Source organism: Paenibacillus sp. GP183 (assembly GCF_900104695.1).
Classification (GTDB): domain Bacteria; phylum Bacillota; class Bacilli; order Paenibacillales; family NBRC-103111; genus Paenibacillus_AI.
The window spans coordinates 922745-980415 of sequence record NZ_FNSW01000001.1; the positions used below are offsets into that span (position 1 = coordinate 922745).

At 46.8% G+C, this 57671-nt stretch carries 62 protein-coding genes and 1 riboswitch (2 of these 63 running past the window's edge); of the genes, 10 read left to right on the top strand and 52 right to left on the bottom strand.

The window, feature by feature from the left end; translation table 11 throughout:
• From BLV33_RS04530 to BLV33_RS04555, 6 genes are all read right to left on the bottom strand, one after another.
• On the bottom strand, positions 1-277 hold the start of the coding sequence (locus BLV33_RS04530) for an amidase family protein (protein ID WP_090788670.1). 1322 nt of this gene lie to the left of the window's left edge; only the first 277 of its 1599 coding nucleotides appear in the window; the start codon lies at positions 275-277; its stop codon lies off the left edge, out of view.
• A 217-nt stretch (positions 278-494) separates the two neighbouring features.
• Positions 495-1361, bottom strand: coding sequence for a sugar phosphate isomerase/epimerase family protein (locus BLV33_RS04535; protein WP_090788673.1), 867 nt, complete (start codon positions 1359-1361; stop codon positions 495-497).
• Between the two features lie 41 nt (positions 1362-1402).
• A complete protein-coding gene (locus tag BLV33_RS04540) occupies positions 1403-2272 on the bottom strand; it encodes a sugar phosphate isomerase/epimerase family protein (protein ID WP_090788675.1) in 870 nt (289 codons plus the stop codon).
• A 35-nt stretch (positions 2273-2307) separates the two neighbouring features.
• Positions 2308-4137 (bottom strand): cache domain-containing sensor histidine kinase, encoded by a 1830-nt coding sequence (locus BLV33_RS04545; protein WP_090788677.1) that lies wholly within the window; start codon positions 4135-4137, stop codon positions 2308-2310.
• A gap of 37 nt (positions 4138-4174) precedes the next feature.
• Positions 4175-5692, bottom strand: coding sequence for an extracellular solute-binding protein (locus tag BLV33_RS04550; RefSeq protein ID WP_090788679.1), 1518 nt, complete (start codon positions 5690-5692; stop codon positions 4175-4177).
• 33 nt (positions 5693-5725) lie between these two features.
• The gene (locus BLV33_RS04555; protein ID WP_090788681.1) at positions 5726-6829 is read right to left on the bottom strand and encodes an SGNH/GDSL hydrolase family protein; all 1104 of its coding nucleotides are present in this window, start codon (positions 6827-6829) and stop codon (positions 5726-5728) included.
• 216 nt (positions 6830-7045) lie between these two features.
• Here BLV33_RS04555 and BLV33_RS04560 point away from each other — a divergent pair, with 216 nt between their 5' ends.
• From BLV33_RS04560 to BLV33_RS04570, 3 genes are read left to right on the top strand one after another with little or no spacing between them, the layout of a single operon-like run.
• Positions 7046-8620, top strand: a complete 1575-nt coding sequence (locus BLV33_RS04560; RefSeq protein WP_171909332.1) for an FAD-dependent oxidoreductase — start codon at positions 7046-7048, stop codon at positions 8618-8620.
• A gap of 60 nt (positions 8621-8680) precedes the next feature.
• Positions 8681-9739 carry a Gfo/Idh/MocA family protein gene (locus BLV33_RS04565; RefSeq protein WP_090788683.1) on the top strand — a complete coding sequence of 353 codons (1059 nt, stop codon included), beginning with the start codon at positions 8681-8683 and terminating at the stop codon, positions 9737-9739.
• A gap of 19 nt (positions 9740-9758) precedes the next feature.
• Complete coding sequence (locus BLV33_RS04570; RefSeq protein WP_090788685.1) at positions 9759-12911, top strand: Ig-like domain-containing protein; 3153 nt, start codon at positions 9759-9761, stop codon at positions 12909-12911.
• A 149-nt stretch (positions 12912-13060) separates the two neighbouring features.
• Here the strand turns inward: BLV33_RS04570 and BLV33_RS04575 are convergent, their stop codons facing one another.
• From BLV33_RS04575 to BLV33_RS04610, 8 genes are all read right to left on the bottom strand, one after another.
• Positions 13061-13897 carry a Gfo/Idh/MocA family oxidoreductase gene (locus BLV33_RS04575; RefSeq protein ID WP_090788687.1) on the bottom strand — a complete coding sequence of 279 codons (837 nt, stop codon included), beginning with the start codon at positions 13895-13897 and terminating at the stop codon, positions 13061-13063.
• A 69-nt stretch (positions 13898-13966) separates the two neighbouring features.
• On the bottom strand, positions 13967-15505 hold the full coding sequence (locus BLV33_RS04580; RefSeq protein ID WP_090788689.1) for a type 2 periplasmic-binding domain-containing protein: 1539 nt from the start codon (positions 15503-15505) through the stop codon (positions 13967-13969).
• A gap of 107 nt (positions 15506-15612) precedes the next feature.
• Complete coding sequence (locus tag BLV33_RS04585; protein ID WP_090788691.1) at positions 15613-16485, bottom strand: carbohydrate ABC transporter permease; 873 nt, start codon at positions 16483-16485, stop codon at positions 15613-15615.
• Positions 16486-16509: 24 nt separating this feature from the next.
• Positions 16510-17448 carry an ABC transporter permease gene (locus BLV33_RS04590; protein WP_253187201.1) on the bottom strand — a complete coding sequence of 313 codons (939 nt, stop codon included), beginning with the start codon at positions 17446-17448 and terminating at the stop codon, positions 16510-16512.
• Positions 17449-17660: 212 nt separating this feature from the next.
• Positions 17661-19259 carry a response regulator gene (locus tag BLV33_RS04595; protein WP_090788693.1) on the bottom strand — a complete coding sequence of 533 codons (1599 nt, stop codon included), beginning with the start codon at positions 19257-19259 and terminating at the stop codon, positions 17661-17663.
• Between the two features lie 72 nt (positions 19260-19331).
• Positions 19332-20402 (bottom strand): family 10 glycosylhydrolase, encoded by a 1071-nt coding sequence (locus BLV33_RS04600; protein ID WP_171909011.1) that lies wholly within the window; start codon positions 20400-20402, stop codon positions 19332-19334.
• Positions 20285-20959 (bottom strand): family 10 glycosylhydrolase, encoded by a 675-nt coding sequence (locus BLV33_RS04605; protein ID WP_090788697.1) that lies wholly within the window; start codon positions 20957-20959, stop codon positions 20285-20287. The genes BLV33_RS04600 and BLV33_RS04605 overlap by 118 nt, the downstream gene beginning before the upstream one ends.
• A gap of 186 nt (positions 20960-21145) precedes the next feature.
• Entirely contained in the window at positions 21146-21472 is a 327-nt protein-coding gene (locus BLV33_RS04610) for a hypothetical protein (RefSeq protein ID WP_139305690.1), read from the bottom strand.
• Positions 21473-21613: 141 nt separating this feature from the next.
• On the opposite strand from BLV33_RS04610, the gene BLV33_RS04615 reads away from it, so the two are divergent.
• Both BLV33_RS04615 and BLV33_RS04620 read left to right on the top strand, forming a co-directional pair.
• Positions 21614-22099 carry a hypothetical protein gene (locus BLV33_RS04615; protein WP_139305691.1) on the top strand — a complete coding sequence of 162 codons (486 nt, stop codon included), beginning with the start codon at positions 21614-21616 and terminating at the stop codon, positions 22097-22099.
• 153 nt (positions 22100-22252) lie between these two features.
• Entirely contained in the window at positions 22253-22900 is a 648-nt protein-coding gene (locus BLV33_RS04620) for a metal-dependent hydrolase (protein WP_090788701.1), read from the top strand.
• An 89-nt stretch (positions 22901-22989) separates the two neighbouring features.
• Here BLV33_RS04620 and BLV33_RS04625 read toward each other — a convergent pair whose 3' ends face one another.
• The 24 genes from BLV33_RS04625 to BLV33_RS04725 all read right to left on the bottom strand — a co-directional run bounded on the left by BLV33_RS04625 (position 22990) and on the right by BLV33_RS04725 (position 43611).
• Complete coding sequence (locus BLV33_RS04625; RefSeq protein WP_090788703.1) at positions 22990-23961, bottom strand: aldo/keto reductase; 972 nt, start codon at positions 23959-23961, stop codon at positions 22990-22992.
• Positions 23962-24207: 246 nt separating this feature from the next.
• Complete coding sequence (locus BLV33_RS04630; RefSeq protein WP_090788705.1) at positions 24208-25182, bottom strand: ROK family protein; 975 nt, start codon at positions 25180-25182, stop codon at positions 24208-24210.
• Entirely contained in the window at positions 25179-25814 is a 636-nt protein-coding gene (locus BLV33_RS04635; RefSeq protein ID WP_090788707.1) for a D-sedoheptulose-7-phosphate isomerase, read from the bottom strand. Before BLV33_RS04635 ends, BLV33_RS04630 begins: the two co-directional genes overlap by 4 nt.
• A 19-nt stretch (positions 25815-25833) precedes the next feature.
• A complete protein-coding gene (locus BLV33_RS04640; RefSeq protein ID WP_090788709.1) occupies positions 25834-26100 on the bottom strand; it encodes a DeoR/GlpR family DNA-binding transcription regulator in 267 nt (88 codons plus the stop codon).
• On the bottom strand, positions 26075-26248 hold the full coding sequence (locus BLV33_RS29195; RefSeq protein ID WP_171909012.1) for a hypothetical protein: 174 nt from the start codon (positions 26246-26248) through the stop codon (positions 26075-26077). Before BLV33_RS29195 ends, BLV33_RS04640 begins: the two co-directional genes overlap by 26 nt.
• Positions 26249-26282: 34 nt before the next feature.
• The gene (locus BLV33_RS04645) at positions 26283-28712 is read right to left on the bottom strand and encodes an alpha-mannosidase (protein ID WP_090788711.1); all 2430 of its coding nucleotides are present in this window, start codon (positions 28710-28712) and stop codon (positions 26283-26285) included.
• Between the two features lie 28 nt (positions 28713-28740).
• Positions 28741-28869, bottom strand: a complete 129-nt coding sequence (locus BLV33_RS30395) for a hypothetical protein (RefSeq protein ID WP_290439040.1) — start codon at positions 28867-28869, stop codon at positions 28741-28743.
• Positions 28870-29038: 169 nt separating this feature from the next.
• Positions 29039-29935 (bottom strand): diacylglycerol/lipid kinase family protein, encoded by an 897-nt coding sequence (locus BLV33_RS04650; protein WP_090788714.1) that lies wholly within the window; start codon positions 29933-29935, stop codon positions 29039-29041.
• 126 nt (positions 29936-30061) lie between these two features.
• Positions 30062-31435: an N-acetylmuramoyl-L-alanine amidase family protein gene (locus BLV33_RS04655; RefSeq protein ID WP_171909013.1), complete on the bottom strand. Its 1374-nt coding sequence runs from the start codon at positions 31433-31435 to the stop codon at positions 30062-30064.
• 220 nt (positions 31436-31655) lie between these two features.
• The gene (locus tag BLV33_RS04660) at positions 31656-32630 is read right to left on the bottom strand and encodes a ring-cleaving dioxygenase (RefSeq protein ID WP_090788718.1); all 975 of its coding nucleotides are present in this window, start codon (positions 32628-32630) and stop codon (positions 31656-31658) included.
• Positions 32631-32652: 22 nt separating this feature from the next.
• Positions 32653-33267 carry an alpha/beta hydrolase gene (locus BLV33_RS04665; RefSeq protein WP_090788720.1) on the bottom strand — a complete coding sequence of 205 codons (615 nt, stop codon included), beginning with the start codon at positions 33265-33267 and terminating at the stop codon, positions 32653-32655.
• 1 nt (position 33268) lies between these two features.
• Positions 33269-34216, bottom strand: coding sequence for a ring-cleaving dioxygenase (locus BLV33_RS04670; RefSeq protein ID WP_090788722.1), 948 nt, complete (start codon positions 34214-34216; stop codon positions 33269-33271).
• Between the two features lie 29 nt (positions 34217-34245).
• Positions 34246-34695 (bottom strand): MarR family winged helix-turn-helix transcriptional regulator, encoded by a 450-nt coding sequence (locus tag BLV33_RS04675; protein ID WP_090788724.1) that lies wholly within the window; start codon positions 34693-34695, stop codon positions 34246-34248.
• Between the two features lie 153 nt (positions 34696-34848).
• On the bottom strand, positions 34849-34980 hold the full coding sequence (locus tag BLV33_RS30400) for a hypothetical protein (protein ID WP_290439041.1): 132 nt from the start codon (positions 34978-34980) through the stop codon (positions 34849-34851).
• Positions 34981-35099: 119 nt separating this feature from the next.
• Entirely contained in the window at positions 35100-35549 is a 450-nt protein-coding gene (locus BLV33_RS04680; RefSeq protein WP_090788726.1) for a chemotaxis protein CheX, read from the bottom strand.
• A gap of 78 nt (positions 35550-35627) precedes the next feature.
• A riboswitch (cyclic di-GMP riboswitch) is annotated at positions 35628-35709 on the bottom strand.
• A 110-nt stretch (positions 35710-35819) separates the two neighbouring features.
• Complete coding sequence (locus BLV33_RS04685) at positions 35820-36359, bottom strand: chromate transporter (RefSeq protein ID WP_090788728.1); 540 nt, start codon at positions 36357-36359, stop codon at positions 35820-35822.
• Between the two features lie 20 nt (positions 36360-36379).
• Positions 36380-37006: a chromate transporter gene (locus BLV33_RS04690; RefSeq protein ID WP_090788730.1), complete on the bottom strand. Its 627-nt coding sequence runs from the start codon at positions 37004-37006 to the stop codon at positions 36380-36382.
• 143 nt (positions 37007-37149) lie between these two features.
• Positions 37150-38379, bottom strand: a complete 1230-nt coding sequence (locus BLV33_RS04695; RefSeq protein ID WP_090788734.1) for an IS701 family transposase — start codon at positions 38377-38379, stop codon at positions 37150-37152.
• 298 nt (positions 38380-38677) lie between these two features.
• Positions 38678-39655 (bottom strand): NAD(P)H-quinone oxidoreductase, encoded by a 978-nt coding sequence (locus tag BLV33_RS04700; RefSeq protein WP_090788737.1) that lies wholly within the window; start codon positions 39653-39655, stop codon positions 38678-38680.
• Between the two features lie 75 nt (positions 39656-39730).
• Positions 39731-40423 (bottom strand): polysaccharide deacetylase family protein, encoded by a 693-nt coding sequence (locus tag BLV33_RS04705; RefSeq protein ID WP_090788739.1) that lies wholly within the window; start codon positions 40421-40423, stop codon positions 39731-39733.
• A 136-nt stretch (positions 40424-40559) separates the two neighbouring features.
• Positions 40560-41210, bottom strand: coding sequence for a TVP38/TMEM64 family protein (locus BLV33_RS04710; RefSeq protein ID WP_090788741.1), 651 nt, complete (start codon positions 41208-41210; stop codon positions 40560-40562).
• Positions 41207-41791: a YkoP family protein gene (locus tag BLV33_RS04715; protein WP_090788743.1), complete on the bottom strand. Its 585-nt coding sequence runs from the start codon at positions 41789-41791 to the stop codon at positions 41207-41209. Before BLV33_RS04715 ends, BLV33_RS04710 begins: the two co-directional genes overlap by 4 nt.
• Before the next feature lie 23 nt (positions 41792-41814).
• Positions 41815-42951 (bottom strand): MGDG synthase family glycosyltransferase, encoded by a 1137-nt coding sequence (locus tag BLV33_RS04720; RefSeq protein ID WP_090788745.1) that lies wholly within the window; start codon positions 42949-42951, stop codon positions 41815-41817.
• Between the two features lie 33 nt (positions 42952-42984).
• Positions 42985-43611 (bottom strand): phosphatase PAP2 family protein, encoded by a 627-nt coding sequence (locus BLV33_RS04725; protein ID WP_090788747.1) that lies wholly within the window; start codon positions 43609-43611, stop codon positions 42985-42987.
• A 105-nt stretch (positions 43612-43716) separates the two neighbouring features.
• Here BLV33_RS04725 and BLV33_RS04730 point away from each other — a divergent pair, with 105 nt between their 5' ends.
• On the top strand, positions 43717-43896 hold the full coding sequence (locus BLV33_RS04730) for a hypothetical protein (RefSeq protein WP_090788749.1): 180 nt from the start codon (positions 43717-43719) through the stop codon (positions 43894-43896).
• On the opposite strand, the gene BLV33_RS04735 is transcribed toward BLV33_RS04730, so the two are convergent.
• The 6 genes from BLV33_RS04735 to BLV33_RS04760 form a co-directional block, all read right to left on the bottom strand.
• Entirely contained in the window at positions 43887-45185 is a 1299-nt protein-coding gene (locus BLV33_RS04735; protein ID WP_090788751.1) for a VTT domain-containing protein, read from the bottom strand. The genes BLV33_RS04730 and BLV33_RS04735 overlap by 10 nt on opposite strands.
• Positions 45186-45200: 15 nt before the next feature.
• Complete coding sequence (locus BLV33_RS04740) at positions 45201-45776, bottom strand: hypothetical protein (protein ID WP_090788753.1); 576 nt, start codon at positions 45774-45776, stop codon at positions 45201-45203.
• Positions 45777-45779: 3 nt separating this feature from the next.
• Complete coding sequence (locus BLV33_RS04745; protein ID WP_171909014.1) at positions 45780-46538, bottom strand: ABC transporter permease subunit; 759 nt, start codon at positions 46536-46538, stop codon at positions 45780-45782.
• 2 nt (positions 46539-46540) lie between these two features.
• Positions 46541-47287: an ABC transporter ATP-binding protein gene (locus tag BLV33_RS04750; protein WP_171909015.1), complete on the bottom strand. Its 747-nt coding sequence runs from the start codon at positions 47285-47287 to the stop codon at positions 46541-46543.
• A 109-nt stretch (positions 47288-47396) separates the two neighbouring features.
• Positions 47397-48764: a HAMP domain-containing sensor histidine kinase gene (locus BLV33_RS04755; RefSeq protein WP_090788759.1), complete on the bottom strand. Its 1368-nt coding sequence runs from the start codon at positions 48762-48764 to the stop codon at positions 47397-47399.
• Complete coding sequence (locus BLV33_RS04760) at positions 48761-49468, bottom strand: response regulator transcription factor (protein WP_090788760.1); 708 nt, start codon at positions 49466-49468, stop codon at positions 48761-48763. The genes BLV33_RS04755 and BLV33_RS04760 overlap by 4 nt, the downstream gene beginning before the upstream one ends.
• A 162-nt stretch (positions 49469-49630) precedes the next feature.
• Between BLV33_RS04760 and BLV33_RS04765 the strand changes: the two genes are divergently transcribed.
• On the top strand, positions 49631-51118 hold the full coding sequence (locus tag BLV33_RS04765; protein WP_090788761.1) for an FTR1 family iron permease: 1488 nt from the start codon (positions 49631-49633) through the stop codon (positions 51116-51118).
• Between the two features lie 23 nt (positions 51119-51141).
• The gene (locus BLV33_RS04770; RefSeq protein WP_090788763.1) at positions 51142-51507 is read left to right on the top strand and encodes a hypothetical protein; all 366 of its coding nucleotides are present in this window, start codon (positions 51142-51144) and stop codon (positions 51505-51507) included.
• Between the two features lie 11 nt (positions 51508-51518).
• Here the strand turns inward: BLV33_RS04770 and fetB are convergent, their stop codons facing one another.
• Entirely contained in the window at positions 51519-52265 is a 747-nt protein-coding gene (gene fetB / locus BLV33_RS04775) for an ABC transporter permease (RefSeq protein WP_090788765.1), read from the bottom strand.
• A gap of 2 nt (positions 52266-52267) precedes the next feature.
• Entirely contained in the window at positions 52268-53002 is a 735-nt protein-coding gene (locus tag BLV33_RS04780; protein ID WP_090798683.1) for an ABC transporter ATP-binding protein, read from the bottom strand.
• A gap of 164 nt (positions 53003-53166) precedes the next feature.
• Between BLV33_RS04780 and BLV33_RS04785 the strand changes: the two genes are divergently transcribed.
• Positions 53167-53622 (top strand): YtxH domain-containing protein, encoded by a 456-nt coding sequence (locus BLV33_RS04785; RefSeq protein ID WP_090788767.1) that lies wholly within the window; start codon positions 53167-53169, stop codon positions 53620-53622.
• A 77-nt stretch (positions 53623-53699) separates the two neighbouring features.
• On the opposite strand, the gene BLV33_RS04790 is transcribed toward BLV33_RS04785, so the two are convergent.
• A complete protein-coding gene (locus BLV33_RS04790; RefSeq protein ID WP_090788768.1) occupies positions 53700-54632 on the bottom strand; it encodes a manganese-dependent inorganic pyrophosphatase in 933 nt (310 codons plus the stop codon).
• A gap of 194 nt (positions 54633-54826) precedes the next feature.
• Between BLV33_RS04790 and BLV33_RS04795 the strand changes: the two genes are divergently transcribed.
• The gene (locus tag BLV33_RS04795) at positions 54827-55132 is read left to right on the top strand and encodes a hypothetical protein (RefSeq protein ID WP_090788770.1); all 306 of its coding nucleotides are present in this window, start codon (positions 54827-54829) and stop codon (positions 55130-55132) included.
• Here the strand turns inward: BLV33_RS04795 and BLV33_RS04800 are convergent.
• The 5 genes in view from BLV33_RS04800 to BLV33_RS04820 are tightly spaced (at most 32 nt apart) and all read right to left on the bottom strand, a layout consistent with a single transcriptional unit that may run on beyond the window.
• Positions 55121-55753 (bottom strand): TraX family protein, encoded by a 633-nt coding sequence (locus BLV33_RS04800; protein WP_090788772.1) that lies wholly within the window; start codon positions 55751-55753, stop codon positions 55121-55123. The genes BLV33_RS04795 and BLV33_RS04800 overlap by 12 nt on opposite strands.
• 15 nt (positions 55754-55768) lie before the next feature.
• Positions 55769-56383: a LysE/ArgO family amino acid transporter gene (locus BLV33_RS04805; protein ID WP_090788773.1), complete on the bottom strand. Its 615-nt coding sequence runs from the start codon at positions 56381-56383 to the stop codon at positions 55769-55771.
• Between the two features lie 32 nt (positions 56384-56415).
• Complete coding sequence (locus tag BLV33_RS04810) at positions 56416-56823, bottom strand: GNAT family N-acetyltransferase (RefSeq protein ID WP_090788775.1); 408 nt, start codon at positions 56821-56823, stop codon at positions 56416-56418.
• 5 nt (positions 56824-56828) lie between these two features.
• Positions 56829-57251, bottom strand: coding sequence for an SRPBCC family protein (locus BLV33_RS04815; protein ID WP_090788777.1), 423 nt, complete (start codon positions 57249-57251; stop codon positions 56829-56831).
• Positions 57230-57671 carry the 3' portion of a nucleotidyltransferase family protein gene (locus BLV33_RS04820; protein ID WP_216234837.1) on the bottom strand. 32 nt of this gene lie beyond the right edge of the window, so the window shows 442 of its 474 coding nt (coding positions 33-474); the start codon falls outside the window, past its right edge; the stop codon is at positions 57230-57232. Before BLV33_RS04820 ends, BLV33_RS04815 begins: the two co-directional genes overlap by 22 nt.

Genomic DNA, 57671 nt, shown 5'->3' on the forward strand with positions numbered 1-57671 from the left:
CATCAGGGTTGATGGTAAGAATGGCTCGAAGGGCTGGACCTTGCTTGTCATAGGCTTCGATGCGGGCAAGGTAGCTTTTGACCAGAGTGGTGCAAGTGAGCGTTTTATTCGCGAATGCGGCTTGGATGCTCTCGACGGTGGCTTCCTCGAGAACGAACGGTTTGGCTTTTTGCTTATCATTTTCACCAAACTTGCCATAGGCGGGGAACTGCAATACTCCGAGGACCAAAAATACGGTGAATAAGATCAGTGTAATCTTTTTGACAGGCGACTTCATACTGTTTCCCTCCCATTCAATTTAATATGTTAGATTATATCACATAGAATAGTAGAGTGAAAGTATTCATGTAATTTAATTTCCATATAATTCATTATCAGGTCGTATTTCCTCACATGAAGATACACCGATTTCACATCATAACTCAAAAAGGGCGGGACGATTGTCCCACCCTTAGGTTAATTTCGCAGCACACAATCGAATAATGGGAATCAGACTAGCCCTTAAATTTTTTCAAAAACTGCACGGCTTTCATGATGTCCGCTTCGGGATTAGCCCCTACTTCCCGTTCGATCGTTAAGTATCTGGAGTACCCGATATCAGTTAAGGCCTGCAAATAACCCTTCCAGTCAACACTTCCTTCTCCGAGAGGAACTTCCTCGAAGGCTTTCCCTCCACTGGCCATCTCTGCGATTTTCTCATGATCGAGAGGATCATAACCAAGCGCGCCATAAACCTCTCGAGGATCTATTTCATAATTACGTACTCCATCTTTAGCATGCGTATGAACAATATAATCCTTCAAGGTATATACGCCTTTTACCGGATCGTCACCTGTGACCATAACCATATTGGCAGGGTCAAAATTGACAGAAACGCCATTGGAGCCCAGTCCGTCGAGAAAAAGCTTCAGTCTATTCGCGGTTTCCGGTCCTGTTTCGATGGCAAAAAAAGCACCCATGCTTTTCGCGTATGTGCTCAATTCCTTACACGCCAAATGCATAGTTTCGTATATTTCGCTCTTTGGATCCTCAGGAACAATTCCTATATGGGTAGTGACAATGTTGGTGCCAAGCTCCATGGCCAGATCGAGAATGCGTTTTGATTTTTCAACCTTTTGTGCGTTAACGCTTTTATCCTGAAAGCCGTGTCCGCCTAAATCTCCTACCAATGCAGAAATTTCCAAGCCTAAGGATTCAATATAGGATTTCCATTCCTTGCGGGCCGAAGGCGTCAGGCTGGCAGGGTCCATCTCTCCGGAAACGGCATATATCTGCACGCCGTCGGCGCCTACTTCCTTAGCCTTAATCAAGCCCTCCTTCACACCGACACGAAAACTATCTACGATTACTCCAATTTTCATAATAAATTCACTCCTTCTGGAATATTTGATGATTTAATTTTTTACTGTCCCGCTTGCTCCCAAATTCTTCTCGCATTCTCCAATCCGATCCGCGTGCCGGTCAAGCAATCTTCCATGCCTTCGAACTCAATGGAAATATAGCCGTCGTAATCGGAGGATCGGATCTGTCGAATCACTTCAGACATGTCAATATCTCCACAGCCGATAATGGCTCCTCTTAGAAAGTTGCCATGGCTTGTTTGAAACCAACCTTCTCCCGGGTTTCCCCGAGACTTACGATAATAGAAATCCTTCAAGTGCAACATGGAGGCATAGGGAAGCAAGCTCTGAACTGAGCAAACCGAATCGGCGTCGACGCACATAACGTTTCCCACGTCCATAGTGATCATAAAGTTGGAACGATCCACCTCATTCATGACCCTGAGTACTCTTTCCGGTGATTGGATGAAATACCCGTGGTTCTCCAGACTGGTGGTGATCCCGAACTGCGCCGCATAGTCAGCTATTCGTCTGCATGGCTCGATCAACCTGGGGAGATCGGCTTCAAACTGCTTGACGGACGTTTCCGCTATTGGACGAAAGGCCACGTCATGCCGCATCCTCTTAACGCCAAGCCGATAGGCAATGTCTACATGAGTCATAAGCTTGCGGATTTCCTGTTCTGTTTCATCCTCTGTCGGCTTAAGGAAGTTGGCCCCTACCGCGTAATTTGAAATATCCAACCCGACTTCTTCCGTCTTCCTGCGGATCGTATCGATCAAATCCGGATTTTCAACCAGATCGAACCCGATAGGGACGATCTCTACATGCTGCGCTCCTTGATCTGCCATCCACTGAATAGCTTCTGTTACAGTCATCTGCTTCGATTGTATGGCCCTGCTTAAGCTGTAAGAACTTACTCCCAATTTCATGTAATTGTCCTCCATGGATTCAATTTTTAGCTCCGTTAGCCCGCCTGTTCCTCTAATGGAGTCACGCACTTTTCCAGCGGCAGACGGAGCGTGATCCGGGTGCCCCTGCCCGTGCCGCTTTCGAAGAGGAATTCCGATTCCTTGCCGTAATACATTTTCATGCGGGTAACCACATTTCGCAGACCGAACAAGTCCTTCTCCTTTTTGATGTCTGTCGAAATGCCTTCTGCAGCTAGTCTCGACGCTTCCTCAAGTTTGACACAGATATAGTCGAGCCTTTGGTTTTCCACTCCTGCTCCGTTATCGCTCACTTCAAGCACCAGCATGTTGCCTTCCAAATATGTAGATATGACGAGCTCCCCGCCTTCACTCTGTTTTTCCAGGCCATGCAGAACGGAATTTTCCACAATGGGTTGTAAAAGGAGCTTCAGTACATGATAAGGCTCGCTTTCCTCGGCGATGTCGTACCTGACTGTAAAATGGTCCAAAAACCGCAGCTGCTGGACTTTAATATAATATTTCAAATGCTCGATCGTATCTTTTACTGAAAACGTCTCGTTCCCCTTGTTCAGGCTTAGCCGGAAAAATTTCGACAGATTGAGGACCATTTCGCTGATTTCATCTGCTTCATAGTTTTTGGCCGTCCAATAGATGGAGTCAAGAGTATTATAAAGGAAATGCGGGTTGATCTGCGACTGCAAAAACTTAAGCTCCATTTTGGACAGTAAAAGCTGTTTCTCATAGTGGTCGCGAATGAGTGTCTTCTGGTTTTCAGCCATCCGGTTGAACGATTCGATGACATACCCCAATTCGTCCACGCGCGCGTCTTCCAATTGTATGGTGAAATTGCCCGTGCGGAGCTGCTTCATCCCATAAGCCAATTTTCGCAGCGGAGCGGAAATCCCCCTGTAGACAATCCAGGAAATCCAAACCGCAAGCACCAGGCTGACGACTAATATCCCGTAAGTAAACACCTTCAAGGAGTCGGTATGGCTGCGAATTTCCCGCAGAGGCTGCTCCATCATGAGCGACCACCCGGAAAACTTGGACTTCACGCTGATGGCGACCATCTCCGTACCGGTTTGCGGCGACCTGAGGATGGTCCTGACCTCGTCCCCTTTGTTCAAGACTTGCGGATTTACACTCACACCTGTGCCGGTAATCGGGATTCCATCGCTTCCAAAAAGATAGATGTTCGCATTTTTGGAGGGGAGAAGCGGTTTCGCCAGTTCGATCAAGGCGCTTTTTTTGACAGAAATGATGAGCAGGTTCGGATTGATGAGCGTCCGGTTATAAGGATCCATCGTACGGATCAGATGAACGCTGTCCGCATCGAAGAAAGATTCACCACCCTGCGGCGTATAAAAAATCGTTCCCCCGCCCTCCTCCACCAAACGCTGGTACCACTCCTGCTTCTCCGCTCCCTCGGGCAGCTTGTGTCCGCCGAGCTTGCTGGAAATAACGGTACGAGACGGCATATGGATGATGGTGATTTGGTCCACCAACAAGTTGACCGTCGTCATGTTCGTTATCTGGTCCATCACCTGCGCAAATTGAACGAAGGACTGCTTTCCCGGCTCCTGTCCGACGGACTGCAGCGTGGTGTTCACGTTCATATCGAAAGCGATCAGCGAGGAAAGCTGTTCGATGTTCTGCAGCGTCAGGTCGATGTAACCAACCATTGTATGCAGGGCTCCCTGGGTCCTTTCTCCCGTTTGCACTTCCAGGATCATCTGCGATTTGGCGATGGCAAAAAGACTGAAGCCAGCGAGCGGAAGCAGGATCAGTAAAAAATACCATGTCAACCGAACCTGGATAAAACCGGTTAGCATTTTGCGCACTTTGGACAGGATTTCTTTCGTCAATTTGCTGGTCCCTCCTTTTATGCCCGGTCTCTCTCGGCTACTTGCTGGTTTCCCGCCACCATTCGTTCACTTCCCCGGTAATTTCATCACCGCCGGCATCCTTCCACTTTTTTACAAATGCATCGAATTCCTCAATGGGGCTCATGCCCGCGATGATTCGCGTAAAGGTTTCTTCCTGGAGTTTGGACAGCTTTACTTGATGTTTGCCCATTGCAGGAGTCGGGGGTCCATTAAAGCGGTTTTCCATCAGATTGCTTTCAATTCGCTGCACGTTGTCATAAAGCCGGAACTGCTCTCCGAGTCCATTCAGACGATCCCGGGTCATGTCCCGCTCAACGGTATCGGCCAACGATCCATATATGCCCCGATATCCTTGCTTCGTATGCTCTTCAAACCGGATAGTCAGCTTTTTATCCACCAGGGTCCAAACTTCATTTTCAAAGCCGAGCTTCAACGTTTTTTGGCCTGGCCCTGCGATAAAATCGAGGAATTTGACCACGGACTCCACGTTCTTGCTCTTAAGGGGCACGACATTGTAGGACCGGATGTTGGACGTGCTGTAGACCCCATGCCCCAGGTTCGGGCCAATTGGAAATTCAAGCGGGATCCACTCCGCTTTTGGATCGTTTTTGCTGTTCTCCGCAATATAGGTGCGCGTGTCGGACCAAGCTGCGGAATATAGGCCGACCCGACCGGTCGCTATCTTTTTGCCAAGAACATCGATTTTATTCAACGGGAATTCCGGGTCAAGGATATTCTGGTCGTATAGATTCCGAAAGTAGGCGAGCGCTTCTTTCATCTCGGGGAGGATACCGGAATAAACCAGCTTGCCGTCTCGCTCGTACCAGGCGTTCATTTGTACGCCGAAGGCACCAAGAAAAGGTGACGTTCTCCCGAGACGATCCAGGATTGAAAGGCCGAAGGTATCCTTCATTCCATTTCCGTCCGGATCTCTTTCGGCAAAAGCCTTCATCACGGCCGTATACTCATCGATCGTCCGGGGAGGCTGCAGGCCGAGCTTGTCCAGCCAGTCCTTCCGGGCGTAAACAATCTCCGTTCCCTTTACCTCACTCAGGCTGGGAATGGCATATATGTTGCCGTCAACTGTTACGTTGTCCCAAGCTTCTTTGGGGATTTTGGCTTTCAGGTTTGCCCCGTATTTCTCGATATAGTCGTTCAATGGTGTTAGCGCCTTTTGATTCACATAGTTAATAAACCATGAAGCACTGCTCGTGTTGAGCAGGTCCGGAGGCTCCCCGGATGTCATGATGACGTTCAGCTTTTCATCGTATCCGTTCAGCGGAGGAAGGGTCACATTCACCTGTACACCGGTATTTTTCTCGATATAGGTCAGGTAAGGATTGTTGTTTTCATCCATGCCTTCAGGAAAGCCCAAGCCTAGACTGTTCACCACAATCCGGATTACAGGTGCATCTGCGGCATTGGAAGCCTCTTTGCCGTTCTTTCCCCCTGCCTGAAAGCTGCAGCCGGCGGTGGTGAAGGATGCGAGCATGGCGAGAATAGCGAAAACTGCCGCTTTCTTTCTTTTTTTCATAGAACCCCCCTTCCTGCAGAACAAAACAGACAATCACCCAGCCAAAATACGCTGCAGGATCGGCGTCAGCCCATCCGCCATACGCAAAAAGCCGAGATCGGTCGGATGCGAGCCGTCAACCGTACATTCATGAGCATCTTTACCCAGCAGCGCAGCGCCGTCGCAAAAATAGATATTGGCATCATCCAGCTCGCGCCTTTGCTCTACGGTTCGGATCTGGACTTGTTTGCGTTCCGCCCGTACCTGGGCCATTTGTGGATCAAATTTTTCTTTGGCATGTGTGATTCGCGAGATCACAAGGATCGGCGTCAACGGATGCTTTTCCCGGTATATGGATATGAAGTCGGGCAGCGTTTTCTGCAGCAGTTCTGTGGAAACGCAGTTCGCCTCATAGTCCAGGATCAAGCAAGCGGGGTCTGGGATTTCCGCCAGAATATGAGCGAGCTCCGGCTCTCCTTTGCCGTTGCCGGAAAAGCCCAGATTGAGGAACTCCAAGTTGATGCGGCGGGATAGTATGTTCGTGTAGGCCATGCCCGGACGGGAAGCACAGCCTCCCTGCGTGATGGAGGTGCCATAAACAATGATTTTTTTAGTGCTGTCGTAAACTGGAGGATGATCGATCTGCGCTTCCAGATCCAAGCCGACCCAAACTTCCTCTACGCCTTGGTAAAGCGGGAAGTTCAGTGTTATGATCCGGTTCTCGCGTTCAAAATTCGTAAAAATAACGCTTTCAAACTCAGTCTTCCTGTGATCGTAAACGGTAGTGTTGTAATAAACCTGTTCTCCCAGTCCCCCGATGTAACAGTCAAACCCGCACTGCCCTGTAGCAGGCATATGATACATATTGGCAGCCCCCGTCAATTTTACTTTGACGGACAGCGAGGCGGCATCCGTCGCAAAGCGGATTTGACCGCCGGCTGTACAGTTAGCCAATAGGTCGACTGCCTCCGGAAGAATCCAGCTTGGCTTGGCGGGAAGCCGGCGGTAACGGCTTTCTTCGCTCAGCCAGCCGAATCCGGCAAGCTGAAACGGCTGCTCGAGGGGTGAATGCCAAATTAAATCATTGTCGCCGGATTGTTGAATCCACATGTTAGCATCCAACTGCACCGCGTTAACTGGTTGTTGTTTATTCGTCATGTTGCGACCCTCCTTTACTTACTACAATAATAAATGTTTTTGGGTTCCCTGCAAATTATTAATTGGGTCAATGGTTATTAAAGTACCAAAAGAAGTCATGGTCCTCCGCTGCAGCCCCATTCCCGCTGTAATACAATAGGGATAGCCTGTGAAAACCTCCAGGCAGATAGTCAAAAGGAGGGGGTTTATTCATTGTCAGAAAGGAACAGCAAATCCATCATTCAAGAATTGCATGCCGATATCGTCGTAATTGGCGGGGGAACCGGGGGCTGCGCTGCCGCACTTGCCGCCGCCAAATCAGGTAAGACGGTTATCATGACCGAGGAAACCGACTGGATCGGCGGGCAGTTGACCAGCCAGGCCGTCCCGCCGGATGAACACCCTTGGATCGAGCAGTTCGGATGCACCCGCACATACCGACAGTTTCGGGATGGGGTGCGTGATTATTACCGGCGCCATTTTCCGCTCACTGAGGAGGCACGGTCCCACATTCTTCTGAATCCCGGAAACGGCGGTGTTTCGCGATTATGCCATGAGCCGCGCGCTGCTTTGGCTGTCCTGCAAGATATGCTGGCTCCATATGTTCACAGCGGGAGGCTGCAAATTCTTACCCTCCATTGTGTGAACTCGGCTTCCGTGGATGGCGACGACGTCCGTTCGCTTACGGTACGCAATTTGATCACCGGGGAATTTGCGGAGCTATCCGCCGCCTATTTCCTCGATGCAACGGAATGCGGGGACGTCCTGCCGATCGCCGGAGCGGAATATGTGACCGGAGCAGAGTCCGTGAGCCAGACCGGTGAGCCCCATGCCGTGGACGGTGATGCTCTTCCGCAGGACATGCAGGGCTTTACGTATTGTTTTGCAATGGATTATATCGAAGGTGAAGACCACACCATCGCGCGCCCGGAGCGTTATGAATTCTGGCGGCAATATAAAGCCGATTTCTGGCCAGACCGATTGCTGAGCTGGGCAGGTGTCCGCCCTCATTCGCTGGAGCCGGTGACTTATGAGCTTTTTGAAGGGACGGAAAAGTATTCCCTGTTCTACTATCGACGTATCATCGACAGCAGGAACTTCGAGAAGGGATTTTATCCCGGAAGCATAACGATGGTCAATTGGCCGCAAAACGATTACTGGATTGGTTCAGTCATAGATGTAAGCGAAGATGAAAGAGAACGCAACCTATGGGATGCGAAGCAGCTAAGCCTCTCCCTGCTCTACTGGCTGCAGACGGAAGCGCCCCGGCCGGACGGCGGCAAAGGATACCCGGGACTTAGATTGCGTAAAGATATCGTAGGCACCGATGATGGACTGGCCATGTATCCCTACATACGGGAATCCCGCCGTATCAAAGCCGAGTTCACCGTATTGGAACAGCACGTGAGCACCGCCTGCAGATCTGACGGAAAAGCGGAGCCATTTGACGACTCCGTCGGCATCGGCTGCTACCGCATCGACCTCCATCCGAGTACGGGCAACCGCCATTATATCGATATCTCTTCACTCCCGTTCCAGATTCCACTGGGCAGCCTGATTCCTGTCCGGATCAATAATCTGCTGCCGGCGTGCAAAAATCTTGGCGTCACCCATATCACTAACGGCTGCTATCGGCTCCATCCGGTCGAATGGAATATCGGCGAGGCCGCTGGTTTTCTGGCAAGCCGCTGCATCGACCGCAACCTGCTGCCCCGCGAGGTGCGGAACCAGGAATCGGAGCTCCGCGACTTCCAGCGCATGCTGGTGAGCTACGGAATCGAACTGGCTTGGCCGAGTATTCATTCGGTATAAAAGAAACGCTATTGGGGAGATCCACATTTAACCATTCCAGAGAAGAGGAGCTTATCAAACATGAGCAAAGTAAAAATAGCGGTTATCGGAGCCGGTTCCATTTCCGAAATGCATTTAAAATCTTATCAAACCAATCCGGATGCAGAGCTTTATGCTATCTGCGATCTGAACGAGGAGCGCGCCAAGGTCAAGGCCGAAAAATACGGCATTACCCGCGTGTACACAGACTATAAGGAGCTGCTTGCCGATCCGGGAATCGATGCCGTGAGTATCTGTACTTGGAACAACAGCCATGCACCGATTTCTATCGCAGCTTTGGACGCCGGTAAAAACGTTCTCACCGAAAAACCGCTCTGCAAGACGGTGGAAGAAGCGTTAGCCGTTGAAGCTGCAGTCCGCCGTTCCGGCAAAACGCTCCAGGTCGGATTCGTTCGTCGGTATGCGTCTAACACCAGCATCGTAAAATCATTCCTCGACAATGGCGAGCTCGGTGAAATTTACTATGCAAAAGCATCTTGCATCCGTCGTCTCGGCAACCCAGGCGGCTGGTTTTCGGACGTCGAGCGTTCGGGCGGCGGTCCCCTGATTGATGTAGGCGTGCACGTGATCGACTTGTGCTGGTATTTGATGGGCCGACCGAAAGTGAAATCGATATCCGGCAACACTTATAAAAAGCTCGGCAATCGTGCAAACGTGAAAAATCTCGCCTTTTACAAAGCCGCAGACTACGATGCCTCTCGCAATACCGTAGAGGATATGGCGAATGCCATGATCCGCTTTGAGAACGGTGCCTCCCTCCTCGTCGACGTAAGCTTCACACTTCATGCGAAGGAAGACGAGCTCACCGTAAAGCTGTATGGAGAAAAAGGCGGCGTCGAGCTTGAGCCCAAGCTGTCCATTGTCACGGAGAAATACGACACCATCCTGAACCTTACGCCGCAGATCAACAACCTGTCTTTCGATTTTGTCGCCGGGTTCCAAGACGAGATCAATTATTTCATCGAAGTATGCCAAGGGAAAAAAGAAACGATCTCCCCTGTGCAGGACGGCGTCGAAATGATGAAAATTCTTTGCGGAGTCTATGAATCCAGTTTAAAAGGAGAAGAAATACGCTTCTAAGAAAGGATAGTGAATACCGTTGAAAAAGTCGAAAAGGCTGAGATTCACCCTCTTATTGACGTTGATTATTTCCCTTTGTCCGATGGCATTGTTTACTGCAGTAACTGGCTCCGCCGCTGCCGCCGCTCCAACAGCCGCCGATTACATTGAAGTGGAAGCTGCTCCGGTAGACATCACTATCAATATTGAAGGTCCACGGAAGCAGATTAATTTTATCGATAAAGATGTAAGCGGAATTACGGATTATGTCGCGTTATTTACAACGGAGTACGCGCCGCAGATTACGGTTGGAAAAACATCCGTCGCCGTTGTCGTCAACTCCGCTAACCAGGTGATGCGGGTTGTTAACCCTTCCGTGAACGGCGGGGTGCCTGTCTGGACGGGACCTACTGACCTGGTTATCCCACTTGGCGGTTACATTCTGGTATCGAATGACGACAGCTGGACGAATAAAACGTACAAACAGTACCTCGCGAAAAACTTCAAGGTCGGGGATACAATCAAGCTTCGTAAAAACGGCAATGTAATACCGGTCACTGACTTAATGACGGGGCAGGGTCTTAAAGCCCGGCTCAAGCTGAACAATGATGAATGGTTTACCGTCACCGAGCCGAAGGCAGCCGTCTCTGGCAAGCTGGAAAATCTGGAGCCGGGTATCCCCTATTCGATACGTGTGAATCAAACCACCGTCGCTTTGCAGGTGGACAGCACCTTCCAGATTGAGATCGGGCTTACGGATGGCGTCAATTACCTCGACGTCGTTGTTTCCAAGAACGGTGTGGAAAACGACAGAAAAACACTCGTCGTGTTTTATAAAAAACCAAACAGCACCGCGAAGGAAGTCGTCCTTTGGGTCGATCAGGGAACGAACATTTTCAAGCTTCAGACGCCTGAAAATGTCCGCGATATGCTGATCAAGGCGAAAGACGCCGGTGTCACCGCTGTAGCGTTGGACGTTAAAGGCGTGGAAGGCTTCGCCAACTACAAGAAGAACGACCTGACGGGCCGGCCGCACATCTCCCAAATGACAGCGCCGACTCGCGCAGGAGCGAATCCGAACCTCGACATGCTGGAGGAGTTCATCAAATACGGTCACCAGCTTGGCATCAAAATCCACGCTGCGTTCAACGTCTTTGCCGAGGGCTCGCCTGCCCACAACGAATACGGGCTGCTGAATCAGCACCTGGATTGGGAAGAGCAAGTGTACCGTCCCGAGGATGGCGGCCAGATTTTGCGGCTGCGTGAGAGCAGCTATTTCAAATCTGGCAAAGCCCTCGTCGCTTTCGTCAATCCGGCAAATGATGACGTAAGAGCGTTCGAGCTCAAAAACATGGAAGAAGTCATCAAGAACTATGATGTTGACGGTGTAGTGCTCGATCGGACTCGCTATGACAACGAAACGGCCGACTTCAGCCCCCTTACCCGTCAGAAGTTCGAAGCTTTTCTCGCCGCCCGTGGTAAACAGCTAACGAACTGGCCGGCCGATGTTTTTACCTATGTGAACAATGTCCGTCAATTCGGCCCCCTCATCAATGACTGGTGGGAGTTCCGGTCACTGACGATCAAGACTTTTACCGATGAAGTCCGTTCGCTCACCGACCGCTATACGATATTAAAGGGTAAAAAAATCAATTCTTCCGCCTATGTCGGCTCCTGGTTCGAGTCCTACTACCTGAACGGCGTCCACTGGGGAAGTCCGAATTTCAAGTACGACAGTCGTCTGCAATTCCCGCAGGACAGCTTATATACCGACTCTTACGCCAAAACAGGTTATACAAAAAACATCGATTTTCTCATGATAGGCACATACCAGACGACACAAAAAGAAATCGAACATCACATTACATTGGGCAACATTGTAACGAACGGCGAAGTTCCGATGTACGCCAGCATTGCGCTGGCCAATATCCAGGATCCCCCGCTGCAGCGGTCGGTGTTTCAGGCTGGTCTGTCTCAATCGAACGGCTTGATGCTCTTTGACTATTCGCAGGTAAACTGGCCGGTCGTGAAAGCATCTCTCCAAAATGTGGAATATGTCAAGGATTATCAAGTAGGCTCTAGTATTCCTGGAAATAGCGAAGCTTTCCTGGAAGCCGATCTGTACAACGTTAGCCGCAATGAAAACAATCTTAACTTCTATACGGATGCGTATGGCCTGACGACGGCTACAAGCACGTTCGGTGTCGAAGCGATTATCGGAAACACGGGTAAAGTCACCAAGGTCGTCAACCAACAGCAGGCACTGAGCTGGAATTGGACGAATATGTCCCCCAATAACAGCGCCATTCCCCGTGGCGGCTTTGTGATCTCGGCGCTCGATGCGTCCGGCGTGCGAACGAAACGACAGTTGGTCGCCAGAACATACAAGGTCGGCGATGAAGTAAGATCGGCAGTAATGCGTGGCCACCTGGCCTATGCAAACATCAGCACTCCGCTGAAGAACCTGGAGATCAAAGGCAGCGTGGAAGTGCTTGGACCGGGAACGGCTGAAGTTCGTTTAAACGGCGTACCGGCAACGCTGGCAAGCAGCGGAGACTTCAGCGGTAAGGTCACGCTGAGTATGGGCGCCAATGCCCTAAAAATTTCCGTTTACGTGGACGGCCGCAAAACGAACGAAAAAACCGTAACCGTTACGCGTACGGCGCCAGTCATCACTGGCATCGAGCTTGATTCCGCAGCATACCGCCTTGTGGCTGGCGATCAGCACGCGACCGTCACGACTGCAGTCTACTCGGACGAAACGAGCGCAGTGGTTACTGGTGCCAAGTTCAGTTCCAGCAATCCTGAAGTAGCCACAGTATCTGCAGATGGTACGGTTACCGCATTGAAAGCCGGTACGGCAGAAATCACTGCTCTATACGCAGGCAAAACAGCCAAGTCGGTTGTTACCGTTGTAGAGATGACAGGCTTCTCATTTGAAGAAATGAAACACAGTCTTGTCAAAGGTGAAGTTTATACGGCGCCATTATTGGCAACCTACTCGGACGGCGTTTCAGAGTATATAACACTGGGACCGATATATGTTTCTTCGCTCGACAAAGTTGCTTCCATTGCTGCGGACGGCACCATCACAGCCGTTAAACCAGGAAGCGCAATGATTACAGCCTCCTACCGGGGCAAGCAGTCGGAGATCAAAATCAAAGTGTTCAATAATGTTAAAGAAAAAGAATGACAGAGAGAACAACTAAGGATATGAAAAGGTAGATCCAAAAAAAGAGCATCCAGTTCCTTCCTCATAGGAAGATCTGGATGCTTTTTGGTGATACCAACTGATTGTTTGCCGTCCTAGGTCCGCTTGCTATCAGTTGCTGCCTTTCCCGACTACGGTAGCTCCAACCATTGATACGGCGTCTTCGCCGCTTTCATTCCATACTCCAGAATTGTTGCAATCGCAATTGTTTCCGCCTGCGGAACCACCGGGTTACACGACTCGAAAAAACTGATCAAATTCTCGATAAACGCCCCGAAAAAATTCGACTCGATCTTTAGAAAGTTCGATTGTCCTGCCTGATAACTCAAAGCCATGCTGAACGGGCATTCCCAGCCATACAGGTTAATTGTCCCCTGACGGCCGTCCGGATACTGGATCAACAGCGCCGACGTATTCGCCGTGCCCATCCACATTATCCGTTTGACATCCGTCCCCATCAGCGAAACGATCGGTTCTACCTGGTGGATCGAATAGTTCTCAAACTTCCCCGGTCCCAGGCTGCAAATGGATTCTATGCCCTGCTTCTCCAATTCCGAATATTCGGCAGCAAAACGTAAAGCCGAAGTCGAGTACATCGGGGTCCCGTGCTTGTCAGCGAGTTCAAACATCCGTACAGCCGCCGCCCGGTCGGGCGCGAAGGTTTTATCGATATAGGTGGGCTTGCCGGACCGAAGCGGAAGTTGTGACAGCTCCTCATGGTACTCCGGATGATCCGGCGACAGAACGATCAAATAATCACTCTGCTCCACGACGGCCTCGATCGAATCAAGAAGCTGGATTCCTTTTTTCCGGCTCCAGTCTGCATTGCTGAGTTTTCCTTTGATATTCGTCTTGCCGTATGCATAAGCAACCTTCATTTTGCCATCCGAAGCCTTCTCAATCCACTCTGGGTATTTCTCCGCATGCCACTCATCCAGAAAATAATCGATAAACCCGATCTTTTTCATTGTTCTCCCCACTCCCTCTTAGAAATAAAACCCCCACGGAATGAACCGCAGGGGGTGCCTGAGACAGGCTTACTTCTTGTTCGCAGCGTACCATTCATTGGCAGCTTTCGTCATTTCGTTTCCGCCTTCTGCTTTCCACTGGGCCATGAATTTGTCATAGTTTTCGAGCGGCTCTGCACCGGTGATATACTTCAGGAAAGTGTCTTCCATCAGCTTTTGCAGCTTAAGATTATACTTTCCGATAGCTTCAAGCGGTGGCGCAAATGAGAGCGGGTCGACGCTGGTGTTACCTTTCGCAGCTTCCTGATTTTTGTTGAATGCATCTGTCAGGATAGGATCTTTTCTTACGCGCGCCTGCCAGTAGATCGGATAGTTTTTCTCATCCACTCCTGTGAGGAACGAAGAAGCGTTGTTATACTGGTCGTTGAAGATTGGCAGAATCGGGAAGTAGCTGCCATTTTCAAACTTGTGGTGAACGCCTTCTTTACCGATCACCGCTTCCTTATGAATGTCTTTGTCAAGCTTCAAATCCAGGTATTTGATAATATCATCCTTATTATCGGCCCATTTCGGTATTCCCACATAAAAGCTGATACCTGCTGTTGCCATGACACTAACTTTGCCGTCATCCCCTTTTAGGTAAGGCAGACTGGAGATTTTGGCGTTCGGTGTATTTTTCAAAAGCGCATTTTGTACAGTAGGTGCATTGAAATAGCCGTTTGAGATGATGGCCGTTTTGCCGCTCGTAAAGTTCTCGATCACTTTGTTCGGCTGATTGAGAGACCATTCCTGGTCGATCAATTTCTCGCTGTACAGCTTCTTCATGAACTCCAGGTATTTCTTCATGTTCGGATTTTCAACGGCATTGACCAGTTTCCCGTTCACATCCTGCCAGCCGGTCGTTGCGGTCGACTGAACCATCGCCAGGCCGAATGTCGGCAGTATTTCAGGAACGAGTGGGCTTTTACCACCGGAAAGCGCGAAGACATTTTTCTTCTCTTTGAGCGTCTTCATGACGTTGTATAGCTCGTCGCGGGTTGTCGGTGCTTTTAGTCCAAGTTCATCCATCCAATCCTGACGAACGATCAGCGCCGAATTGACGATCGTCCCCGAACCCGTTTGCGGAATACCGAAAATTTTACCGTTCAGCTTAGCGCCGTTCCAGGATGTTTGAGAGATGACGTTTTTCAAATTAGTTCCGTATTTATTAACCAGTTCATCGATCGGCTCAAGGGCGCCGGAAGCTGCGAGCTTAGAATACTGCGGGCCGCTAAGCAGCATGAAGGCATATTTTTCCTTATTGGCCATGAGCAAATTGAGCTTGTCGTCCGGGTTCTCGACCGGCAGCATATCGTAGGTAACTTTGTAGCCTGTTTTTTCGTTCAGGAACTTGGCCACTACCTCGGCATTAGGATCAAAACGCCCATACTGCAGCAGCGCCTTGAATTCCGGCTTCGGCTTGTTGGCGTCAGCAGTTGCAGCTGCAGTTGGAGCCGTGGACTTGGACGTTGCTGTGGAACTGCTTGCCGATTGGCCGCCTCCGCCGCAAGCGGTTAAAGATGCAGCCAAAGTTGTTATGGACAGTACAGCTAAAGATTTTTTGAACATGGATGAGCCTCCCTTTTTCATGTATTGAGTATGGGTCAAGCTTAATAACCTAACTTCACAGACCATCCTGATGTCTGACCCACCACCACCCTTCAAGTTTGTAAGAATCAGCCCTTCACTGAGCCTACCAAAACGCCTTTCACAAAATATTTTTGAAGCATCGGATAGACGAGTATGATTGGCAGCGTTGCCAGAATGATGGAAGCCGCCTGGATCGACTGCGGTGAAACGTTAAGGGCTGCGTCGATATTGGTCCGCATGAAAGCATCCGTCGAAGAGACGAACAGTTCTTTCAAATAAAGCTGAAGAGGTTTCAATTCGGCCGAGTTGATGTAGATGAGAGACGTAAAATAATCGTTCCAGAACGTTACCGCGTAGAACAATCCAATGGTTGCGAGTACGGGCATCGACAACGGCAGAATGATACGCGTTAGGATCGTCATATTGCTGGCTCCGTCGATTTTCGCTGATTCTTCAAGGCTGTCGGGCAGGTTTTCAAAATAGCTTTTGATTATGAGCATGTTGTACACATTAATCATAAAAGGCAGGAAAAGGACCGGAAGTTTATTGATCAGATCGAGCTTGTGCATGAGCATGTAGGTGGGTATCAGTCCACCGCTGAAAAGCATGGTGAACAGATACAAAATGATGAAAAACTTGCGTCCCCGAAGCCTTGTCTTGGACAGTGGATAAGCGGCCAGTGTCGTCATGAATAACGCAAGCAGCGAACCGACTAGAGTCACGGTAATGGAAACCATAAAAGCTTGGAGGAACATGAAGTTACTTGCTACATATTTGTAGGTCCCCAATTGAAAGTCGATCGGATACAGAGTAACCATCCCCGAAACGACTGCCGCTTCGCTGCTGAACGATTTGGCGATAAGATTGATGAACGGAAAAATCATGGAAAGTCCGAGCAGGATAAAGATAATATAGTTGATCACCGTGAAAATTTTTTCGCCGGTTCTATTCGCATTCATAGCTTATCCTCCTTCATTCGCCGTTTACCAGATACCGCGTCCAAAAAACTTCCGTGCCAGGCCATTGCCCGTAAGGATCAAAATAAACGCAACGACGGATTCGAACACCCCTACTGCGGTTGAAAAGCTGTAATCCTGGTCGCCGAGACCGATGCGGTACACATAGGTGCCGATAATGTCGGCGACGTTGTAAACGCCTGGATTGTACATGACGAGAACTTGTTCCGTTCCCGCCTCCAGCACATAACCGAGACGAAGAATGAACATGAGCAGGATGATCGGGAGCAGACCGGGCAGCGTGATGTGGACGATTTGCTTCCATTTGTTTGCGCCGTCGATTTTGGCAGCTTCATACAATCCGGGGTCGATGCCGGCCAAAGCCGCCAGGTAGATGATCGTATTCCACCCGGTATCCTTCCAGCCTGCTGAAGCAACGAGAACGGAGCGGAAGATATTGCTGTCCAGGAAGAATCTGACCGGTTCGCCGCCCATAGCTATGATTATTTTGTTTACGATACCGCCGTTCGTGGAAAGTATGTCGATGAACAAGCCGCTAACTATAACCCATGAGAGGAAGTGAGGCAGGTAAATGACGGTTTGTACGCTTCGTTTGAACGCCATGTTTTTCAATTCATTGAGCAAGATGGCGACCACGATCGGGATTGGAAAGAGAAACACGATTTTGTAGACAGAGATGATCAACGTGTTCTGGAACACCTGCAAAAAACTGGCGGACGAGATCAATTTCTCGAAATGCTTCCATCCGACCCATGGACTTGCGGCCATTCCTTCAAAAATATTGAAATCCTTGAAAGCAATGATAATCCCGTACATCGGCGTATACTTAAACAGCAGCAGAAATGCGATGCCGGGAATGAGGGCGAGATACAAATCCCAATCTTTCCGGATATCGATCCACAATAGTCGTGCATAGCTTTTTTTAACAGTTTTCTTCGCGAATATATCGGTTTCTGCAACAGCAGCAGTTTCTTTCAAGATGCGCCCTCCTTTTGCCTGTCTTTCTTAGATGTAGTGTATTTAGTGTATCATCCGCCTTTTTTTTGCGAATTAGAGTAATATTACTTGTTTTGGTACTTTCATAACTTCTCGCTGCCAAAACACAAAAAAACCTTCCCCAATGAACAGAGAAGGCTGCCGAATGGCTTGCAGGGAAATCAATTGCGGACTTCCCCGGGCGTCACGCCCCAATATTTGCGGAATACTCTTGTAAAATAACTCACGTCCCTATATCCAACTGCGGCTGCGGCATCGTATACCCGCGATCCCTCCTGCAGGATTGCCTTGGCCCGCTCCATTTTTCGTTCCAGCACGTAAGTGGAAAAGGCCTTACCTGTTTCCTGTTTGAAGAGACGGCTAAGGTAGGATGAATTGACATACAGTCGGTCGGCGACAGCATGCAGCGTCATTTCCTGGTCGATTTCATTTTCGACCAAAGTTAGTATGGTCTTGATCATTCCATGGCTTGTCGATTTTCTTCTCTGGTTGGCATAGGCCAAATAAGACCTAATTATTCGCTGCAGCCAGAACAGTATTTGTTCCTTTGCCGTCAGCTCTCGGAGATTGTGGAAATAGACGTAGTCCTCACCGGCCACTTCCCGCACCGGCCAGCCTTGTTTCTGGATCATGCGGACAAAAAGGCTTTCGAAATACAATATGTGCTCATGCATTTCCTCAACAGATTCCGCTTTCTCCATGCCGCCATCCCATAGGGTTGTTAATGTTTCGCTCGCCTTATCTTCATCTCCCGTTTCGAGTGCGATTTCCAGCGCTTTCTCCAGGTTGGGCTGCAGCGTCAATACGGGCTCTCTCCCCTGCTCTTCCCGGTATGGGATCGCCAGGTCATGTCCAAGCACGATACGGTTCTGTAACGCTCGAACCGCCTGCATATACAGCTTGTTCATATCTTCCCAACCGCCAGTGGTCCCGCTGATCCCCGCACTCGCACTGAGTTTGAGAATGCTTTGTACAGAAAACAGCAATTTTTGAGTCATCGCATTGATTTTCTGCAGGGCTACGTTGGGCATTTCATCTCCAACAAGCCGGAACACAACGACCGTGCAGCCCGCAAAATCTGTAGACACCCAACAGGGAGATGTCGAAAGCGATTCCTTTACAATACTGCCCAGAGAAAATTGAAGCAGGGATACATCCCTCCTGCTGAAACGGGTTTCATCCTTCGACAGCGGGTCCATATCGACTACTGCGACAGCGTACTGGTCGTCATTTTGCAAATCCAGCTGCAGGTCCCTGCTTTTCTGTTCGATTTCCCATGGCACGTATTTGCCGTTCAGCCAGCCCTGGAAAAATTCATTGACCAGGTAGGGAAGGTGCAGCTCCCATTTTTGCTTTAGCTCATCCTCGTTATGGCGCTGCTCAAGCTCGCTCTTGAGCCGTTCAGCTGCTTCGAGCACCGTGTTCAAAATGTCCTCATCCCCTGCCGGTTTTAACAGGTACTTCATGACGCCGAGCTCCAGTGCCGCTTGGGCGTATGCGAAATCGTCATGGCCGCTGAGAACAATGATTTTCAGAAAAGGGTCGGCTTGGCGAAGTTGTCTGGCCAGAGTAAGCCCATCCATCTCAGGCATCTGCAGATCCAACAAGATGATCTCGGGCTTTTTGCGGTCGATCAGCCGCAGCGCTTCCGTCCCGCTGCCAGCCTGCCCGACAACCTCGATTCCGTACTTGTCCCAAGGAATGTTGTTGGCGAGCGCGTTTCTGAGGCGGACTTCGTCCTCCACAATTAATAAATTCATAGCCGTAAACTCCTTGAGAGATAGGATGTGTTCAACAATCATTCGTTCCCGGCACTTTATTTTCCTGCCAACTTACTTCACTTGCTTGATTCGGGAGTAAAGCAGAAGCTCCCTGACTTCCCCTAAAGTTTTAGTCAGCTGCAGCACGGCCGTCGAGTGAATAATCCCCGATTTCATCCCTTTCCCCAGCCATTCTGTGAATTCTGCCATCGTGGTCTCCAATACGCTAATCCCATCATCAGCTCCAGCATACCTTTGCAGACAATCAAGTGCGGCATCCAGTCTGTTTTCAATTTTAAAAGCAGCCGTACAGCTCACAGCCCCGCGCAGAATGTAAACCTGCTCCACATCCGTTCTTGCCGATTCCAGCAATGCTTGGATCGCTCGCAGCGGAAACAATCCGGTGGATATCGCCTTGTTTCTCCACGGACCCATGCGCAGAGCATGGATTGCTTCCTCACTCGCTTGGCCGAATGCAAAAATCACTGACCCATTATCCAAATCCCGCGCAGCAAGTACCTGGTCAACAGTATCCTGCGCTCCCATTCGAACATACATCGGGTATATTCCACTGTAAATCAGGTTGCCTGGCAACAGCTCGTTTTTATGCAGCAGGACCGATTCCCGAACTTCAGAGGAGCTTGCATAATAAGCCTGTGGAATCACGACATCGACATGCCGCGACCAGTTTCCGATTTTCTCGGACTCCGCTCCCGGCTCCGGTGCTGCCGACACGATCACCTGTGAACAGATTTTTTTCAGTTCCTTGTACAAGTCGATCACAAAATCGTCTTCCATTTTTTCCAGCCAATCGGTCCACGTTTTCCAATGATCCTGCTGACGCATCGCATGAATTCCAATAGGGTCCATTCCATACTCCCGCTCAAATGCCTCACGAGCATGCTTGGTAAAGCAGTAGGTTTTCTTCCAATCCAAGGCCTGCGGAAACCGCATAAAATCAAGATTAACTCCGGCAACCCCATATATTGTAACCATTTCTCTCATGATGTCCAGCAAATACCGCCTCACTTGGGGATTCGTGATATCGAGCCAAAAGTAACCGGTTTCCGGCTGAGGCAAGGGCTTTTCGGAATCAAACTGGTCTCTCGAAAGCGCTGACCATTCGGGAAAAACCCGAAGCACCGGCCCTCCATTTGGTCGACGCCGACCATGAATCCGTCCAGCCAAGCATGTACGGCAATTCCCCTTTGTCGAGCCTCCTTCACGAAAGCCTCAAGGGGATCCCATCCCCGAAAAGCAGGGTGCTGGTTCTCCACCTGTCTGGCTGCAGCCGCAGGGCTCGGATAAATTGTATACCCCCAGAACCAGGCTTCAAGATATAACTCGTTCAAGCCGGCAGCTTGCATCTGGTCCAAGGTGCGGCACACATCCTCACGGCTTTGTTCCTTTGGGCGGTACCAAACCCCTCGAGCTTCCGCCACTCTGCTCGGCAGAGCCAGGAAATAACCGTCCACCGCCGCTTTGGACGCCTGCGCCGCAACTCTCATGCAAGCATCATAGTCGGTTTCCTGAAGCGCCAACGCATCCTCAAGCAGTTGAAGCGCCCTTTGTACATGCTCCCTTGCCAGGTCAAATCGAGCATTTACAAATGCGTCCCAATTCTCCTTTATTGTCTTTTGCGCCTTTGCAATAAGCCTTTCCGCCTGTTCCAAACACCGGTCTGTTTCTTGCTCAGACATACACTTATCTCCCTTCTTTTATTGTTTGTTTGGTATAGAAAATATCATATCGCGGTTGGACTTGATAGGGTATAATGGTTACTTTCTTTGGTATTATGAGATAATTCTGAATTTAATAAAATAAGGTGCAAAAATGCACCTTAAATAGATATAATCTCTTCCATAAATCGAAGGTACATTAAATCATCATCCCAATACAGATCTCCCGATTTTAAAGCATTTAGAGATTTGCCTATCCCTTGCCCACGGTTTTTTGGGGAAACATACATAGCGTTTTATTTTTAATTTACTTTCCCGCACAAACGTTACTACCCCCACCAACTCATTATTCATAAAAGCACCCACTGTAAACCTGGAATCGGATGCAATCAGATTTTGTCGAAATTGTTCAATGGGTCTTTCACTCTCGATTTCATAAGTCGTTAAGAATGATTCGGGACTTTCCTTTAGGGAATCCAGGCGAATTTCTCGATAAATCTCTGCATCTGATGATTCCAGCAACCGAATTAACATAGTCCATCCCTCCGCTTTTTAACGATCTGACATTCATAAAATACATGGTTTTGACAACATCATTCGACCAACTTTTTAACGGGATTATGTTAGTCTTTGATTCTGACAACAATTACATCTTTGAAAGGATTGAAAATACAAGTGCGTGAACAATTGTTAGCCAAGTTGCTTTTTGTTGAAACCCAATGCATTAATCCACAGGACGCTCTTGTCATTCGTCTTCTAATTGAAGGATTTGAAATTCATGAAATAGTATACCTTAAAAAGGACTCGATCGATACTGACTATAGAGCAATCACCTTTAATGACGGCTTTGGCAACCAGAAACAATATCAGATAAGTACACGCTGCGCCCAACTGTTTATGTCCGCCATTAATCAAACCCACTATATTTCAAATAATGGATTTGACCATACCAAAATTATTAAATCTGAATTGAGAGATAGTAACTATGTAATAAAAGTAGGAACGAGCGACTATCTTCCCTATGAAGATAATCCTCTAGAAATGGATTCTATTGTCCTTAAAACCATCTACAATCGACTTAGGACACTTGCCGAAATTTATAACATACCTGAGATTACATTTGTAACAACGGTCAGAGTTAAATCTAATCATACCAGTTAAAAGAATCTCTTTATTAGTAGACTGCCTCAGCAACCTGCCACGATTTAGGTACATTTACACTTGTCCATCGATGGTGAAAAAAGTATTATAATCTAGCAAACATACGTTTGTATAATCAGACTATTCATTAAATTCACAAAGATCGGAGGAAGCATGAAAGGATCTACACATCTCATCATTGGCTGTGCAATCGGAATGGTTGCAGCTGCGTACTACCAACCCTTTACTTTAAAGAATGCCGTTTTGTATATGGCGGTATCGACATTTTCTGCCTTGAGTGCCGATCTCGACGGGGAGAGCATGATAACCAGCAAGCTTGGGAAGATAACCAGACTTCTAAGAGAGCTTGTTCTATGGACAGGTATTTTTCTGACCGCAGCCGCCGTTTATCTGTATTTCAAGCTTCATTTATTTTATCCGGAGTTTTCTTCCGTCTCAGTCATGTTGTTTCTGCTTGGTTTTGTTACGAAGGCAGGGATCATTCGCAATGCGATGATCAGCGTATTCGGCTGCTGTCTTATTTATGCGGGTTGGCTGTTTAATATGAATTGGCTGATAGGGTTCGGGCTGTTCATAGCGGTTGTTCCCTGGTTAAAGCATAGAGGACTGAGCCATACCCTTTGGGCACTCATTTTGTGGGGAGAAATCGGATTGGGTTTAGAGCATCAGCTTCAAATCGAAGGCATTGCTCTCGTTTCAATCGTTGGTTACTTGTCTCATCTGCTTGCGGATACGTTGACACCGAAGGGTGTTAAATGGTTTTTCCCGATTTTCAAGAAGTCCATCAAGCTGCATCTCTGATTTAAGGCACCTACTTTACTTAATGGCATTAAAGACTTTTTCAAAAAAAGACCGTCCAAGCATTAGAGCTGTTGGACGGTCGAAATTGATCAAGCTTTATAAAAGTTGCGAATCCAGCGGTGGGCTTTAAGCTTGTCGACTTGGTCTTGGGGAAGTCCTCGTCCGTCTCCAACTTCGCAATTTCGTTCAACGTTACTGATCGAACGCATGCCAGGTATGACGGTTGACACAGCTGGATGGCTGAGTATGTAACGAAGGGAAGTTTCGGCCATCTGATCAACAGAAATGTTGAGATCGGAAGCTATTTGCTCAACTCGTTCATATACTTCTTTGGTCCGATTGCCTCTGAAGTAATCCTTTCGAAAATCACCCTGCTCGAATGTACTTTCAGGTGTAATTCTGCCTGTCAATCCCCCTTCATCCAACGGTACACGAACGATGACACCCACATTATGCTTTTCACAGGCGGGTAAGAGGCTGTCCTCCGGGCTTTGATCGAAAATATTGTAAATAACCTGAACCGTATCCACCACGCCGCTTTCAATTAACTTGATGGCATTTTCCGGTTGATGATCGTTGATGGAAACTCCAAAGAAACGAATCTTTCCTTGCTGTTTAAGCCTGCTGACGGCTTCAAGCCAGTCGCCTTTTCCTACCCATTCGTCAGACCAGACGTGGAATTGTTGAATATCGATCGTCTCTAATCCGAGATTTCGAAGGCTGGTTTCAGTAGACGCAATAATATGATCTCCCGGATAGGTTTCTTCTACCGGGACACCTGCCTGAGCGGGCCACTGGTAATTTTTCGCCGGGATCTTCGAAGCAATGTAGATCTCTTCCGAACGTTCCTTGACGATCCGGCCGACCAGCTGCTCGCTGTGTCCATTCCCATAGACCAGGGCGGTATCGATAAAATTCAAACCCAAATCGATGGCCTTGCGAAGAGCCTGCAAGGATTCATCGTCATTTGCGCCTATCCAGCTGGTTTTGCCGATTCCCCAAGCTCCATAACCGATTTCCGATACTTGTAAACCGGTCTTACCAAGAGTTCTATAATTCAATGGACACTACCTCCTTAATGTTTTGCAATTGCAATAACGGTATTGAAATCATTCACTGACATTTCAATAACACATAAAAAAGTATAACATTTCGGATCTCCGAAATCGAATTTCTTAGTGGCGAACAAACCTACCTATATACGCGGTCGCTCATCTTCGAAAGACCTCGATATAGAGGTTTATCTCATAAACATACAAATTCTCTGCAAGTTGAATCATCGTTTTCTCAGCTCCTTTAACCTATTGCTAATTGTCCAATTGAAATAAAGCAACTGAGAGGCTGGCGTAATCACCAACTTGCTCGCCTAGTCCGGCAGGAACAATCTCACAGACCTGAAGCGAGATCGACAGTGCTTCCCGGCTCAGCTCCTTCATAACAATGGGTTCAAGAATTTGCTGCTGACGACCATAAATGCTTCCAATCACAATGCGCTGGGGATTGAGCGTATCCACCAGCAAAGCGAGTCCACGTCCCAATTGGGTGCCTACAATTAGGAAAATTTCCACAGCCAGCGGATCCCCTTGCCCGGCAGCTTCGCCAACCTGCTGCGCAGTAATGGCTCCCAGCTCAGCCTCGCTGCTGCAAAAAAGCGAAGCTTCGCCTGCCTGCAGACGGCTCGCTGCCATCTTTTGCGCGAGCCGTGCGATGCCGCCGCCGCTGCAATAGCCCTCGAACGATCCGGCCTTGCCGAAGCCGATGGGGCCGTTCTCGGCAAGCCGAATATGTCCGACCTCGCCGGCCATATCATTCGTACCGGCATAGAGCCGGTCATTCAAGATCAGCCCCGCTCCCATCCCTGTTCCAAAGGTAAGGAAGATCATATGGCTGCAGCCGACTCCGGCTCCCCATTTCCATTCCGCCAACGCACAGGCGTTGGCGTCATTCTGCAGCCCGGTTGGAACACCGTAGCGTTCGCGAAACGGGCTCACGATATCGATGCAGTCCCAGCCCGGCAAATTCGGAGGCGACAAGATCAAGCCCGATTTGCTGCTCAGCGGTCCGCCGCAGCTAATGCCGATGGCTGACAATGTCACCTGGTGCTGTTCAAGCAGTTCGTCCAAACCAGCCATAAACAGCGAAATTGTCGTTTGAGGACTACTGGGCGTCGGAAACCTTTTTTTCCCCAGCAGCTCGATGCGTTCTCCCGGCTTCCCCAGTTTGCCCAAGCTGACTGCGCACTTCGTGCCGCCGATATCTATACCTGCAACAATAATTCTCATGACGTGAAAAACTCCTCTTCCAATACGATGCAAAGAGCATGATAAATCGGCTGATGGCGCTCCTGAATATCCGGTGTGCTGTTCCAGGGAACGCGGATCGTTACATCGCAAAGATCCTTTAGCTTGCCGCCGCTCTGTCCAGTGAGTGCAACGGTATGCAGTCCCTTCGCTTTCGCCACCTGCATGGCCCGGACGACATTCGCAGAGCTGCCCGAGGTGCTTAAACCGATCAACACATCGCCTTTCCGGCCATAGCCAAACACCTGCTGGGCAAATACCATTTCAGGAGAAATATCATTGTTAAAAGCCGTAGACAGCGCCGTATGGCTCACAAGAGAAATCGCAGGCAGCGCTCCTTGAAGATGATCGGACAAAAATGCCGCATCTTGCGGAAACAGCTCCTGAAATGTTGCACGCATGGCAGTGGTAATCGGGCGTTTCAGCATGAAGCCCTTCATGAGCTCGCCGACAATGTGCTCACAGTCCGCTGCGCTTCCGCCATTGCCGCAAAGCAACGCTTGGCCGCCTTGTCGGAAGGATTCCGTCATCAATGCTGTCATCCGGTCAATATCGGGTAAGCATGCGTCCAATTCAGGATATTTATCGATCAGCTTTTGCAAAACCGGATTCATGGTCATTTCCCCTTTCTCTTTACACGTGGATGAGTCCCTGTCTTTCGAATTTGCTGTGGTCGGCTGCTATGACAACCTTTTGCCCCGCGGCGAACATCGCCCGTTTTACCTCGGCTTCATACAAGTCGGAGCTGGTAAAACCTTTGCTTTGTGATATACCGGAAGTACCGAGAAAGGCATAGTGAGCATTATATTTTTGCAGCTCTATTTCCGTTTGCGGACCGATCAGGCTCATCGATTTTCTGACCAGATTGCCTACCTCAGTTGAATGCGGCTTCCGCGCCATTATGCAGCACTGAACCTGGAACCGAGCCTTTGCGCCAGAAGCGGTAGTCTCGGGTGTCGGGTTTTCCCGAGTTGCTCCAGATCCAGTCTTCGCCGACAAAATCCTTATACAGCCAATCGCTGCCGATTAAGCTTATTTGACCCGGCATAATTGGGCTCCCTTCACATCCTTGATCCAGCGGCTTATTCCTGCCATTCGATAAGGTTCGTTTCGATCACCGGTTGATTGTCGTTATTGGGTATACGGAACGTTTTAATCTCGCACGGCCCGAAGTCCGCATCTACAACCCGGTTCCATTTTGGCAGGCGGATCGTGGCTATAGTCGCTGTTTTGGTCGCTTCATAGGCTCGTATAATCAGATCGTCGTTGTCCTCCGCTTTTTTCACAACGCTCACAATGATATTATCCTGATCGACCGAAAGGAAGGAGTCCTGCTGCTGCAATGCGCCCTCGTGATACGATTCGATAATCGTGGTCGGACTCTGATTAAACTCAAGAGAAAGCTTCACAGTAGCGGCATGCTCCCAACAGCCCTCATGCGGCAGCAGACGATAGTTAAACTGCTGAATACCTTGATCGATGAACGAATAATGTCCGTTCGGATCGGGGACGAGCGGATCGTGGTGAGCATAGATAGGGCTGCGCAGCACCGTCATGGCAAGCTCCTTGTTCAAGATGCTGTAGCTGTATTTCGCATCGTTGATCAGGGATACCCCGTAGGATGTGCCGGATTCGCGAAGAATACCGCCATAATCGACCCAGCTTTGGCCGGGCTCTTCCTCTCCGTTATGTTCGCGTTCCTTGAAGCCGTATGGAATTTCGTAGGTTTGCTTTGTGAAAATAAGGTTGATCGGGAAAACAAGCTTCAGCATTTTGAAATGCTCACGCCAGTCCACGGTTACTTTCACATCCACATAATCCAGCTCTTTATACAGCGTAAAATCCTGCACAAGCTTGGAGCCTCCGTACTCACTCGAAACACGAATCACTGATTTCACGGGCCCGTGTTCGACGCTTTGTACGCTTGTCGCTTTGAAATCGCCGATGACCTTATTAAAGTGGAATACATTATGACTCCAGGTATCCGTGGTATCCTCAATCACGACTGGACGCGCAGCCGGTTCACGGAACACCTCGTAATTCACCTTTTTATCGAAAAGGCTGGAGATAAAGCCCGTTTTGGGATCGAATTCAAGACGCAGCCGGTCATTTTCGAGCGAGTAATCGTTGGCTTTGATGGGAGCTGCAGCAAGCTTCGCCTGATTGCTTGTTTGAAGCAGCTTGTACACGCGATACCCCATCGGTGGAAGCTCGGCAATAAAGCTCAATCGGAAACGTCCACCGGAGGTTGCCTGCGATTGCACGGTCTGGAACGGAATCTGTTTGCCGGTATGATCAACCAGGATGGATGTATCCTTGACTCCGCCGACCTCGTGCTCAATGTTAATCTTGCTCGGCCACGAATGCGGATTGAAAATAACGAGAGGTTTCATGCCTTCCTCCTGCTCGATGCCTATGTTCCAGGAAAACGATTGGATGGCATAATTCAGTCCGCGCTCGGCAATCGACATCGCTTCTCCATGCATATTGCGGGCATCTTCATAAGCGGGTTCAAGACTCGTGCCGGCGAGAATATCGTGGAACTGGTTGAACAGCACATTTTTCCAGGCTAAACCGAAGTTGGCAGGATATTTTTGACCCGTTATGCGCTCAGCCAGAGCTGACCATTTCTCTGCGGCGATCAGCTTGTTTTCCGCTTGGCGATTCCACTGCTTGATGCCCGAATGTGCTGCATAACAGCCGCTTGCGTGATGCTGAAGATCGTCGTGTACGACCGGAAACTGGAGACCGCTGGCGGCCATATCGGCAAAATATTCATTCGGGCCGCCGAAATGAAGCGTAGGTAACTCTCCCTCTGCGTTCATCCGCTGGATGCTCTCGATATTTTCCTTCGTTGGACCGCCGCCGTGATTGCCGACACCGTAGAACACCATCATCTCATTGAAAGGATCTTTAACCTCGATCATGCAGCGGCGAATATGCTTCTCCAGATCCTTCCCCCAAGTGCAGTATTCGAAAGGGATACGGAAGGCAAGAACGCGGGAACCGTCGTCGGACTCCCAATGAAACGTGCGCGCTGGCAAACCCTTTTCATTAGGCATGGGGCGCATGAACACATAGTACGGCATTCCGCTTTTCTGCAGGATCTGCGGCAGCATCCCGTGATGTCCGAAGCTGTCGACATTGTAGCCGACCTTCGCGGTGACACCGAGTTTCTCTTTAAAATAACGCTGCCCATACAAGCCCTGGCGGACAAACGATTCTCCGCCCGGGATGTTGCAGTCAGGCTGAATCCACCAACCGCCGACGATTTGCCAGCGGCCTTCCTTCACACGCACCTTGATTTCTTCAAACATCTTGGGATCATTGTCCTCGACCCATTCGTAATATGCTGCCGAGCTGGACGTAAAAATAAAATCGGGAAATTCCTTCATACGATCGAGCGCAGAGCGAAATGTCGCTTTCGTTTCCTGAAAGCCTTCCTGCCATTGCCATAACCAAACCGGATCGAGATGGGCATTGCCGATCATGTGAAATTTTTGATGTTTCATTTGTAACCCCTGCCTTTACAAGGAATATTTATTGGTTTTCCATTAGGAATCTTACGGTCTGAAGCCCCCAAGGTTTAAGCGGAATGCGTATCCCTCCGTCAGAATCCGTAACCAGTTCTTTCAGATCGTTCTCCATCAGATCTGTCAGCCAAGCCATGGCAATCCTTTTTCAGAATTTTGGAAGCGCTTGCATCATCTTCTAAAAGTTCTCCTTCAAGGTACAATTCTGCACCTGATTCTATCAAAGCTACATCTCGATCTTGATCTTGGGGCATCTTTGCACTTTAGATGCCTTCGAATGTGCTTTAATTTAGTTCAATCTCACTTTACCCTCTACCGCCCCAAATAACGTTTAACCGGCCAGGCAGAATCTGAATGTCGCTCGGAGTCCGCTTCCCCCTTTCACCGTCGCAATCGATTTCTTGATCAGGATCACATGAGACGGATAAGCGATCCGTCTGAAAATAATGCAGACCATCGGTATTAGGCGTCATACCGATTAGTTTAGTCCCGACCAATGCTGCAATAGATCCGATGTTGAGTGCTTCGACAATTAACACATCCAGAACCCCGTTATTTACCCGGCTTTCCGGGAAGAAGGCGCGAATTCCTCCGGTGAATGGCCCATTGCTCGCGAGCAGCATGACGGCGTCATTGTCAAACTCATAGGCATCGCTTTTTACATTCAGCCTAAACTTTGAAGGTTCAGAAGTAATTTGCTGTAAAGCGCTCAGGTAGTATGAGAATCGCCCAACATCCTTTTTCAAATCAGGGCTTATGGAAGCTGAAGTTTGTGTAATGAGTCCGATTCCCCAAAAATTCAAAAAATACCTGCCATCCGCAAGCCCGACATCTACGGGGATCACCGGGGAGACGGCAAGCTGTTTCGCGGCCGCTACCGGATCCATGTCCATGCCAAGCGCACGGGCAAAGTCATTACATGTTCCTCCAGGAAGTATCCCGAAGGCAGGTCGGTTTTCCTCCAAGCCTGCAACTGCTCCGCCGATTTCATGGAGAGTGCCGTCTCCGCCCGAAGCGATGACGACATCCCAGGAATGAGCATGTCCTCGTACCCAAGCAGCTCCATCACCCTCTTTTTCCGTCCAAAGAACTTCCAATTCCGTATATCGATCCCTAAGTATGGATTTAATCTCCGCCAGGTGATCCTTGAAATAGCTGGAGCTCCCCGCATGGGGATTGGCGATAATCATTGCTTTTTTCATTTATAAACTCCCTTATATTTACTCTAAAGCTGTATCAATTAGAATCTAATATTCCCTTTGCAAAAAGCCGTCATCCAAGCTGAGGATCATCCTCGCCTAAATGACGGCTTCAATATAACGTAACTATTATTTCACTTTCAAATAATCTTTAATGCCATTAACGATAGAATCAGCAACACGGTTTCTGAAGTCTTCATTCGACAAGGCTGCATCTTCAATCACATTGGTCAAGTATCCAACCTCCAGCAGTACGGCAGGCATCGTAGTTTCGCGAATGACATGGAAATTGCCATAGCGAACTCCGCTATCCGGGAATCCGGTAGCTGGAGCCAAATAACGATGAATGGCATCGGCGAGAGGAATGCTTTCCTGACGGTTATAATAAGTTTCGGTACCGCGAGAGGAAGCCATCCAAGCGTTGGCGTGGATCGAAACGAAAATGTCCGCTCCTGCCTTCTGTGCAATATCGACACGCCCAGCAAGCGGGATGAAGGTATCTGTCGTGCGCGTCATAACCACTTCGATACTTGGGTTTTGCTGCAATAAAGCTTGTACCTTCAATGACATGGCTAAATTGAAATCTTTTTCTTTTTTACCGGTTACGGACTTCGCACCAGGGTCTTGATCGCCATGACCGGCATCAATGACTACTTTGTATTTCGTTTCGGCTATGTTTATTGATAACTTGCCTGTTGTTCCGTTATCAACCTGCGTGAAGCCTGCTTTTCTTTTTAAATCAATCACGATTCTAATTGTAGAGGTTGCAGGATCATTATATGCATAACGGATTTTTGAAATTAACGGATGGTTGGCAACCGGAATTTCTACATTAGTATTCGGCAGTGGCTTAGGTACAGTGCTGCTAAAAGTCGAAGCTGGAATATCCATAACCAGCCTGTCCGGACCAGCTACATAAAAAACCTTCGAAGAAATCGGTCCCGAAGCTTGCACTTGCAATTGATTCCCTGACAAAACGATGGAGCTAAGTTCGGGATAATGATTAGGATTAGGGTCTACAGGCACAATAGGCGGCGGCTGTACAGTACCAGGAGTCGATCCGTCTGCAGTTTTCACCATATGGACAGAGTGAGTAGTGTTGTCCCATTTCACGTCAAGACCTAGATTCTCGGCAATTAGGCGGACCGGAACAAGTGTATTTCCTGCAATTAACTGCGGTGCTTCTTCCAGCGGGTATTTCTTCGCATTGACGAGAGATTCATTTTTATTAATCCATAAAATGATTTGATTGAGTCCTTTTTGAATGGTAACTTTGGATTCCTCCTGAGTCCAGGTGACCTTGGCACCCAAATTTTCAGAAATTATGCGGATGGGGACCATGGTGGTATTTCCAACAAGTATCGGCGAAACCTCAGGTGTTAATAGATTTTCATTTAAATACAGCGGAATATTGGATCCAGCGGTGGCAGCCTGAGAAATCTGGGGCAACATAAAACTGAGAACAAGCAGCAGGGATAATACGGAGAAAACTATTTTTTTCATCATTCACCTCTTCTATGTAATAGATTCTGCGTTAGCGTCTTAAAATTAGACGTAAATCTTGGAAAAAAGTTGCGAAATAAATCTTCAAATGTCAAAAAAGCTGTTTCATTTGCGAAAAATCGGGGTAAATAAAAACCGCGTAAATTCACGATTTTCATCATCGTGAATTACACGGTTCTTTTTACCTCTGAATAACTAATCTAGTTCTTCTTACTTTTTATCAAACGGAGCGTTTAGTGTTTAATGGTTTCAAGTTCGCTTCAATGGATTTGCGTTGATTCTCTAAAAACGGCGGCAGCGCCAGCGTCTCACCCAGCGTCTCAAAGGGTTCATCTGTAGCGAATCCCGGTCCGTCCGTTGCGAGTTCAAACAGAATGCCGTTGGGCTCACGGAAATACAGGGAACGGAAATAATATCTTTCCACAAATCCGGAGTTCGGCAATCCCGCCCGATTCAGAATTTCGATCCAGGCCAGCAATTCCTCTTTGTCCTCGATCCGAAATGCAACGTGATGCACACCGCCTTTCCCAAGACCTGCTGCCGAAAGGTCGCTCCGAGGCTCGACCTGAACTTCTGCACCAGATCCTCCTTCACCCGCCTGCATGATGATCACGTCCGGTTGTCCTTCAACCCATGCGGGAATACGGTTTTTCTCCGTAAAACCAAGGAGGCTAAGCGCGGACAGGGTCGATTCGGGCTTTCTTACGGTTAGCTTAACCGGACCTAAGCCTCTAATACCGAATTCGGCAGGAACCGGGCTTTTGTCCCATGGGATTCCGCCTTGAACCCCTGCGTTCTTTTCATCTGAAACAAGCGAAAGCTTCTGGCCTTCAGGATCTTCAAACATCAACACATTTCGGCCGGCCAGTTCAGATATGGAAGCGTGTTTAACGTCTAATGCTGTGAGTCTCTTCTCCCAATATTGCAGAGCATCATCACTGGCAACCCGCAGAGACGTTCCGGAAATGCTGCCTACTCCTTCCTTCTTTGGGCCGATCTCCGGAAAATCAAAGAAAGTAAGCTCTGTACCCGGATTGCCTCTCTCATCTCCATAAAACAAATGATAAGCAGTAGTATCATCTTGGTTGACTGTTTTTTTGACAAGCCGCATGCCCAGAACCTCTGTATAAAATTTAAAATTATCGGCAGCGTTCCCAGTCATTGCTGAGAGATGATGAATGCCTTTTACGTTCATGGATAAAACATCCTTTCATAAGTTAGTTAACTGGCCATTGTTCTCTGAACCAGGACGCCGCGGCTTCAACCTCGGAAGCAGACAGCTGATGACCGAAATTCTCCCAATGCAGAGTTACCGAAGCTCCGGCAGAACTCAGAAGCTTCTCCAGATCTATGGATTCCTGAGGCGGACAAAGCGGATCATTGGTTCCGGCGCCAATGAAGATTGGTGTTCCCGCAAGGTCAGGAAGCTCGATGCCTCTCCTAGGAACCATAGGATGATGGAGCAATGCACCCTTGAGTGCATGCTCATAATGAAAGAGCAGACTGCCTGCTATATTGGCTCCATTCGAGTAACCCAATGCAACCAGATTGCCGCGGTCAAACTTATATTGCTCAGCGGCCTGATCAAGAAACTCATTAACTTCCTTTGTCCGCACAATCAAATCCTCGATGTCGAATACGCCTTCAGCCAATCGTTTGAAAAAACGCGGCATCCCATTCTCCGATACGCTGCCTCTAAGGCTGAGCACCGAGGATGCAGGTGAGATTTTCTTGGCGAGCGGAAGTAAATCTTGCTCCGTTCCACCGGTTCCGTGAAAGAGGACTAGTGTCGGCGCATTTGTATCGGCGCCTTTTTGGAAAATATGTTTCATGTCATTTTTCCTCCGCTAATGTTCTTACTTGAATGGGGAGCAGATTGCTTTCGATGTTCTGACGGTTCTTCTCAAACCATTCCGGCAGCATGAGCTTTTCCCCTAAGGCTTCAGGTGTTTCATCATTATCAAATCCAGGTGGATCCGTTGCAATTTCAAACAGGATACCCCCGCCTTCACGAAAATAAATCGCATTAAAGTATTGGCGGTCGATAATTTGGGTTGGTTGAAAGCCATGCTCGATAACCGTGTTCCGCCACAGCGTGTGCTCTTCAAAATCCTTGGCACGCCAGGCTATATGATGAACAGTACCTGCTCCTCCTGCGCCCATATCCATCTGGGTCAGAGAAACATCTATCAGGTTGCCGATCGTCCCTGAAGCTTGGAAACGAGCATATTGAACGTCTTCGCCAACTTTCTTCAACCCAAGTACATGCTCGAGCACGTCCATAGTTTTGGCCGGATTTACGCTGAACAATACAGCTCCTCCAAATCCCTTAATGGCTTTATCAGCCGGAATACCGCCAAATGACCATTCACTGACAGCACCCTCTTTACGTTCGACAAGCTCCAAATTCAACCCGTCGTTATCCTGAAATTGAAGATAATTCTCCGAAAATCTTGTGCTTTTCTTTAACGAAATTCCGAACTTGTTCAGTCGCTCCTCCCAGAATCCAAGGGAGCCTATAGGTATTGCATAGGTAGTAATGCCAACTTGGCCTCCTCCGATTCGGCCTTTTCGGGAATTAGGCCATGGGAAGAATGTAATGATCGTACCAGGATTTCCTGCATGATCGCCAAAATAAAGATGGTATACCTCAGGTGCGTCAAAGTTGATTGTTTTTTTAACCAAACGTAAACCCAGAATTCCTGCGTAAAAGTCTACGGTTTCCTGTGGGTTTCGGGCAAAGGCAGTGATGTGATGAATGCCTGCAGTTTGCAAAGTCATGTGAATCGCCTCCTTAAGTTTTAACGTTTTTAACTTCCTGCCGCTCCTTTTCCCAACTTCTTAAGTAATTCGGCAGCCTGCTGTTTTTCGTTCAGAGAAAGGCCGCTCATCACCGTATTGACCAACTTCGCATGATTTGGAAAGATACGGTCAAACAACTCGGTTCCAGCTTCCGTTATTTCCGCGTAAATAACTCTTCTGTCTTCCTCGCAGGGAACCCGTTTCAATAAACCCTTTTTTTCGAGTTTATCGATATTGTAGGTGACACTACCGCTTGTAACCAATATTTTATCGCCAATTTGCTGCAACGGAAATTTTCCCTTGCTGTACAAAACCTCCAGCACCGTGAACTCGGAAGGAGACATTCCTTGCTGCTTCATGTCTTTGATTGCCCTGTCCATAATGGTTTTATAAGCCTTGGACAGAACCACAAACAATTTCAATGACGCAGTTTGTTCCAGTTCTACATGTTCCGGCATGTCAATCACCCCTAAACTATCTTAAGTTTAATTATTTTAAATTAAAGATATATAGTTCAAAATATTTGTCAAGTCACGCCTAAGTATCACCTGAAATAATAAAAGCTATCCCTAAGTCAATTTAAATGACTCTGAGACAGCTCTATGTAAATACTATTTATTATTTTCCGAAGTTTCCTGAGAATCTATCTTAATCAATGAAGACAACTTTTCGATTTGCTCCCGTATACGCTGCTGTCTTTCCAACTGCTCTTCCAACCTTATTTCAAGTATCATGTCATCCATGAAACACCGCCTCTTTCTCATTCTTTTTGCAGAAAATATGAAGAAATGTCAGGTTAGCTGGCTGGTCTTGGATTTTATTGTCATATTCAGTATACCTTAAAATCTATCAAAAGTATACTTTATACGGTTATGCTTATGTTAAATTCCCCTATGGATTCAATTTGGAGTGGGATCTGGAATGCTTTTATTCCCCTGTATTTTGTCATATCATCAATTATATTGGGAGGTGTTATGTCAACTTTATACCCTTCATCCATGAGCATGGAGCTTGCATTTCCTGTGATCATATTTCCGAGTTCCGCCAAAGCGCTTTGGCACATCTCATCATATTCGGTTACCGTGTAGCCGCCCATCATCTTGGAAACTATTTTCATAATCATATATTTCGGAAAGCCAAACAATACATCTCTCTCAATTTGACCTACTATGCCGATCTTAAGGAGTAAAGTATTTTCAATCTCGCGAATTTCCGATACTTTTATTTTGCCAATGGATGGTTTTATTTGGATAACGGATTCGATGACATAAACGGATGAAAAAAGAAACGGATTAATAAAATTGGCTTCCACCGCGGATACAACCCCCTTTTGTGTGTTTTAAACAAACAAAAAAAACTACGCCAATTGGGTAGTTAGTATCCGCTATCCATTGGTAACCCAGCTGCCGTAGAAAATCCTTAGGCCTGTAGCTTTGCGTCCCTACCTTTCAATAGGTTTGCCTTTATCACTGATGCACATTATTCATTTTCAACATCATATCACAAGTCCTGTGAAAAAAGAACTATTTTCGACAAAAAAATTAATTTTATTAGTTCGTTAGTCACGAAAGGATTCATTAAATTAGCCGTAAAGGGCAATTCCGACAAGTCCTGAAAGCAGAATCATGGAAAAAGGATGCATTTTAAATCGATTTATAGCTGTGAAAGCTGCTATAAAGAAAAGAGCGGCAACCAACGAGCTCCATGACCATCCGCTCACATGCGGGTTCGCTAAAGCAAGACGAAAGGCTGCAAAAAAAATGAGTCCGCAAATAACCGGTCGAAGTCCATATAAGGCCGACTTGAAATCTTTATTGCCGGCCAGTTTATAAAAAACAAAGCTAAAAAGTACTATTGCAAAGATCGACGGCAGAATCATACCTATTGCGGCGGAGAGACTACCCATGATCCCGGCTATATGATAACCAACAAATATTGCCGTATTCGTCGCAATGGGTCCAGGTGCCATTCCAGCAATTGCTACGCCCTCCGCATACTGCGCATCGGTCATCCATTGATGAGCTGTTACTTCATAGTGAATCACGGGGATCATGGCAAAACCGCCGCCAAAAGAGATAAATCCAATTTTAAGAAAAGACCAAAATAATGACCATATCAACATGGAAGCACTCCCGCTCTGGATTAAATCCCATCTCCGAAGTAATAGTCATTCATCGTTTGAGGCTTTTCGATTGATGCCGGATATCCCATACTTACTTTAACTCTCATCCATGAAACACCTGCCAATGCCCCGAATAGAAGAATAAAGAATGGATGAACACCGAAGTAAAGAAGACCGCTTAGGCTGATAATAAATAACAGTATAGAGGCTTTGTCAATGAAGGCAGCACGAACCATTTTAACACCGGCATAAGCTATCAAAGCGATAACACCTATTTGAATCCCTTGTAATGCAGCTTGAACCTTCAGATTATCCCGCATGTTCATGAAGAAGATGGCCAATCCAAGAACAATGATAGATGTTGGCAGCATGATGCCTGCCAAGGCAGACAGCATCCCACGCCACCCCATGACTTTATAACCGATATAAGCCGCTGCGTTGACACCTATTCCACCGGGGGCTGCCCCGGAAATGGCAACAGCCTCAACCATTTCATCCGCAGTCAGCCATCCTTTTTGATCCACAGCGATACGTTCGATAGAAGGAAGCATGGCGTAGCCTCCGCCAAACGTAATTGGGCTTATAAGCAGGAACGACCAGAATAAGTCCCATTGTTTGATCCATGTGCTATCTTTGTATTTATTCATAAGGTATCACCCTTTGCATAGCTTACCTTATTTCATTATAAACATCTTTATTCTAATTTGGAATAAAGATGCTTGAGTCTTGCGATTTCCAACGAAACTTTCGAAAATGGGCAGACTTGTAGCATGACGGGAAACTCGCTTGCTCAGGCAGGTATCTTGAGATGCTTAAGGATGTCGAATAGGGGCTTTTTCTCTAGGGCTTGTTGATACACGTATACGATGATCTGCCCGAAATACTCTTGCCGGATTCTGTACACCACATCTCCAAGCGTAAGATGCTTGTCGCTCTTCATCCAGTCCTGACGCTGAGATTCCAGAAAGTTCTGCGTCAGATACTGAATGGTCCAAAACCGTTGAATGCCTGCAAATGAGAGCAACTGATAGTGGTCAAAGCCCAGCAGTTCTTTGAAATAGCGATAGCCGGTTTCGATGTTCCATCGTACGTGATAATAGCGTTGGATCGTGACGAGATCCAAGCTTAAATCCGTACACAGGAGACAAACCTGAGGTTTGCTCGAATCGGCATATTCATCTTTCCAAGACAGCAGAGCTTTGACGTTTTCCATTTCGCTTAATGGTCCTTCATATTCATAAACCCAGTACGTTCCCTGACTTTCCACCGTAACGGAGCGGAGGTCAGACTTGCGAAGATACTGGACAGCGAAATCAACCATGGAGATCGTTATACCGCTGACGCAGATCAGTCGATTCGTCTTTACAGCGGCGATGACATGAAAACCCTTGAGGTTACAGGCATTAATGACCTTCTCACTGGTGTACCAGCTATCCATCAGAACGTAAACTTGTTCGTCTTTCGAAGCCGGGAATGCTTCAATCATTTCAAGAGCGAGATCGTTCTTGCTTTTGAATGATAAGCGGTGCTCCTCGCAATATTCTTCACGGTAATAGGGACGAAAATCCCAAGCATAGGAACTGCCTTCGCTTACAATGTGAGCAGTGACAACGCAGTGGCACCAGACTGATTTTCCGGCTTCGTGTGAGTATTGAAAGCTGAGGGCTTCCATTTTCTTCGTCGAGGTTTCCTTCTTACAGCAAGTATCATCCACGATGAAGAATACAAGTTGTCGAGTGTCACCGCTCTTTGCTCGTTTATCGCGAATCTTATCCATTATGAATTGCATGCGTCGGCGCTGCATGCGATTAACGCACCATGGCGAATGATTCAAAAAATTCGTGACATTACTGAGGTGACGATCTCCTCGGGCAGCTTGCTGAATTTGTGTCATATTTTTACGGCCGGCACAAAGAATGATGCCGTGAATGAGGGTAAACAGATGACCAAGCTGTGGTTTAGAAAATTCCAGCTTCAAGGCTAAAATGAACTTGACGATAGGCAAGTAGAGGGATACCATGAGATTGGGACATCTCCTTTTCTTGGAAATTGTAGTTGTGGTAAACGACAATTTCTCTATCCAAAGGCGATGTCCTTCTTCTGTTTATGGATTCGACGAAGCTTCTAAATTTCTACCCTAAATCTGCGGTCATCGACGGCAATATTTTCGCAACACTCAAGTAAAGATGTTGAATAATTACAAATAATCAATATAAATAACCTTGATATGAATAAATCAAATTTAATAATGTGATCACTTTTATATATAATGAACTTAAGTCGAGAATACCTATCGTTTTAGTGGTCATACTTTTAAGTCATTGTATACGTAAAATTATTTTTCCTGTGTTTTTATTTTGTTCCATATGTTCATGAGCTTTATTGGCCTGTTCCCAATCCCAAATAGAATCAATGACTGGCTTCAGATTTCCTTTTTCAAAAAGCGGCAGTGCGAATGCCGTAAATTGTTCGGTCAAGCGTATTTTTTCCTCGGGTGATTTGGAGCGAAGCGTGGTACCGATGACCTGAAGCCGCCGTCTTAGCAGCAAGCCCAGATCCAATTCTTTCACCTTACTTCCACCCATCATCCCAATGAGGATTAATCGACCATCGACTGCAAGTGATTTAAGATTCTCTTCCCAATAAGCTGCACCGATGAAATCTAAAATGATATCTACGCCTTTACCTTGTGTTGCTTCCATAACCATGGGTGCAAACGGACCCGCTTTATAATCAATGGTCCTGCTCGCACCAAGCTGAAGGCAAGCATTCCGTTTCTCATTGTTGCCTGCCGTTACGATGGAGGCTGCTCCTGCCTCTAGGACAAGCTGAATCGCTGCTGTCCCGACTCCGCTCGCACCCGCGTGGATCAATACGGTTTGCTTAGGCTTCAAGCCGCCAAGCAAAAAAAGGTTCAAGTAAGCCGTCAGAAACACTTCAGGTATGGCAGCGGCTTCTTCATATGTAAAAGTATCTGGAATGCGAATCGCCATCCCGGCCGGAATGCTGACACGCTCGGCATAGCCGCCTCCCGGCAGTAGAGCACAGACGCGATCTCCCGCTTTCCAGCCGCTGACCTTACTGCCGACTTGTTCCACCACTCCGGCCATTTCCATGCCGAGAATGGGTGAAGCTCCTTCAGGCGGCGGGTAAAGCCCTCGCTTCTGCAGCAGGTCCGCACGATTCAGCGCTGTTGCTTTGATATTGACGAGTAAATCTGTATCGGACATCACAGGATCGTCAGCTTGTCCCAGGTACAATTGATGCGTTGTTTCATCTATAAGTACAGCTTTCATAAGTTTTCCTCCATTCTCTCGCAGCTTCTTAAAATGTTTAATGCAGCCGCGGATTACCGGGCTGCATTAGCTGTGTCATGCTATATTTTCATCCACTCTGTAAAATTCGTAGCCCTGCCGTGATGTTTCCTCCAAAAAGTCATTTAATGCCTGAAGCATATGCGAGGGCGCATCAATATCGGCCCCAAAGGTTTGCCCGCTGTCGTGCAGCACGATCACATCGCCTTTTTTCAACTTCGAAAGCAGCCGTTTTTTGATTTTTTGAGCTCCTCCCTTGCTATCCCAATCTCCAACGATGAGAGACCAAAGCACAACGCGGAAGCGTTTGAACAACAGGAAATCAAATATGTTGAAAATCCCCCATGGGGGTCTGTAATGAATGGGCGTAATGCCAATAATCTTTTCAATTGTGCGAATGGAATGCTGCAATTGAATTCGTACCTTCCATGGAGTCATCAAAGCGTTGGCCCTGTGCAGGTAATTATGGACGCCAACCAAATGGCCTTCCTGATGCATACGTGTAATGAGTTCGGGATATCGCTCTGCCTTGGAACCGAGAACAAAAAAGGTGGCTTTAACATGATATTTATTTAATAAGTCCAGCAATTGAGGTGTGTATACCGGATCGGGTCCATCATCGAAGGTTAAGGATATCCCGTGACCCTTGGATTTCTTATGAATACCTAGGAGAAGCAGGTGAATGATAAGAGTCGGTATGATGGTATAAACACAAAGTAGAAAAAACGAAAACCAGAACAAATCATTCACGTTTACACATCGCCCTTCCTTTAAAAAAATCCTGCTGTTAGATATTATGTAGAGTGTCCCTTCATCAACTTTACCAGACAGCCCAATCCAATGCCAGAATTTTTTTTTATTAATCTTGTAAATATTTCTAGGAACGTCATCTAGCTCGTTCTTTTTTTCTTGTCTTCCAGCTAATACCGATCAACAATGCAAAAACTACAGCACCGATAACTCCCCATACCCATTGACCGTGCCTCACCCCTGCATAAATCGCTCCCATAGCTATTGTAAATGGCAGAATGCCAAGCCCAGTAGTCCATACGAAGCTCCATATGTTTATTTTCAAAAGCCCTGCAGCGTAATTGACGAAATGATAAGGTAACAAGGGTACAAAGCGTATGAGTAAAAGTCCGATATTTTCGCGCTCTTCGATGAAGTCTTCCATCTTATTTAAATAAGGCGCCGCCAGCTTACCGAAGAAGGGCTTTGCAATCCATTTCGTCAAATATAAGGCTCCAATCGCACCTATGACTCCCCCTATCCAGGCATACACACCACCCCATAAGGGTCCGTGAATTTCCATCAGGATGATTGAAACGAACTCACCCGGAACAGGAAGGATATTGACCAGGGACTGAATGGCGATTCCAATTATGATGCCCAACAATCCAAGGTTTTGAATGGCTTTCATCAAAATTTGCGCTTGTCCTGTATGAAGAAAATATAAATAGGCACCAATCATACAGGCAATTATAAATAATCCGAGGATACGGATATATTTGGAATTCGGTGATTTTTCCGTATTCATGATGCTTCACCTCTGTATCTTTTCTCGAGCTCCTTCACAGATAAAACAACGATTTTCGGAGTAAAAGCATCACCTTTATGCTCAATCAGTTGTTTACCATCCGGATTGATGACAGAAAGCAATACACGCAAATAATACTTAGTCAATCGGGAGAAGATACCTGCCGGCAAATCGACGATCGTGAACCCGAGCTTCTTCGTACCCCGATGAATCATGGTAATTCCGATTACCCCTTTAATGTTCCCCAAACCTGGATCAAGCTCAATTTGTTTCAAAAGCACCGGAAGTGTTTGTTTAGTAGTTCTTATCATGCCGACTGCAAGCTGTACCATGGATCCAGTTTCTGTCAGCATCTGAAAGAGCATCCGATTGTTAAAATGGAGTTCTATGATCCGGTCTCCATCCCGGATTTCTTCACCATCATCAAGCTGCATGGCTTGGCCATGGTACGTTTTCGCCCTGCAATAGTACAGCTCATTGTCGGGATCAATCTGCTTCACATGGAACAGGATATGAAATAGGCTTTCCCATTGAAACCAAAGCCAAACCAGGAATCTTTTGTACGGTTTAATCCGATCCATTTTATAGTCGATCTCCTTTGGCTTCAGACGGGTTGAAGCGCTTCTTTGGCGATGGCTTCGATGATGCTCTTTGCAATATAATCTGCGGATGAATCTTTTCGCAGCGCGGACATTCTCGACCTGATGTGCCCGGCATAGGCATCATCCGACAAGCAGCGAAGCAGCTGATTTTCCAGCTCGTCCGGGCTTTGTGAGATGGCAGCTACACCTTTTTGCGAAAGGAAGCGTGCATTTTCTTTTTCCTGGCCGGATAAAGGCCTATATACAAAGATCGGCAATTGCAAGGTGATCGCCTCAGTTAAAGTCAGTCCGCCTGCTTTGGTCAATATACAAGATGATACTGCCATGAGCTCATGAATATGTTCAATAAATCCAAAGATATGGATATCAGGATGATACCGGAACAGCAGGTTTAATTTATGCTCCAGCCTTTTGTCCCGGCCGCATACGACCGCAATTTGGCAATTTCCTTTCACGACCAAGGATTCAGCCATTTTTTCAATATGCTTGAATATTCCATAGGAGCCTGCCGAAATAAGCACTGTTTTCTTCCGCGGATCCAAGATTCCTTGAAATGCGTTGCTGGATTCAGAAATTGCCTGAAAGGCTTGTCTGATCGGAATGCCGCTGACTTCAACTTGTTCAGGAGCCAATCCTTTATCCAACAACTCCGCTTTCAGCTCATCTGTAGCTACATAATATTTATGCACATCCGAGTGAATCCATCGCGAATGCAGCGCATAATCCGTAACAACAGTAAAGGTTGGTATGTCTAGGTGGCGGCCAGTTTCCGGAGCTGCACCGAACGGAAATGTGTTAATGATGGCGTCTGGCCGTTCAAGATCGATAAATTCTCTAAGCTTCTTTTTCCCAAGCAGGTTAAAATACTTATTGAGCGGTCCATCCTGCTTCGAATCACGCGTCATATAGTAGCTCCAACCGTAATAATCCAGGCCATAGGCCGGAGCTTGAGTGCTTTTTTCATAAATCGTTGTTGTGATCGTGTTGAGGACCGGATAAGCTTCCTTCATCAAATCGATAATGTGGACCTTATTGATGCCGCGCAAATGCAAACGCTGCTTTAGCGCTTGGGCCGCTTGTTTATGTCCATTCCCGTAACTCGCAGTCAGGATCATGATGCTTGAATCAACTTTATTCACTGGCAGACTCCTCTTTCCTGATGCATCCAAGTTTTAATGAATGATAAAACGCCGATAAAACCAAATGGATAAAAATACCCAGAAACCGCTGGCCAAATAACCAGCTATCACGTCACTGGGATAATGGACACCCAGATAGATACGGCTGAGCCCTATGGCTGCGATAAAAGCCGATCCAATCAGGAGCAATAACACTCTGGCGTTCCCGGATGCGTTCTTCCACAGCAGGAAGATGAGGATCGCATACAGGCTGAATGCTGCCATCGCATGCCCGCTTGGGAAGCTGAAGCCGACAGCTTCGATAATTCGATGAAGATCAGGACGGGTGCGATGAAACAATAGCTTGAGCAGCACATTCAACAAGGCAGATCCAGAAACAGCTATTGTAAATAAAATCAGTTCCTTGCGATGGCCCAAAACGAAGTAAAGAATAATAAGAGCAAGTACAGCAATAATTACAATTGGCAGTCCGGCTCCGATAAATGTGAAAAATTTCATGATCGTTGTCATTGTGGGGGCTTCCATACCCTGAACGAATGAAATAATCGAACTGTCAAAGCTTTTCATGTACGGACTGCTGTACAAAAGTGCCATACAGGCGAAGCCTGCAGCGCACAGTATGCTAACCAATCCGCTTGGGAACAAAGGTTTATTGTTCATCAAGCACTAGGTCCTCCTCTGCTCGGCCATCGTTTACCTTACATACATTATTCCACAACTAATAGAAGTATATCAAACCATTCATTAGAAACAAATAAGAGATACATGAGAAAGCTGCAGCCGGGTTATCCTGTATTCTACTACTCACCTATTCCGGATGGTGGGACTCTCACAACTGCACGCCGAGTCATCCCTGGAAATGGACAAGCTGCGGCCGCAGCTGCCCAACAGCCGCAGGCACTTTTTCTCTTCCGATCGGTTTCATTCATGAAAGATTATCTTTGAGTAACGGGTTTTCGCAGCATGCGGAATATTTCAAGGAGTACAATGTGCAGAGTCAACCATACACCGCCAAAGGAAAAACCGGCCGCGACACTGCTTGGCAATTGCTTATCAACCAGCACATCATTCAGCCCAACCCATAACAACAAAGCAATTAGCACGGGAATGATGACAGTTTTGAGCCATATCGCGGAGGAATGGCGGAATAGCAAAAAACCGGCATATCCGTAGAGGATGACAGCCGTTAGTGTAGGTTCAGATGGAAATCCGATTTCTCCCCAATTGCTTGTAGAACTTGGAAGCCCGATGCGGTGGAACACGGTAGTAAGCAGTTCTCCCCAAATTTCCCCTCCCGCAACAGTGACAGCCAAAGATCCGAACTCAAGTACTCGATCCGTGCCTTTAATCAAGATCCAGACCATAATCAGAATAACAATCCCCGCAGCTGCGGGCAAGGAGACCAAAAAAGAAGCAGGCTGCACCCAATCAAAGGAGAAATCTTCTTGCAGAGAGCTAATAAGCACCATGGTCACTTCGTTAAACTGATCGAACTCATTGGCCAGGAAATCCTGAATAATCCCGATGGTCAGTAAGGAAAACCCAAGAAAAAATAGAGCCGTCAACGATATAATGAGTCTAACCCGAGCCAGAGAGTGAAACAAATGCAGAGCTTTACGAACAATTTTTCCCATAGTTTGATCGATTCCGCGGCTGTATCTCTTAATCACAAAAATGATTAAAAACAATAAGCTTATGATCACTGCTCCTATCAACAAATAGCGGGAAATGGCATGGTGTAATTTTTCCCATTGAGGTCCGAGCAGTTTCCCGATCGTCACGAAAACCGCGACCCATAAAAACGCGCCGGAATAGGCATATATCGCATAACTACGAAAAGACAAACGCGTTACACCGCTGAAATAACCGGTAAAATGTCTTACTCCAGGGATATAATAAGCAGCTATTAGCAGTTTATTCCCGTGCTTTTCAAACCATACCGAAGTTCGTTCTATTTTGTCAGGACCAAAGTGGATATATTTACCGTATTTTTCGAAAAAAGGAAGCCCGAGCCGATAACCGATCACATACGAGACTGTCATACCCAAGCTTACCCCGGCACCGCCGGCCAAAATAATACCAAGCCAGCTGAGTTTCCCCTGAAACACCATAACTCCGGCTGAACCCATCATGAGCTCGCCGGGAAGCGGCAGTGCCAGCAATTCGAGAAAGAGGGAAAGAAATAGGATGAGGTACCCATGATGATTGAAAGCATCGATAATCCAATGAAACATTATGCTGCTCCTCCCTTACGATAAGGCAGAATCCCTTCTTTGTTTCCATCGTAACATAAATACTGCAGCAATTACGATTAAAAGAAGCGCCGGCATTCCTATGGAAACTGCAGCAACCAATGAAGGATCCATACTCGAATTGCTGATAATTTCAACCGGTATTGCTACGCTGGATTGAATATTATTAAACTGGGAAGACATAGCTGTAACATATAAGAAAAAGGTGCTTGTGTAAACGAAACGGATCGGAAGCTCAACAGTCCTGGTTTCTTTAGGCTGAAGCGTACCCATAACAACCGGCTTGTCAGCGCTGTAGTCCTCCAGGTTGACTGTCATGTGCTTGCCAAGATCGGCAAGAGTAATGTAAGCCATCACATCTGGAATCGGTTGATCGGTCAAATTGGTCACGTTGGCTTTAACCATTTGTTCAATGCCCGGATAATCTTTAACTTGCGTGGGTGATAATAGCTCTACAGAAAGCTTAGGAGAGGCAACCGCAGCTGCTCCGGCCGCATGTGGGACAGCAGCAAGCAAAAGCAATACTGCAAGCAGCAAGCGCCATAAAGATTTGCTTTGTGTTATTAGCTTCATGGCTTATTCCCCCCCTAATAAGGTTAATTTTTTTACCGCATATGCAAGAAATAAAATGGCTGCTAGCGCGAACCAAATCATGGAGATAGAGTTTAACACAGCATTTCCGATGGAAAGCTTATTGATCAGCAGGTCTTTCAGCAGGTTCATGGTTCCGGATAGCGGACTAATCGTATCTATGACTTTGCCGAAACCTGTTTTCTTAATGGAAGTGCCAAGAAATGCGGGCAGCGCTGTAACTAGGAATAAGGCTACTGAGACGATTATTGCATTTTTGCTGGATTGAAGCAAAGACGACAAGGCCAAGGATATGGCAGCGAATGAACCGACTGTAAGTGTGCCAAAAACGAACAAAAACAGGATCATGGCACCATATAAGGAAGTTCCGTTCCCAAGAGCAAGCATGTAAGGGAAAGCGATGATCGCTATAACTAGCCAAATTGTCATTGCTCCCAACCATTTTCCGATGACCATATTTCTCTTCTTAAGAGGCAATAGCAGCAGGCTTTCGAGCGTACCCTGTTCCTTCTCCCCGGCAATCGCTGCCGCGGCTGATATGATCGTCATCAGCAGTCCGAACGCTATGGCTACTTTCAAAAAGGTATTGATGATTTCCACTTGAGCGAGAATGCTTAATTCTTTCACGGTGATAAAACTGTAGGATAACCCGCTGAACATGACGGCGGCTAAAGCCATCCAGATGGCGCCTTTTAACGATAAAACCTGTTCTCGTATTTCTTTGCGAACCAATCTCCCCATCATGTTCATAACCTCCTCTCGTTTCCCGTAAGTGAAAGAAAAATATCTTCCAGGCTCGACACGGTTCCTTGCTGCTGATACCTTGTCTTAAACTCAGATACCAGATCTTCATCAATAAGCTTTCCATTTTTGACAATTGCAATTCGGTTGCATAATTCATCGATCTCTTTAAGCAAATGAGAAGTAATAAAAACAGTTACCTTCATCTCTGTGTTCAGATTTCGAATGAGCTGTGTGATATCCCTTTGTCCCTGCGGGTCAAGTCCCAGGGTCGGCTCGTCCAGAACGATCAGCTTCGGCTCGTGAATGATCGTTTTCGCGATACCCAGCCTCTGCTTCATTCCTCGCGAATATTGCCTTATCGGAACTTTACGCTTCTCAGCCAAGCCTACCTTCTCCAATAAATCCGTTACTTTGCGCCGGCTTTGATCCTTCGGAATTTCATACATGTCAGCAAAGAAAGACAAGTATTCTTCACCGCTCATCCAACCATAGAATCCATGAGATTCAGGCAGTACACCAATCATGCGGCGAATTTCCGCGGTATGATTCAGCGCATCGACGCCGTCTACCGAAATAGTTCCTGAGGTCGGCTCTACCAAGCCTGTTATCATGCGGATAGTTGTCGTCTTTCCAGCACCGTTAGGACCGAGAAAACCATAAATATCGCCATGCTTTACATGAATACTTAGGCGCTCGACGGCCATAAATCCATTGTCATATCTCTTCGTTAATTGTTCGGAACGCAGCATCTGGTTTTTCATCCTCCTTCTTTTACCCTACTCTAAATCTTAGGTTAATAGGCTGACATGAAAGCACAATAAGATCAACATGAGAATCGAGTGAGAAAACAATCCATTCTTATGGATAAGGAATAAAGACCGTGACCTCCGTTCCTTCATGTTCCTTACTTTCAATGTCTATAGTACCTCCGTGCAGGCGAACGATATTTCTGGCAATGGACAGCCCTAAACCGCTTCCTCCCGTTTTGCGATGGCGGGACGGATCAACCCGATAAAAGCGTTCGAACACGCGATGCAGCTCATCCTCGGGAATGCCTATTCCCTTGTCCTTCACACGAATCTCAATGCCTTCTTGATGGGTAACACTATGCGTTTTTTCCGAGAGTATCAGTTCTATGGAATCTTTACTATACTTTAAAGCATTATCGAGGAGGATATGCAACAGCTGATTCATCGTTCCTGGATTAGCATTCAGCAGCAGGGTGTCATGCGTAGAAATCACCTTCATCTCCCTATGGTAGAGCTTGCGAAGCATATCGACAGTATTTGCAGAGAAAGAAACTAGCTCGATTGGTTCCATAGCCAGCTCGGGCTTATTTTCCGTAGAAGCCAAATCAAGAAGGTGCTCCGTCATTTGTTTCATCCGCAGTGCTTCCGAGTAAATGGCATCAACCGCTACACGGCCATTCTCCTCATCCTTCAGGCCCCATCTGCGAAGCATATTGGCATAACCCTCGATAACCGTAAGCGGTGTCTTCAGTTCATGAGAAGCATCGGATATAAACTGCTGCTGGCGAATGAAATTATCCTCCAGTCGGCTCATCATCCGGTTGAATGTGGAAGCCATGGCGTGGAGCTCATCTTTGCTGCCGTCGTTAAGCGGAATTTTGCGATAAACAAGACTTTGCTCAATTTCTTCCATGATGTGAACCATTCCGGAGATGGGGCGAAGAATCCATTTGGATAAATAAAGACCGCCAATCAGACTCATTCCGATTGCACCCAAACTGCAGAGAGTCAAGATCGAGATGAGAATATTGATATGGTCTTCAAGCACATCAAGCTTCTCAGCGATTTCCATAGTCCCCAGGACTTGACTGCCTGAGACTATCGGTGTTCGAACAACTAAAATGTTTCCAACACTTTTTCGATAGAGCTCCGACTGATCGGAGGTTACAGGCTCGGGAGCGATCTGCAGGATTTCATTATCATTATCAATGGTTTGAAGGATTTTACCATGGGGATCCAATAAACGGATCATGCCTTGATCAGGCAAATATATTTGCAATAAATCGGTATTTTTCCCTTGTAAAATATCAGTGGGCTGCGCCTTATCAAGCAGGGTATGCGCTCTATGGAGCAGAAGATCTCGCTCGTTGTCCGTTGTAATCCGCAGAAAAGCGTAATATACTGTCAGGTTCACTGCGAGCAGAATGCCTACCAGCCACAAAGTTGTCAGCAAAGCGATTTTACGCTTGATGCTCATTTCAAGCTCTCCTTCATACTGTATCCAACCCCGCGGTAGGTTTGAATCAGCTGATTAGGAAACGGATAATCAATTTTCTTGCGCAAATAACGAATATACACATCCACTACATGAGTGTCACCGACAAATTCATAGCCCCAAACGTGATTAATAATTTGATCCCTGGTCAAAACAAGATTGCGGTTCTCCAGCAAATAGTGAAGCAGCTCAAACTCCGTTCGAGTGAGATCAATAGGTGTTTTCCCCCGAAAAACCTCTCTTGTTTGCGGATTGACGGTTAAATCACCCATACTGAGAATTGGAGCAGACCCGTTAGGTTTGATCTGTTCATCCTCCAGCTTCCTGATGCGCAAACAATTGCGGATTCGTGCAAGCAATTCTTCGATTTCAAAAGGCTTCGTAATGTAATCATTGGCACCTTGATCCAGGCCGCTGACTTTATCCGGGGTGGCATCACGAGCGGTCAGTAAAATCACGGGTGTACGCTCATCCGTTTGGCGCAAACGACGCAATACCTCCGTTCCATTAAGCTCCGGAAGCATAATATCGAGCAGGATGATGTCCCAGCCGCCGGATAATGCCATTTCCAGACCTTCTCTGCCAGAGGCTGCCCGACCCACTTCATAGCCTTCATAACGAAGCTCCATCTCCAAGAGGCGCGCTATATTATCTTCATCTTCAATAATTAGAACTTTCGCAATCATGTATGTAAATCCTTTCCTTTTCTATTTCTTCACATTATAGTCTATCCAAATGAGAATACAGTGAGAAATGTTTTGACAAACCGTATAAATAACATATACAATAACCTTCGTACTTAATTGATAATAATAATCATTATCTATGCAGAGGGTGTAGAACTTGATATGAAGAAAGTCATTTCTATATGGTTTACTTGTATGCTGATATATATTTGGATTCAACCAGGCGCTGTCATGGCCTCAGTGAAAGCAAACCCGGATTTTCAAGCAGCTAATCAATTCGTGCTGACCGCTCTGCAAAAAGCTGAACAAGGTGATAATAAGTCAGCATTGGAGCAGTTTAAAAATTTCCAATCGAAATGGTACGAGGTGGAGGATGGCGTGAAGAAGCAATCCACCGCGGCTTACAAAGAAATTGAAGATTTGATGGGTCAAGTGCAATTTGCTTTTGCCAAGCAGCCGCTGGATGCAAGTATGGTGAAAGAAAGCCTTCACCAGCTTGCCCAACTTAATGAATCAATAATAAACGGGACCTTCGTTTCCAAAGCATCATCATCCAAGAACGGCCGCACTGTCACCCTTGCTGATTTAACCGCTTTATTGGAAGATGCGCTTGTAAAATTGGACGCATCTGACGTGACAGGAGCCAAGCAAAACATAGAGCGTTTCAGGCAATCCTGGCTTGAGGTTGAAGGCCTGATTTTGTCTCAATCGGATCAAGTGTATAAAAGCACTGAAAAAAATATGGTGACCTCCTATGCCGCACTGGCCTCCACTACTCCTGATTTGGAATCAGCGAAACAAATTATCCGGCAAATGAGCCAGGACCTTACACCGCTTGCGAAAAAAACCAGCTATACCCTCTTTGACGCCTCCGCCATTTTACTGCGCGAAGGTCTTGAAGCGCTTCTCATCATCGTGGCTTTACTAGGCTTCCTTAAAAAGAGCGGGAATGAACAGAAAAAGCCATGGATTTGGTACGGAGTCGGATCGGGACTAGGCATCAGTATCATTCTCGGTGTTATCGTTCAAGTATTATTCAGTGCCGGAGCTTTTGGTAAAAATAACTTTTTGATCACGGGTTGGACCGGATTGTTTGCGGCTTCCATGCTGTTTTATATGAGCTATTGGCTGCACAGCAAGTCCAGTATGCATGTATGGCAATCCTACATCCAGAACAAGGGCAATCAAGCCCTTGCCAAAGGAAGCCTGTGGTCCTTGGCTGTTCTTGCTTTTCTGGCTGTTTTTCGAGAAGGAACGGAAACGGTACTCTTTTTTATCGGGATGGCCTCTTCGATCACCCTGGTTACTCTGCTTTCCGGTATTGCTTTGGGCATCCTTATTCTGGCTGTTCTTGCTTTCCTCATTTTCTATTTGGGAATGAGAATTCCCATGCGTCCGTTTTTCCTGGTTTCCAGTGTTCTCGTATTTTATCTTTGCTTTAAATTTACCGGGATGGGCGTTCATGGTTTGCAGCTTGCAGGTTTATTACCCGCTACCAACCTCAACGTGCCAAGTTTTACATCGATTGCTGTTTATCCGACTCTGGAAAGCTTCATCCCCCAGGTTCTCTTGCTAGCTATAGCCATTACAGTTGTCATCTGGAACTTCATAAAAGGCAGGCGCATTCATAAGCGATTAATAAAATCATAATACTTATACGGAGGTTCTGGAAAATGAAAAGATTTATGATGGTGATTCTTGCAGTCACCGTTTTCTCCCTGATTCTTGCGGCTTGCAGCTCTTCCAAAGGCACCAGCACAGCCGATGGGGCTAAAGCCATGCAATCGACTCTTATCGATTTGCAAAAACAGATTGACGCTAAAGATGAGGGTAAAGTTAAGGATGACGCCAAGAAGCTGGAAGATTCATGGGTGACCTTTGAAGATAATGTTAAAACCAAATCTCCTGAGCTCTATGCAAAAGTGGAAGCGCCGCTTGGCATCATTCAGGCGGGAGCCAAAGCTTCTCCCCTCGATACGGCAACACTTACTTCTGCTGTCAAAGAATTGAACACCGTCTTGAATGAATTAGCCAAATAACGGCTTTTGCTTTACCTGCGCAGCCGCAAATTTGGAGTGAACCATAATCGATAGCTGAGCAGACTTAACAGGATACTTGTAATGGCCGCGGAGCTTGTAAAGGCAAACATGATGAGAATCTGGTATCGAACGGCTTCGACCGGATTGGCCCCTGCTATAATCATCCCGGTCATTATTCCGGGAAGTTGAACGAGCCCTACGGTTTTCATCCCATCAATGGTAGGGATCATACTGGATTTAACCGATCTTTTAAGCGAGTCCTGAATCGCTTGTCGGGCTGTAGCTCCAAGCGACAATAACGTTTCAATTTCGCCTCGCGATGCCTGAACCTCACGTTTCATTTGATTTAAGAATAAACCGGCTACCACCATCGCATTGCCAATCGTCATCCCGCTTATAGGAATGATGTATTGCGGAGTGGCTTTGACGATTTGAAGTCCCAGCAAAAGCCCCATCATTAAAAGCTCAGTTGCAGAGATGGCGATAACTATCCTCCATTTGATCCCGCGCAGGCCGCTGCCTCGTTTTCCCGCGTTCCAGGACGCAACACTAATCATGACCGTCAGGATCAGGAGGATGAACAGGGGATGGCTGCTGTTGAAAATGAACTGCAGCACATAGCCTACCAACAGCAGTTGCAAGGCAGAACGAACCGTCCCTACAGCTATATCACGTTCCAACCCCAGCTTCTGCCACAAAGAGACCAGCATCGTAATCATAATAAATACAAGAGTTAAACTCAGAGCTAATATTGACATGTTCAAACCCCTTTTGATGGCAATTGTAGAAAGCTTCGCGCCATATCCGTTGCCGGCTGCTGGAAAAATTCAGTGGTTGGCGAATCCTCCAGCAAGGTTCCATTACCCATAAACCAAATCCTCTGGCTCACGGAATGGGCTTGTTCCAGATTATGTGTTACCCAGATCAGCGTCGTTCCCTCTTCCCTGTGCCAGTTCAGCAGCAATTGCTCCACCAGCTTCATACTGTGCATATCCAGTGAGGCTGTAATCTCGTCCAAAAGAAGAACTTCCGGACGCAGCAATAAAGAGCGTATTAAGGATATTCTCTGCTTTTCCCCTCCGGACAAATCCGCAGCACTCTTACCAAGCTGAAGATGTTCGAGATCCAGCTGCTTCAATAATTGGCTCATAAGCTGATGGTCATGAGGTTTTTTATGTAAATAGCTCACTATCTTCAAATTATCTTCTATAGTTCCAGAAAGCATAACGGCTTGCTGCGCCACATAGCAGACCTTCATGCGCCAGCTTCTTTGGTCCATGCTTCTGAATGATACTTGTTGCAGTAAGATATCCCCTTCGTCAGGCTCATCCAACAAGGAAAGAATCCGCAGCAGTGTACTTTTTCCTTGCCCGGATGCGCCTAACAGCGCGATAACTGTCGGCTGGGCGATTTGAGCAGAGACCCCCGAGAATAGATATGGCTGAGTCGAACCCTCAAATGTTTTTTTCAAACCTTGGATGTCCAATACTTGCATCAAAATTGTAAGCCTCCTTAAAAGCTTGATCCAACAGGGAAAAATGGCAATTGATCAAGTCAAAATCATTATTGTGACGTTTCGTTTCTGTGAATAAAGTGTAAAAAGAATATATACAGGTCGCATTTCAGTAACCCATCATATCGAAAAAGGAGTGAATCATCATGTCAGGACAAACTCAAACAAGCAACAAACTGTTCATTACAACACTTAGTTTTTCGCTTGGTGCTCTGGCCGCATTATTGTTTGCACCAAAAACCGGAAAAGAATTACGCAGAAATATTGTCGATAAGTATTCTTCACTTGAAGAAAGCACGGTATCCTTGGCTCTACAGGTTAAGGATAAAACGGTGGATCTGAGCCAAAAGGTAAGTGATCGAGCTCAAACCTTGGTCAAACGTGCAGGTGACACATCACAAGATCTTGCAGAGCAGGTCAGTGATAAAGCAACCGAGCTGACACAGATAGCCAGCAGCAAGACGCTGGATTTTGCTCAAAAGGCCAGTGACAAGGCTCTGGATATCGGCCTTCAGGCCAGTGAAAAAGCGCTGGATTTAGGTAAAGACATCAGCGAAAAATCCGATGACCTTGCTTATAAGTCCGGCGCCAAGAAATATTAGGTTAATAATATCATAAATCAAAAGGCTGTCCATTCTCACACTGTGAGTTGGACAGCCTTTTCATTTCAATCGGAGGTTTACATCTGGTTGAAAATGTCGGTTAATACCGGTACGATTTGGGATTTACGGGAAACGACCCCTTTTAAGACGGCCTTGTTATCGACCAAGGTTACGTTATAAGCCTTCTCGACCGCATTGGCGGCACGACCCAGGACTAAAGCAACGGAATCGTTGTTCAGAATATCGGTTACTACGAATACAAACAGGTCCAAGCCTTTAACTGCGATAATCTTGGAAAGAGCTTCTTCCAGTTCCGCCTGCTTAACGAGAACATCCTGTGTGTCCACTGCGTTGACCTGGGCAATTTCTACTTTTGCGTTACCCATAGAAAACTCTTTGGCATCGAGCGAGATTAGCTGACTGATCGTTTTTTCGCTTAGATCGGCTCCTGCTTTCAGCATATCCAATCCATAGCTTTCAGCAAGGACTCCTGCGATTCCAGCCAATTCACGAGCTGCCTCCACATCTTCTTCTGTGCAGGTTGGTGATTTGAACAGCAGGGTATCGGAAATGATTGCTGATAGCATCAGCCCCGCAATTTCCTTCGGGATAGCTGTGCCCTTTTCCTTATATAGCTTATTTAAAATGGTAGCGGTGCAACCAACCGGTTCAGCACGATAGTATAAAGGATGGCTTGTTTCAAAATTTGCAATGCGATGATGATCGATAACTTCCAATACACGAACTTTATCGATATCGGCAGCACTTTGTTGACGCTCATTGTGATCCACCAAAATGACAGAGGCAGCTTCATTGGCAACCGTTTCAACGAGTCGCGGCGCTTCCACATTAAAATGATTTAAAGCAAATAATGTTTCCCCGTTAATTTCGCCTAAACGGACAGCTTCAACATTAAGGCCTAGCTTGGTTTTCAAAGCAGCATACGCAATTGCAGAACAGATTGTGTCAGTATCCGGGTTTTTATGCCCGAAAATCAGCGTTTTTTCCATGAGATAACTCCTTATTCGGTTTACTTGGGTAAGACCCTCTCTAGATTATATCCTTAAATCCTCCGAATTCCAATTCCTTTACAATGATTAATTCAAGCTCGATTTTTTGATCAAATGACAGCGGGCTTCGACAGTATTCTCAGCGATCTTCTTATAAACTATAATTCTATCTGATGAAGAAGGAGCCTCGAAATATGGAAACCATGAATAATAATGAAACCATTCCGCAGCTTCCCAAACCGTCCAAGCTTACTATGAAAATCCTTAACACTCGCATCGATCAGATCCAGGAAGACTATGACTTGCTGATTCAGAGAGTGAACGAATTGGAACAGCATCTAAAGAATTATGGCCATATTCAAAGTCTCACAGCTGCGGCCTCCGAAACGTCAATGGATATTAAACAACCGCCTAATGTCACTGACTCTTGGTCCATTCCCCGTTCTGTTCGACATCCCGCTCCGGTGAAAAAATCGTTCTGGAATAAATTATTTGGTTAGCAGCAACATTTCGACTAACATCAGCACCGTTAAATGAATCGGGTAAAAACCCAGCCATAGCCATCTGGGAATTCGAAGCTTTCCGATCCATCCAAATAAATTAGGCGCATAAGCAATGCAAATAGTCGCAATCACGCTAAAGCTTTCAATCAACCAACCCTTAAGGAAGACAAAAACCAGATTTAATAAAAGATGAAGTGCGACCATTCTATGAAATTTGGTGTAGCGATAAATGCAGACCAGAAGTAATCCGTACATGCCGTAATCGAATTGACCGAATTCCAATAAAATAGCGGATGCAATGAGGATGAGACCGCGCTGCAGATAGCTTTTATAGGTATCCAACCCTATCAATGCAAGCAGGCTGATTAAAAGCGTACCTACCGCATTGATGCCTTTTATATCTAATGCGATCATAAAAGGGTATTGGGACAAGATGCCGATCAGGGTTAATCGAAGCAAATATCTTTTAAGATTTGAGGTTCGCTGATATCCGAGGACTAGCAGATAAGCGTATATCGGAAAAGCCATCCGACCGACAATGCGCCATTCCATTTGATCCGGAAAAAAGGCTTTGCCAATATGGTCCACCAACATCGTGATCATCGCAACTAGCTGCACCGGGACCTCTCCTTTTTAAAAAACATAGATGAGATAAACCGCCGCAGTCCACATAACCACTGCCGATATTTTATTCAAATAGCGAATAAAACTACCTGATTTATCTTTCAATCCAACTAGACGTCCGGCTAACGCTAATGAGAAGAACCAGCACCATGAAACCGTCAAGCATGCTGCTGTAAAAGCAATTTTATATACTCCCTGGTAACTCAAAGAACTGGTGCCAAGAACGCCGATCGTATCCAGTATTGCGTGCGGATTTAACAATGAAATCATTAAGGTATAGCCAACAATCCGGCGAATACTGATAGTTTCAGCTGCTGCCGCGTTGCTGCTGCCTGCATTGACCTTGCTCCGCCAGGTGATGATTCCCATATAGACCAAAAACACAAACCCGCCAATAATCAGCAGGGTCTTCATCCAAACAAATTTCATAACCACCAGCGACACACCAAGTACAGCCAGTAAAATCAATAATGAATCACATAAGCATGCCGTTATCACGATTGGTAAAACCTGAACAAACCTCTGATTCACTGCACCTTGGGTAAAAATATAGAAATTCTGAACACCTAACGGTAAAATCAAGCCAATTGCAAGAATCAATCCATGTAAGTAGGCGACTGCCATCTCTGCTCCTTCATCTGTCCTGGCATTATCCTTTATTGAGGTAATCTCCTCATAAATCGATCAGGTTCCTTAGTAAAACCATATTGCTCATATAATCCATGCGCATCTTTGGTTGCCAAAATAGCGTTCAAATTTCTCAAAGGATCGAACTCAACCAAGTAAGATACCAATTTCTTTCCGAGTCCTTTACCCCTGTATGCTTCGTCAATAAACACATCGCACAACCAGTACGTCGTAGCATAATCCGTTACAACGCGCGCAAAACCAACTTGCCTTGTTCCATCATACATACCAAAACAAAGTGAATTTTCAATAGATCGTTCCATCATCTCACGAGATCGGGTATTAGCCCAGTAGCTTTTGCTCAAAAAACCTTGGATCGTCTCCTTCTGCAGCAAGCTTTTATCCGTGCTTATCGTATATTCACCGTTTTCATTCATAGGGCTCAACCTCCCAAAACTGTGCTAATTTCAGTGAATCTCTGCAAAACTTCTTCCCAATGCAGCTTCATTTCTTCTCTTTCAGCCGCTGAATTCAAATTTTCTTGATGGAAGCTAATTGTGGTCTTACCCGAGCTTGTGGGAATTAGGCGAATCTGGCAGGTTGATGGTCGGGTCCAATTTTCGTTCTGTAATGTCATACGAAGCTGTTCCTTAGGCTTGACTACGCGCATTTCTCCGGAAACCCCTTCCCGGGTTCTGTACTTCTCTCCTTTTTGCAAAGGCAGCGATGACAGATCACCTAACCATATTTGCAATCCTTCTTGCGATAAAATAAGCTGCCATGCCTTCTCCGGAGTTATCGGCAGCGTTCTTCTAACCCCAATTTGAAATCCAGCTGACTTCGTTAACCCAACTGGCTTGTCCATTTTACATCTTCTTCTCCTTCATTTTCCCATGGAATTATCGTAAGATCCGGCCAAAAAGAAATCCATCTCTTCACTTTGATTTCATAGATTTCTTTAGTGATTTGCACCTTGTTGGGACGTATGATTTTAGCGAATATATCATTCGTTCCGAAAGGAGCGTAAACTTTCCATGCATTCTCCACCCGCCTTATACCGATAGCTGTAGCCGAGGTTGGCCAAGTATCAATAGCTTCTTCCAATGATCTATAGGGGTCAATCGCATAACCAAAACGCTGCTCGTACCACAAATGAACCCGTGCTTGGTTCTTGACATCAAGTTTAACATCTAAATCGAAATATAGGTCTCTCACCTGCTCGATAACACGATTTTCTTGCTCAAGGCTAATGTTTTTATCATCGAAATAAACAAAATCATAATCA

Excerpts from the sequence above, each read along its gene's own strand:
- BLV33_RS04535 (WP_090788673.1), bottom strand. The coding sequence starts at position 1,361 with ATGAAAATTGGAGTAATCGTAGATAGTTTTCGTGTCGGTGTGAAGGAG.
- BLV33_RS04540 (WP_090788675.1), bottom strand. The coding sequence starts at position 2,272 with ATGAAATTGGGAGTAAGTTCTTACAGCTTAAGCAGGGCCATACAATCG.
- BLV33_RS04550 (WP_090788679.1), bottom strand. The coding sequence starts at position 5,692 with ATGAAAAAAAGAAAGAAAGCGGCAGTTTTCGCTATTCTCGCCATGCTC.
- BLV33_RS04555 (WP_090788681.1), bottom strand. The coding sequence starts at position 6,829 with ATGACGAATAAACAACAACCAGTTAACGCGGTGCAGTTGGATGCTAAC.
- BLV33_RS04565 (WP_090788683.1), top strand. The coding sequence starts at position 8,681 with ATGAGCAAAGTAAAAATAGCGGTTATCGGAGCCGGTTCCATTTCCGAA.
- BLV33_RS04575 (WP_090788687.1), bottom strand. The coding sequence starts at position 13,897 with ATGAAAAAGATCGGGTTTATCGATTATTTTCTGGATGAGTGGCATGCG.
- BLV33_RS04580 (WP_090788689.1), bottom strand. The coding sequence starts at position 15,505 with ATGTTCAAAAAATCTTTAGCTGTACTGTCCATAACAACTTTGGCTGCA.
- BLV33_RS04585 (WP_090788691.1), bottom strand. The coding sequence starts at position 16,485 with ATGAATGCGAATAGAACCGGCGAAAAAATTTTCACGGTGATCAACTAT.
- BLV33_RS04595 (WP_090788693.1), bottom strand. The coding sequence starts at position 19,259 with ATGAATTTATTAATTGTGGAGGACGAAGTCCGCCTCAGAAACGCGCTC.
- BLV33_RS04605 (WP_090788697.1), bottom strand. The coding sequence starts at position 20,959 with ATGTCTGAGCAAGAAACAGACCGGTGTTTGGAACAGGCGGAAAGGCTT.
- BLV33_RS04610 (WP_139305690.1), bottom strand. The coding sequence starts at position 21,472 with ATGTTAATTCGGTTGCTGGAATCATCAGATGCAGAGATTTATCGAGAA.
- BLV33_RS04620 (WP_090788701.1), top strand. The coding sequence starts at position 22,253 with ATGAAAGGATCTACACATCTCATCATTGGCTGTGCAATCGGAATGGTT.
- BLV33_RS04630 (WP_090788705.1), bottom strand. The coding sequence starts at position 25,182 with ATGAGAATTATTGTTGCAGGTATAGATATCGGCGGCACGAAGTGCGCA.
- BLV33_RS04635 (WP_090788707.1), bottom strand. The coding sequence starts at position 25,814 with ATGAATCCGGTTTTGCAAAAGCTGATCGATAAATATCCTGAATTGGAC.
- BLV33_RS04640 (WP_090788709.1), bottom strand. The coding sequence starts at position 26,100 with ATGGCGCGGAAGCCGCATTCAACTGAGGTAGGCAATCTGGTCAGAAAA.
- BLV33_RS29195 (WP_171909012.1), bottom strand. The coding sequence starts at position 26,248 with ATGCCGGGTCAAATAAGCTTAATCGGCAGCGATTGGCTGTATAAGGAT.
- BLV33_RS04645 (WP_090788711.1), bottom strand. The coding sequence starts at position 28,712 with ATGAAACATCAAAAATTTCACATGATCGGCAATGCCCATCTCGATCCG.
- BLV33_RS30395 (WP_290439040.1), bottom strand. The coding sequence starts at position 28,869 with ATGGCTTGGCTGACAGATCTGATGGAGAACGATCTGAAAGAACTGGTT.
- BLV33_RS04650 (WP_090788714.1), bottom strand. The coding sequence starts at position 29,935 with ATGAAAAAAGCAATGATTATCGCCAATCCCCATGCGGGGAGCTCCAGC.
- BLV33_RS04655 (WP_171909013.1), bottom strand. The coding sequence starts at position 31,435 with ATGAAAAAAATAGTTTTCTCCGTATTATCCCTGCTGCTTGTTCTCAGT.
- BLV33_RS04660 (WP_090788718.1), bottom strand. The coding sequence starts at position 32,630 with ATGAACGTAAAAGGCATTCATCATCTCTCAGCAATGACTGGGAACGCT.
- BLV33_RS04665 (WP_090788720.1), bottom strand. The coding sequence starts at position 33,267 with ATGAAACATATTTTCCAAAAAGGCGCCGATACAAATGCGCCGACACTA.
- BLV33_RS04670 (WP_090788722.1), bottom strand. The coding sequence starts at position 34,216 with ATGACTTTGCAAACTGCAGGCATTCATCACATCACTGCCTTTGCCCGA.
- BLV33_RS04675 (WP_090788724.1), bottom strand. The coding sequence starts at position 34,695 with ATGCCGGAACATGTAGAACTGGAACAAACTGCGTCATTGAAATTGTTT.
- BLV33_RS30400 (WP_290439041.1), bottom strand. The coding sequence starts at position 34,980 with ATGGATGACATGATACTTGAAATAAGGTTGGAAGAGCAGTTGGAAAGA.
- BLV33_RS04685 (WP_090788728.1), bottom strand. The coding sequence starts at position 36,359 with ATGTTGATATGGTCATTATTTTGGTCTTTTCTTAAAATTGGATTTATC.
- BLV33_RS04690 (WP_090788730.1), bottom strand. The coding sequence starts at position 37,006 with ATGAATAAATACAAAGATAGCACATGGATCAAACAATGGGACTTATTC.
- BLV33_RS04695 (WP_090788734.1), bottom strand. The coding sequence starts at position 38,379 with ATGGTATCCCTCTACTTGCCTATCGTCAAGTTCATTTTAGCCTTGAAG.
- BLV33_RS04700 (WP_090788737.1), bottom strand. The coding sequence starts at position 39,655 with ATGAAAGCTGTACTTATAGATGAAACAACGCATCAATTGTACCTGGGA.
- BLV33_RS04710 (WP_090788741.1), bottom strand. The coding sequence starts at position 41,210 with ATGAATACGGAAAAATCACCGAATTCCAAATATATCCGTATCCTCGGA.
- BLV33_RS04715 (WP_090788743.1), bottom strand. The coding sequence starts at position 41,791 with ATGGATCGGATTAAACCGTACAAAAGATTCCTGGTTTGGCTTTGGTTT.
- BLV33_RS04725 (WP_090788747.1), bottom strand. The coding sequence starts at position 43,611 with ATGAACAATAAACCTTTGTTCCCAAGCGGATTGGTTAGCATACTGTGC.
- BLV33_RS04730 (WP_090788749.1), top strand. The coding sequence starts at position 43,717 with ATGAGAAAGCTGCAGCCGGGTTATCCTGTATTCTACTACTCACCTATT.
- BLV33_RS04735 (WP_090788751.1), bottom strand. The coding sequence starts at position 45,185 with ATGTTTCATTGGATTATCGATGCTTTCAATCATCATGGGTACCTCATC.
- BLV33_RS04740 (WP_090788753.1), bottom strand. The coding sequence starts at position 45,776 with ATGAAGCTAATAACACAAAGCAAATCTTTATGGCGCTTGCTGCTTGCA.
- BLV33_RS04745 (WP_171909014.1), bottom strand. The coding sequence starts at position 46,538 with ATGATGGGGAGATTGGTTCGCAAAGAAATACGAGAACAGGTTTTATCG.
- BLV33_RS04750 (WP_171909015.1), bottom strand. The coding sequence starts at position 47,287 with ATGCTGCGTTCCGAACAATTAACGAAGAGATATGACAATGGATTTATG.
- BLV33_RS04755 (WP_090788759.1), bottom strand. The coding sequence starts at position 48,764 with ATGAGCATCAAGCGTAAAATCGCTTTGCTGACAACTTTGTGGCTGGTA.
- BLV33_RS04760 (WP_090788760.1), bottom strand. The coding sequence starts at position 49,468 with ATGATTGCGAAAGTTCTAATTATTGAAGATGAAGATAATATAGCGCGC.
- BLV33_RS04765 (WP_090788761.1), top strand. The coding sequence starts at position 49,631 with ATGAAGAAAGTCATTTCTATATGGTTTACTTGTATGCTGATATATATT.
- BLV33_RS04770 (WP_090788763.1), top strand. The coding sequence starts at position 51,142 with ATGAAAAGATTTATGATGGTGATTCTTGCAGTCACCGTTTTCTCCCTG.
- fetB (WP_090788765.1), bottom strand. The coding sequence starts at position 52,265 with ATGTCAATATTAGCTCTGAGTTTAACTCTTGTATTTATTATGATTACG.
- BLV33_RS04780 (WP_090798683.1), bottom strand. The coding sequence starts at position 53,002 with ATGCAAGTATTGGACATCCAAGGTTTGAAAAAAACATTTGAGGGTTCG.
- BLV33_RS04785 (WP_090788767.1), top strand. The coding sequence starts at position 53,167 with ATGTCAGGACAAACTCAAACAAGCAACAAACTGTTCATTACAACACTT.
- BLV33_RS04790 (WP_090788768.1), bottom strand. The coding sequence starts at position 54,632 with ATGGAAAAAACGCTGATTTTCGGGCATAAAAACCCGGATACTGACACA.
- BLV33_RS04795 (WP_090788770.1), top strand. The coding sequence starts at position 54,827 with ATGGAAACCATGAATAATAATGAAACCATTCCGCAGCTTCCCAAACCG.
- BLV33_RS04805 (WP_090788773.1), bottom strand. The coding sequence starts at position 56,383 with ATGGCAGTCGCCTACTTACATGGATTGATTCTTGCAATTGGCTTGATT.
- BLV33_RS04810 (WP_090788775.1), bottom strand. The coding sequence starts at position 56,823 with ATGAATGAAAACGGTGAATATACGATAAGCACGGATAAAAGCTTGCTG.
- BLV33_RS04815 (WP_090788777.1), bottom strand. The coding sequence starts at position 57,251 with ATGGACAAGCCAGTTGGGTTAACGAAGTCAGCTGGATTTCAAATTGGG.